The sequence below is a fragment of the Tenuifilum sp. genome (assembly GCF_037481895.1).
GTDB lineage: Bacteria > Bacteroidota > Bacteroidia > Bacteroidales > Tenuifilaceae > Tenuifilum > Tenuifilum osseticum.
Map to the genome: position 1 here is coordinate 57,672 of NZ_JBBFKU010000004.1, position 51,799 is coordinate 109,470.

38 protein-coding genes, 1 tRNA gene and 1 pseudogene (1 of these 40 running past the window's edge) are annotated in these 51,799 nt (G+C 42.2%); 17 read left to right on the top strand and 23 right to left on the bottom strand.

The annotated features are described in order from the left end of the window. The 8 genes from WHS63_RS02135 to WHS63_RS02170 form a co-directional block, all read right to left on the bottom strand. On the bottom strand, positions 1 to 739 hold the 5' portion of the coding sequence (locus WHS63_RS02135) for a bifunctional 3,4-dihydroxy-2-butanone-4-phosphate synthase/GTP cyclohydrolase II (protein ID WP_445203682.1). It extends 497 nt beyond the left edge of the window; only the first 739 of its 1,236 coding nucleotides appear in the window; it begins with the start codon at positions 737 to 739; the stop codon falls past the left edge of the window. Positions 740 to 806: 67 nt separating this feature from the next. Next, the gene (locus WHS63_RS02140) at positions 807 to 1,988 is read right to left on the bottom strand and encodes a glycosyltransferase family 2 protein (RefSeq protein WP_445203683.1); all 1,182 of its coding nucleotides are present in this window, start codon (positions 1,986 to 1,988) and stop codon (positions 807 to 809) included. Continuing rightward, a complete protein-coding gene (locus tag WHS63_RS02145; RefSeq protein ID WP_445203684.1) occupies positions 1,985 to 3,193 on the bottom strand; it encodes a glycosyltransferase family 4 protein in 1,209 nt (402 codons plus the stop codon). The genes WHS63_RS02140 and WHS63_RS02145 overlap by 4 nt, the downstream gene beginning before the upstream one ends. A gap of 7 nt (positions 3,194 to 3,200) precedes the next feature. Then, positions 3,201 to 4,679: an LptF/LptG family permease gene (locus WHS63_RS02150; protein ID WP_445203685.1), complete on the bottom strand. Its 1,479-nt coding sequence runs from the start codon at positions 4,677 to 4,679 to the stop codon at positions 3,201 to 3,203. A gap of 74 nt (positions 4,680 to 4,753) precedes the next feature. Beyond that, the gene (locus tag WHS63_RS02155) at positions 4,754 to 5,155 is read right to left on the bottom strand and encodes an START-like domain-containing protein (RefSeq protein WP_445199664.1); all 402 of its coding nucleotides are present in this window, start codon (positions 5,153 to 5,155) and stop codon (positions 4,754 to 4,756) included. Positions 5,156 to 5,759: 604 nt separating this feature from the next. Continuing rightward, positions 5,760 to 5,833, bottom strand: a tRNA-Met gene (locus WHS63_RS02160). Between the two features lie 284 nt (positions 5,834 to 6,117). Then, positions 6,118 to 7,035: a DUF4349 domain-containing protein gene (locus WHS63_RS02165; protein ID WP_445203686.1), complete on the bottom strand. Its 918-nt coding sequence runs from the start codon at positions 7,033 to 7,035 to the stop codon at positions 6,118 to 6,120. A 5-nt stretch (positions 7,036 to 7,040) separates the two neighbouring features. Further along, positions 7,041 to 7,256, bottom strand: a complete 216-nt coding sequence (locus WHS63_RS02170; protein ID WP_369490394.1) for an RNA-binding S4 domain-containing protein — start codon at positions 7,254 to 7,256, stop codon at positions 7,041 to 7,043. 87 nt (positions 7,257 to 7,343) lie between these two features. Between WHS63_RS02170 and queG the strand changes: the two genes are divergently transcribed. After that, a complete protein-coding gene (queG, locus tag WHS63_RS02175) occupies positions 7,344 to 8,267 on the top strand; it encodes a tRNA epoxyqueuosine(34) reductase QueG (protein ID WP_445203687.1) in 924 nt (307 codons plus the stop codon). A gap of 35 nt (positions 8,268 to 8,302) precedes the next feature. On the opposite strand, the gene ahcY is transcribed toward queG, so the two are convergent. The 6 genes and pseudogenes from ahcY to WHS63_RS02205 form a co-directional block, all read right to left on the bottom strand. Beyond that, positions 8,303 to 9,721 carry an adenosylhomocysteinase gene (gene ahcY, locus WHS63_RS02180; RefSeq protein WP_445199631.1) on the bottom strand — a complete coding sequence of 473 codons (1,419 nt, stop codon included), beginning with the start codon at positions 9,719 to 9,721 and terminating at the stop codon, positions 8,303 to 8,305. Between the two features lie 11 nt (positions 9,722 to 9,732). Further along, positions 9,733 to 10,743 (bottom strand): bifunctional riboflavin kinase/FAD synthetase, encoded by a 1,011-nt coding sequence (locus tag WHS63_RS02185; RefSeq protein WP_445203688.1) that lies wholly within the window; start codon positions 10,741 to 10,743, stop codon positions 9,733 to 9,735. Positions 10,744 to 10,898: 155 nt separating this feature from the next. Next, positions 10,899 to 15,152: an alpha-glucan family phosphorylase gene (gene glgP / locus WHS63_RS02190; protein ID WP_445203689.1), complete on the bottom strand. Its 4,254-nt coding sequence runs from the start codon at positions 15,150 to 15,152 to the stop codon at positions 10,899 to 10,901. Between the two features lie 410 nt (positions 15,153 to 15,562). Continuing rightward, positions 15,563 to 16,765 (bottom strand): annotated as a pseudogene (locus WHS63_RS02195) (glycoside hydrolase family 57 protein); the annotation flags it as partial. Between the two features lie 11 nt (positions 16,766 to 16,776). Further along, entirely contained in the window at positions 16,777 to 18,060 is a 1,284-nt protein-coding gene (locus tag WHS63_RS02200) for a glycosyltransferase family 4 protein (RefSeq protein ID WP_445203690.1), read from the bottom strand. A gap of 1 nt (position 18,061) precedes the next feature. Then, positions 18,062 to 20,017 carry an amylo-alpha-1,6-glucosidase gene (locus WHS63_RS02205; protein WP_445203691.1) on the bottom strand — a complete coding sequence of 652 codons (1,956 nt, stop codon included), beginning with the start codon at positions 20,015 to 20,017 and terminating at the stop codon, positions 18,062 to 18,064. Between the two features lie 274 nt (positions 20,018 to 20,291). On the opposite strand from WHS63_RS02205, the gene WHS63_RS02210 reads away from it, so the two are divergent. Both WHS63_RS02210 and rsmA read left to right on the top strand, forming a co-directional pair. Then, positions 20,292 to 21,518 carry a peroxiredoxin family protein gene (locus tag WHS63_RS02210; protein WP_445203692.1) on the top strand — a complete coding sequence of 409 codons (1,227 nt, stop codon included), beginning with the start codon at positions 20,292 to 20,294 and terminating at the stop codon, positions 21,516 to 21,518. A gap of 1 nt (position 21,519) precedes the next feature. Next, on the top strand, positions 21,520 to 22,290 hold the full coding sequence (rsmA, locus tag WHS63_RS02215; RefSeq protein ID WP_445203693.1) for a 16S rRNA (adenine(1518)-N(6)/adenine(1519)-N(6))-dimethyltransferase RsmA: 771 nt from the start codon (positions 21,520 to 21,522) through the stop codon (positions 22,288 to 22,290). Here the strand turns inward: rsmA and WHS63_RS02220 are convergent. Further along, positions 22,287 to 23,552 (bottom strand): ABC transporter permease, encoded by a 1,266-nt coding sequence (locus tag WHS63_RS02220; RefSeq protein ID WP_445203694.1) that lies wholly within the window; start codon positions 23,550 to 23,552, stop codon positions 22,287 to 22,289. The genes rsmA and WHS63_RS02220 overlap by 4 nt on opposite strands. A gap of 308 nt (positions 23,553 to 23,860) precedes the next feature. Here WHS63_RS02220 and purH point away from each other — a divergent pair, with 308 nt between their 5' ends. The 6 genes from purH to rodA are packed head-to-tail and all read left to right on the top strand — an operon-like array spanning position 23,861 to position 31,041. Then, complete coding sequence (gene purH, locus WHS63_RS02225; RefSeq protein WP_445203695.1) at positions 23,861 to 25,387, top strand: bifunctional phosphoribosylaminoimidazolecarboxamide formyltransferase/IMP cyclohydrolase; 1,527 nt, start codon at positions 23,861 to 23,863, stop codon at positions 25,385 to 25,387. A gap of 20 nt (positions 25,388 to 25,407) precedes the next feature. Then, positions 25,408 to 26,427, top strand: a complete 1,020-nt coding sequence (locus WHS63_RS02230; protein WP_369490383.1) for a rod shape-determining protein — start codon at positions 25,408 to 25,410, stop codon at positions 26,425 to 26,427. Positions 26,428 to 26,446: 19 nt separating this feature from the next. Then, positions 26,447 to 27,268 carry a rod shape-determining protein MreC gene (gene mreC, locus WHS63_RS02235; RefSeq protein WP_445203696.1) on the top strand — a complete coding sequence of 274 codons (822 nt, stop codon included), beginning with the start codon at positions 26,447 to 26,449 and terminating at the stop codon, positions 27,266 to 27,268. Then, the gene (locus WHS63_RS02240; RefSeq protein WP_445203697.1) at positions 27,268 to 27,786 is read left to right on the top strand and encodes a hypothetical protein; all 519 of its coding nucleotides are present in this window, start codon (positions 27,268 to 27,270) and stop codon (positions 27,784 to 27,786) included. Before mreC ends, WHS63_RS02240 begins: the two co-directional genes overlap by 1 nt. After that, positions 27,786 to 29,636 carry a penicillin-binding protein 2 gene (gene mrdA / locus WHS63_RS02245; RefSeq protein WP_445203698.1) on the top strand — a complete coding sequence of 617 codons (1,851 nt, stop codon included), beginning with the start codon at positions 27,786 to 27,788 and terminating at the stop codon, positions 29,634 to 29,636. The genes WHS63_RS02240 and mrdA overlap by 1 nt, the downstream gene beginning before the upstream one ends. Beyond that, complete coding sequence (rodA, locus tag WHS63_RS02250; protein ID WP_445203699.1) at positions 29,620 to 31,041, top strand: rod shape-determining protein RodA; 1,422 nt, start codon at positions 29,620 to 29,622, stop codon at positions 31,039 to 31,041. Before mrdA ends, rodA begins: the two co-directional genes overlap by 17 nt. Here the strand turns inward: rodA and WHS63_RS02255 are convergent. From WHS63_RS02255 to WHS63_RS02265, 3 genes are read right to left on the bottom strand one after another with little or no spacing between them, the layout of a single operon-like run. Then, complete coding sequence (locus tag WHS63_RS02255) at positions 30,998 to 31,624, bottom strand: acyl carrier protein phosphodiesterase (protein WP_445203700.1); 627 nt, start codon at positions 31,622 to 31,624, stop codon at positions 30,998 to 31,000. The genes rodA and WHS63_RS02255 overlap by 44 nt on opposite strands. An 11-nt stretch (positions 31,625 to 31,635) precedes the next feature. Beyond that, positions 31,636 to 32,421 (bottom strand): UDP-2,3-diacylglucosamine diphosphatase, encoded by a 786-nt coding sequence (locus WHS63_RS02260; protein WP_445203701.1) that lies wholly within the window; start codon positions 32,419 to 32,421, stop codon positions 31,636 to 31,638. 8 nt (positions 32,422 to 32,429) lie between these two features. Beyond that, positions 32,430 to 33,584: a peroxiredoxin family protein gene (locus WHS63_RS02265; RefSeq protein ID WP_445203702.1), complete on the bottom strand. Its 1,155-nt coding sequence runs from the start codon at positions 33,582 to 33,584 to the stop codon at positions 32,430 to 32,432. 120 nt (positions 33,585 to 33,704) lie between these two features. On the opposite strand from WHS63_RS02265, the gene WHS63_RS02270 reads away from it, so the two are divergent. From WHS63_RS02270 to WHS63_RS02280, 3 genes are read left to right on the top strand one after another with little or no spacing between them, the layout of a single operon-like run. Next, on the top strand, positions 33,705 to 34,826 hold the full coding sequence (locus tag WHS63_RS02270) for a pyridoxal phosphate-dependent aminotransferase (protein WP_445203703.1): 1,122 nt from the start codon (positions 33,705 to 33,707) through the stop codon (positions 34,824 to 34,826). Continuing rightward, positions 34,823 to 35,944 carry a glycosyltransferase gene (locus WHS63_RS02275; RefSeq protein WP_445203704.1) on the top strand — a complete coding sequence of 374 codons (1,122 nt, stop codon included), beginning with the start codon at positions 34,823 to 34,825 and terminating at the stop codon, positions 35,942 to 35,944. Before WHS63_RS02270 ends, WHS63_RS02275 begins: the two co-directional genes overlap by 4 nt. After that, on the top strand, positions 35,911 to 37,152 hold the full coding sequence (locus WHS63_RS02280; RefSeq protein ID WP_445203705.1) for an ABC transporter permease: 1,242 nt from the start codon (positions 35,911 to 35,913) through the stop codon (positions 37,150 to 37,152). The genes WHS63_RS02275 and WHS63_RS02280 overlap by 34 nt, the downstream gene beginning before the upstream one ends. A gap of 17 nt (positions 37,153 to 37,169) precedes the next feature. Here the strand turns inward: WHS63_RS02280 and WHS63_RS02285 are convergent, their stop codons facing one another. From WHS63_RS02285 to lysS, 4 genes are all read right to left on the bottom strand, one after another. Next, the gene (locus WHS63_RS02285) at positions 37,170 to 38,048 is read right to left on the bottom strand and encodes a DUF4249 domain-containing protein (protein WP_445203706.1); all 879 of its coding nucleotides are present in this window, start codon (positions 38,046 to 38,048) and stop codon (positions 37,170 to 37,172) included. Positions 38,049 to 38,050: 2 nt separating this feature from the next. Then, positions 38,051 to 40,426, bottom strand: coding sequence for a TonB-dependent receptor (locus WHS63_RS02290; protein ID WP_445203707.1), 2,376 nt, complete (start codon positions 40,424 to 40,426; stop codon positions 38,051 to 38,053). Positions 40,427 to 40,493: 67 nt separating this feature from the next. Then, the gene (locus tag WHS63_RS02295) at positions 40,494 to 41,225 is read right to left on the bottom strand and encodes a hypothetical protein (protein ID WP_445203708.1); all 732 of its coding nucleotides are present in this window, start codon (positions 41,223 to 41,225) and stop codon (positions 40,494 to 40,496) included. 258 nt (positions 41,226 to 41,483) lie between these two features. Beyond that, the gene (gene lysS / locus WHS63_RS02300; protein ID WP_445203709.1) at positions 41,484 to 43,208 is read right to left on the bottom strand and encodes a lysine--tRNA ligase; all 1,725 of its coding nucleotides are present in this window, start codon (positions 43,206 to 43,208) and stop codon (positions 41,484 to 41,486) included. Between the two features lie 174 nt (positions 43,209 to 43,382). Between lysS and WHS63_RS02305 the strand changes: the two genes are divergently transcribed. From WHS63_RS02305 to WHS63_RS02325, 5 genes are read left to right on the top strand one after another with little or no spacing between them, the layout of a single operon-like run. Further along, entirely contained in the window at positions 43,383 to 44,009 is a 627-nt protein-coding gene (locus tag WHS63_RS02305) for a TetR/AcrR family transcriptional regulator (RefSeq protein ID WP_369490371.1), read from the top strand. Positions 44,010 to 44,030: 21 nt separating this feature from the next. Next, positions 44,031 to 45,365 carry a TolC family protein gene (locus tag WHS63_RS02310; protein WP_445203710.1) on the top strand — a complete coding sequence of 445 codons (1,335 nt, stop codon included), beginning with the start codon at positions 44,031 to 44,033 and terminating at the stop codon, positions 45,363 to 45,365. A gap of 26 nt (positions 45,366 to 45,391) precedes the next feature. After that, positions 45,392 to 46,435, top strand: a complete 1,044-nt coding sequence (locus WHS63_RS02315; protein ID WP_369490369.1) for an efflux RND transporter periplasmic adaptor subunit — start codon at positions 45,392 to 45,394, stop codon at positions 46,433 to 46,435. An 18-nt stretch (positions 46,436 to 46,453) separates the two neighbouring features. Beyond that, positions 46,454 to 49,600, top strand: a complete 3,147-nt coding sequence (locus tag WHS63_RS02320; RefSeq protein ID WP_445203711.1) for an efflux RND transporter permease subunit — start codon at positions 46,454 to 46,456, stop codon at positions 49,598 to 49,600. Between the two features lie 17 nt (positions 49,601 to 49,617). Then, positions 49,618 to 49,911: a PG0541 family transporter-associated protein gene (locus tag WHS63_RS02325; protein ID WP_369490367.1), complete on the top strand. Its 294-nt coding sequence runs from the start codon at positions 49,618 to 49,620 to the stop codon at positions 49,909 to 49,911. A gap of 396 nt (positions 49,912 to 50,307) precedes the next feature. Here the strand turns inward: WHS63_RS02325 and WHS63_RS02330 are convergent. Then, a partial coding sequence (locus tag WHS63_RS02330) for an OmpL47-type beta-barrel domain-containing protein (protein WP_445203712.1) occupies positions 50,308 to 51,799 on the bottom strand: 1,492 nt, incomplete at its 5' end.

The following is a 51,799-nucleotide window of genomic DNA, read 5'->3' on the forward strand; positions in this document are numbered from 1 at the left end:
TAATCAGGGCAACATGCTCAAGCCCATTCGACTTCTGGCGGAAAGGTATTAGTGCAAAATCGCCAAACTCCGTAGGGAGTTTAACCCTAACACCTTTCTCAACAATACTTTCAAACTTCAGCCTATAGCTAATAAGGTCCTTTATGGTAACAATTTTCAGGTTGAATTCCTGGGCAACCTTTACAAGTTGGGGAAGGCGTGCCATGGTGCCATCGTCGTTCATTATTTCAACCAATACACCACCGGGGGTTAGGCCGGCAAGCTGTGTAAGGTCAATGGCTGCCTCGGTATGGCCTGGGCGACGTAAAACGCCCTTTTCTTTGGCACGCAGTGGGAATATATGACCCGGTCGGGCAAGGTCTTCCGGTTTAGTAGTGGGGTCAACAAGCGCCTTTATGGTTTTGGCTCTATCGGCTGCCGATATACCAGTTGTACATCCGTTTCCAATAAGGTCAACCGATACGGTAAAGGCTGTATGGTGCAGGGCGGTGTTACGGCCTACCATGAGCTCAAGTTCCAGCTCGTCGCAGCGCTTTTCGGGCAGTGATGCACAAATTAGCCCACGCCCATACTTAGCCATAAAGTTAATTATTTCAGGTGTGATTAGCTCAGCAGCAGCAATGAAATCGCCCTCGTTCTCCCTATCCTCATCGTCAACCACTATTATTACTCTTCCATTACGAAGCTCTTCAATTGCCTCTTCGATGGTATTTAGTTTAATCTCGTCGTTGTTTGCCATTGTGCTGCCAATAAAATGATTAAAAAGGATGACGCAAAATTAGTATTTTGAAAGGAAAAATATCTTGCTAAATGTCAGCTTTTCGGTTTGCCTTTTCCCAAATATGTGTTTGTTTGCCAGTTAAGAAAATAATTAATCCTTTAAGCATGGTAATATTCATCATAAAACCATAGTATGGGAAGGTCACCATGGGGTGCACATTGCTGCGATTCCGGAAAAGGTATCCTATGGCTACTAAAAGGTAAATAAAAGTAATAGTAAGCATGGAAACTAAGTAGATAATGGAACTATCTGGATATAATAATAGAATGGCAACATTTAAGAACGGAGCACCAACAATTGCAGGAGGTACCAAAACCCATCGCAAAAGTTTATGTGAAAAAAACTTAAAAGCCACTTCGGTATTTTTAAATGGATTAAGTAGATAGGCATGCCTTCCGAGTGCTTGAAAGCACCCAGCAGCTATTCTTACCTTCCGTTTTTTCTCATCCTCTACCGTGAGGGAGCCAGTTTCCGAGGCTACTGCTCCATTATCGTATTTAACCTTATATCCCTGTTTAATAATACTTGCCGATATTTCAAAGTCGTCGAGTATAGTGTTTATTGGTATGGGGCTAAATAGATTAGTTCGAATAGCATATAGTTCACCTGTGCCTGAAAGTGTTGAACCTGAGCAACTTTCTGCCATTTTTACAAACGATTCAAATCTCCAGTATAATCCTTCACCTTTCGATGCTAAGGCATCGGAGTGGCTCCACAATATTTTTTTCTGGCCTGCAACGCAACCCACTTCAGGGTTTTCCAGATGCTTAATCAAATCGATTATTGAGTTTTGGGATAGAAATGTATTGGCATCGGTGAATACAGTAAAAGGAGTTTTTACCAGTTTCATGGCATTGTTAATGGATTGGGCTTTTCCTAACCGTTCAGGGTTCGAAATGAACGTGATGCCGTTAAGGTTACTTAGCATTTCATGGGTGCTGTCGGTGCTTCCATCGTCAACCCAGAGCTGGAATAATTTTCCGGAAGGATAGTTCAGGGCTAGGGTGTTTTGATATTTTGCTAATATGTATTTTCCCTCGTTATGTGCGGCAATAACGATGGTCACTTCCGGAAGTTGACTAATATTGTCTTCAGGTGAATTGTTTTTTTTCCGTTTTACGCATAATATCCAAAGTACCAGTAAGTATATGCAGTATGTGTAAAGAACTATACCAATTGTTAGCCAGAAAAGAAAATGGAGCATCATCCCTCAAGTTGTTTGTAAAACTGGGTAAGCTTTTCGGCCAGCACAATAGCATCGAGGTTATTTTGAGCAAATTCCATGGCGTTATGCGCAATTTTCTTTCCTAGGTCGGGGTTGTAGATTAGCGTGCATACCGCTTTGGCAAATTCATCGGGCGAATCGGCTATGAGAATGTGCTCGTTGTGCTTGATATCAATACCCTTAACTGCCATACTTGTGGCAACAATGGCTCTTTGCAGGTACATGCCCTCAATAATTTTAATCCGAATTCCACTACCTGAGAGTAGAGGTACGACCATTATCGGGCATCTACTCAGAAAAGTTGATGAATTGGCTACCTGGCCATGAAAAATGATGTTGCGCTCGGTAATAAGTCTTTCTGCCAGTTCCTCTGAGGCGTTTCGTCCGGCAATATGAAACTCTATCTCAGGAATTTCCGATTGAATACGTGGCCAAACCCAGTTGATAAACCAATTTAAACCTTCTGTGTTTGGCAACCAATCCAATGCGCCTATGTAACATATTGATGGGAAGTCAACAGGCTCAATATCTTCTGCAACCTCTTCCTTTAAGTACCCAGCAGGGATAGTAATTGTTGGTTTATTAAAATTATTTTCCACAAACCATTGCCTGTCGGGCTCAGCTATGGCTACAAGGGCATCAACCTTACTTGAAATGTTCGATTCAACCCTGGCCAAACGTTTGGCAAGAATCCTAAAATAGAACCTTTTGAGCTTATTGGTCTCGTTTTCGGCAAGTTTTAGCCAAATATGATGCTCCACATTATGGCTCCTAAGCGAAAGGGTTCCCCTAAAATGACTGCGAATGGTACTAATGTATGGGTAAAGGTATAAGCCCTCAAGCTGAACAACATCAAAATACTCGTTCAAAAGAGTTTTTCTTATTAACCTTTTAAAGGGGGTACTTATGAATCGCTCAATGTTATAGGGGCGAAGCGAAAAAATGAAGTTGAGGATGTACCCTAAAAGGGTTGTTTTAATATTAACGTGTAGTATTTCAAAGTTAATAAGAGCTTTAATCTCATTTGGAATTATTTCCAGTGAGCTAGGATGCTTTTGGGTACTTAAGGTTAGTACGGTTACATTATTGCCAGCTTTGGCTAGCCCTAGGCACATATTAAGGGTTGCCAGTGTTCCTCCGTCAACACTGGGGTAGGGCGGTTTGTGTGATATAACGAGGATTCGCATTTAAAATTTATTCGGTTTTAGGCGATAATTCGGTATGCTTCTTTCTTGTCGTGCTAAAGCTAAACAGCTTTTTAAGCTTTTCAATGTAGAAATCTGCATTCATGATCACTGAATCGGTTGTTGCCTTGTATGAGAGGAATATCCCTAGGGGAAGAAGAATAAACGATGAAATCCACATGCCCATAAAGGGATTCCAGTAAAGCTCGCGAGCAAACTTTTCGCCGGTAATGTTTATGATGTAGTAGATAATGAAGAAAAGAACCGAAATCACAACAGGTGTACCCAAGCCTCCTTTCCTGATTATGGCCCCAAGTGGTGCGCCTATGAAAAAGAATACAAAGCATGCAAATGCAAGGGTGAATTTTCGGTGCCATTCAATCCTATGCCGGGCAATATACTTTTGTTTATAGAAAAATTCATCCTTTGACGATGAGACATAGCTCTTGGTTGAGCGGGCAAATTCCATGGCACGCTCCAGTGCCGAAATTTTTTCTACGGGAGGTAGTGTATTATAAAGGGAGTCAACATTCAAACTGCGTGTGACTTTCACATCGTTTTGGCGACGGCCCCAGTACGGATTTCGGAAGATACTGCTCCTGATTACATGTTGCGAGAATGATTCTATTTGGGTGTTAAATGCTTTGGAGAGTGAATCCTCCGTTTTTTCTAGCTGGGCAATATTTTGGGTTTGGTAGCTGTCCTTGAAAAAACTCTCATCGGCACGCTGAAGTTCAAAACCTTTTAGTTCAAATATGATTACTTCCTTTTCAAAAGTTTGCTTCTGGGCTGGGAGTTTTTCCTTATAGCTGTAACGGGGCTTACGATTATCCCTAACCTCCTTGTAGCTATTACCGCTATAGAGTGTGGCTACCAAAAACTTTTGATCGGCAGTGGGTTTCATGTAACCGGAATCGGCGTAGGTAACGGTAGTGTTTTCTTCGTCCTTACTGTGATCGTAAATAAGGATTCGGCGCATTAATCCGGTATTTGGGTCTTTGTCGCCTACTTTTATACTGTATCCTTCAATCAGGTTGGTAAAAACCCCTTCCTTTATTATAAGTTCTGGTTTTTGTTGTTTAACCGAGTAGAGCAGTGTTGATATTTTAAGGTTTGTGTAGGGCAGAACATTGTTTGAGAAAAAGAATGCGCCAACGCTAATAAAAATGGTAAGTACTATGAGTGGAGTAAGTATCCGGGGTAGTGAGATTCCTGCCGATTTCATGGCAAGCAGCTCATTATTCTCCCCAAGGTTGCCCATGGTCATAAGCGAGGCGAGTAGGGTTGCAAGTGGCAATGCCATGGGCAAAAGTCCTGCCGATGCGTATAAAAGAAGCTCTGCAATAACATCCCAGCTCAGCCCTTTCCCAACCAAATCGTCGATATACTTCCAGAGAAACTGCATGAGCAGCACGAACATTGTAATGAAAAATGTCATTACTAGCGGGCCAATATACGATTTCAGGATAAAACGATGAAGTGTTTTCACGGATTAAAAATTAAGGAAAAACATCACAAATGTAATGTTTTTCCTTGAAAGTGACAGATGCTTTTATATTTAGCTTATGCCCCAATCAGCCGTTTGAGTTCACCAATTTGGTAGTTCCAGAGAGAAACAACCTCATCGATATCCTCCTCCTCATTAACCTCTTCAATTACGGTAAGCGATACCTCGCCGGTGAGTTCATCTTTTGTAAGCTTAAAAGCAAAATGGTGGCCAGCCTCATTTTGCTCAGTAATCCATCTAAACTTAACAAACTTATTTTCCTTTTTATCAACCAATTCAGCTTTTTTGGTATCGCCGTCCCAGATGAAAGTGAACACATTCCCTGAAAGGTTTACATCGTTCGCAAACCATTCCGATAAACCATGGGGGGTGCTTAACCTTTTAAAAAGTACACCGGGAGAGGTGTTGACCTGATACTCAAGTTCAACCTTTTGATTAGTACTTACTGTTCCTTTCATACCTGAATGTTTTTAAATTTACGCTCTGCTCATACCAATTCTTGAACTTAGCATAAGCAATTTAAAAATAAAATGCAATACTTATGCCAATGTTTAGAAGGTATTTATTAACAATAGGTTGTTAATAAACAAAGAAATTGTTAGCCTATTTAAGAGGGCGCAATCCGTTGTGGCCAGGTACCTTGATGTTAAAGTAAGTGATAATATAACCTCTATGACTCCTATTGAACCGACGACCTTCCCGATGAAATCGGGACGCTCTGACCAACTGATCTACCTCGCCAATTAATATCTCAAAAAAGAACGTTTACATTCCTAACCAGCGACCTTCCCGAAGAGTTTGGGATGCTCTAATCAGTTGAGTTACCTCAAGGGGTAAAAAGAGATATTATGGGTAAAGGTTGAAAACAAAAAAGCCTACAAACGCTTTGTTTATGGGCTTTCCGGCTTTTTAGCGAGAGCCGGGATTGAACCGGCGACCTTCCCGATATAATCGGGACGCTCTAACCAACTGAGCTACCCTGAGGGGGAATAGGGTTATTATTGGTAAAGGATAAAAATAAAAAAGCCCGCAAACTCACTGTTTACGGGCTTTTCGGCTTTGTAGCGAGAGCCGGGATTGAACCGGCGACCTCATGATTATGAATCATGCGCTCTAACCAACTGAGCTACCTCGCCAACTAACTAATATTTCAAAAAAGAACGTTTACATTTCGAACCGGCGACCTTCCCGATAAAATCGGGACGCTCTAACCAACTGAACTACCTTGCCATCACTATTTCAAATTGCCACTTGCTTCAATATGCAGCATTCTAGCATGTTTCAGCAGGTAATGCAATTTTTTTTAGCACTGCAAAAATAAGTAAATTTTTTATTCGCAAAATAGTTTTAAGGTTATTTGCAATTTTTTCTGCAGGGCAGTTTAATTCAATGCCGTATTTCAAGCCAAAAGGGTTAACCGTTACATGACGGTTTCATCGGTTTGCTTGGCCTTTTTTTGCAATTTCTTAGCCTTCTTTTCCTTCTTTTTGCGACTTTTTATCTGCTTTTCAATCAGAATAACTGTAAAATATGCAATAGCACCAACTAGCCAGAGTGGCCAAAGTTTAACCAGAAGGATTAGGAACCAAAGAAAACCTTTCCATCCCCAATGGAATCCTTCTTTTACCCTTTGCCAGAACCCAGGCAGTTGCTCAGGGATATATTTGTATTCCAATTTCTGGTACAGATATAACGACACAGTGCTTAGGTTAACCTGATTGTCGATATACTTTAACCTGCCCTGAGCCGATTCAATTTCGGAACGGATTTCGGCCAACTTGTTCTCAATCTTCAGAATATCCTCAATTTTCTTTGCCTCGCGCAGATGTTTCCTGTAGGTTCTTTCAACTTCCTGCTTGTTCTCCAAGCGTGTTTTAACATCGATATACTCTTCGGTTACATCCTGGGTATAGATATTCTGGTAATCGACTCTTTTGGCAATAGTAGCAATATCGCTAAGTAGATGGTCAAAGTTTTGAGCCGGTACCCTAATGGTTATGCTGTTACTTTTTTGGGTATCGGTTTCTTGGAATGCTTCGTTAGTTACAAAGCCTTTATGCTTGGCCACAATTGAATCTACTTTTTGGCGCGATTTTAGGTAATCGGCTACCTCAATGCTAACATTGGCCGTTTTAATCACTTTTGGCTCAATATCAACCACAGCAACACTTTTTGCTACAGGAGCTGCAATATCATCAGCAACCGTTCCGGCAAAGGCATCACCCCGATTTGAACTAATCGATTCGAGATTTGCGTACTCATTTGACTTTTTTGTGTCACAGCCAATAACCGATATTACCAGCATTACCAGCAAAAGAAAAGGTACTCTTTTTTTCATAACATCTATTTTTTCGTTTTTACCACTATTGTTTCAGAACCAACCTGAACCTTGTCACCAGGTCTTATTTTTGCTCTCCGCCGGGTTTCAACTGTCCCGTTAAGCTTAACAAGACCTTCGTCTACAAGCTGGTGGGCTTCGCCACCGCTATAAACAAGGCGGCATGCCTTGAGTAGCTTATCCAGCTGAATATATTCCGTTTCAATATCAAACTCAATCATACTAATGTGTCAAATTTTTACCAAGTTAAGTAAAAAAGCTAAATTTCGATTCTATTTAACAATCTTTGTATTTGCAAAAAAATACCGATGGTAAAGACTGAAGATATTGTCAGTATTGCGCTAGATGTTGGTTTTCATGCTTGTGGGGTGAGCCGGGCCGTACGCTTGGATAATCTTGAAGGGGTATACTTCAAGTGGTTGCATAATCAGTACCATGCAACCATGGCCTACATGGAGCGGAATATTGACCTTAGGCTTGATCCTACCAGGTTGGTTCCAGGGGCGAAATCGGTGATAAGCGTTTTACTTTCATACAATACAGGCGATGTGCCTGTTAACATTCAATCCCCCCGAATTGCCCGTTATGCCTGCAGGGTTGATTACCATTCTCTGATGAAAAAAATGCTTTGGGAGATGTTGAACAGAATGCGGAAAAACTATGGTGAAATAAATGGACGAGCATTTGTTGATTCTGCCCCGGTAATGGAGCGTGAATGGGCAGTTCGTGCAGGGTTGGGATGGATCGGGAAGAACTCGAACCTTATTAACAGGAACTTAGGTTCCTATGTTTTTATTGGGGAACTTATTGTTGATATTGAAATTGAGCCAACCATTCACCTGGAGCGGAATGGGTGTGGCTCTTGTACCCGATGCATGGATGCCTGCCCCAATAATGCTATAGTTGCCCCGGGTACTGTAGATGCGCGGAAGTGCATATCGTACTTAACTATTGAACGTAAACAGGCGATTGCCGATAATGAGGTGAGCAACCTAAAAGGGTGGTGTTTTGGCTGCGACATCTGTCAGGAGGTTTGCCCATGGAACAGCAAGGCTGTGCGGGTTAATGGAGTTGATCAGGAAACCCATATTTTTAGTGGGATTAAAGCTGCCGAACTTGCAAGTCTGAGCGAGAGTGAATTTACTCATAAATTTGACAATACTCCGCTTTTACGCGCAGGATATGAAAAGATTAAGGGAGCAATAAAGTTAATTGGTAGGGCAAAAGGATAGAAAAACTGCCGGAGGTTTCCGGCAGTTCTGATTGTTTAGTATCGGTAATGTTCGGGTTTGTATGGTCCTTCGGGTTTTACACCAATGTACTCCGCTTGTTTTGGGCTCAACTGGGTAAGCTTAACGCCAATTTGCTCAAGGTGCAAGCGAGCAACTTCCTCGTCGAGGTGTTTGGGAAGTCGGTACACATCAACAGGTAGGTTTTTAGTCCAGAGCTCAATTTGTGCAAGGGTTTGGTTGGAGAAGCTGTTGCTCATCACAAAGCTGGGATGGCCTGTGGCGCAGCCAAGGTTAACCAGTCGGCCTTCGGCCAGGATAAAAATGGAGTGGCCATCGGGGAATGTGTACTGATCCACCTGTGGCTTAATATTGATGCGCTTAACATCCTTTTGGGAGTTGAGCCTATCCATTTGAATCTCGTTGTCAAAATGACCGATATTGCAAACAATGGCTTGATCCTTCATACGTTGCATGTGTTCAAGGGTAATAACATCGCAGTTGCCGGTGGCGGTAACGTAGATATTCCCCTCATCGAGAGTGTCCTCAACGGTTTTCACCTCAAAACCTTCCATGGCAGCCTGAAGGGCGCATATGGGATCAATTTCAGTTACTATCACACGGGCGCCGTAGGAGCGCATGCTGTGTGCACAACCCTTTCCCACATCGCCGTAACCGCATACCACAACCACCTTACCGGCAATCATAACATCGGTTGCCCGCTTAATGCCATCGGCAAGCGATTCGCGGCATCCATAAAGGTTGTCGAACTTACTCTTGGTAACCGAGTCGTTAACATTTATGGCAGGTATAAGTAACTCTTTACGCTCAAGCATTTGGTAAAGGCGATGAACCCCGGTAGTAGTTTCTTCCGAAACACCTTTAAGTTCCTTCACCAGGTTATGCCACTTGTTAGGCTCTTTAGCCAAAATATCTTTGAGTAGTGAGAGTATAACTTTTTCTTCGTGCGACGACGGCACTCTATCGAGGAATGACTTGTCGTTCTCGGCTTTGTAACCCCAATGCACAAGGAGTGTAGCATCGCCACCATCGTCAACAATGAGGTTTGGGCCTTTACCTTCGGGGAACGAAAGAGCCTGCGCGGTACACCACCAGTACTCTTCAAGGGTTTCTCCTTTCCATGCAAATACAGGTATGCCTGCGGCTGCTATGGCTGCTGCAGCATGATCCTGAGTTGAGAAAATGTTGCAGCTTGCCCAACGAACCTGTGCTCCCAGTTCTACAAGGGTTTCAATAAGTACAGCGGTTTGTATGGTCATGTGGAGCGAACCGGTAATACGTGCCCCTTTAAGGGGCTTGTGAGGACCGTACTTCTTACGAAGCGACATTAGTCCCGGCATTTCCTTTTCGGCAATAGTGATTTCTTTCCTTCCCCATTCTGCCAATGCGATATCCTTAACCTTGTAGGGTAAGGTAGCCTGAATTACTTGTTCCATTAATATTGATTTTATTGGTTATTATTCCTTTCGGGCCGTAAAGTTAGGAATAAGTTTTGATAACGTTCAAATTTTTCGTTCTTTAAGGCTTCCAGGGCATTCTGTTTATCAATAACAAGTTGCTCTTTCAAGTGTTCAACGGAGGCAAAACGTTTTTCGTCCCTTAACCGGGCGACAAGGGCAACCTCAATGCCTGAATTGTAAAGGTCTTCCTCAAAATCGAAAATGTTTACTTCAATGGTTTGCTTGTTGTCAGTTCCAACTGTTGGTCTAAAACCGATGTTAAGCATTCCCTTGTAAATGGTGTCGTTGGCGTTAACAACCACGGCATATACCCCTTCCTTGGGAATAAGTTTAAGTGGATCGTTAGGACGAATGTTGGCAGTGGGGAAACCGATTCTTCGTCCAAGCTGATTGCCGGATTGAACAGCACCGGTTATAAGGTATGGGTAACCCAGCATCTGGTTTGCCAGTTCAAGGTTTCCAGTTAGGAGCGCTTCGCGTATCTTTGTGGAGCTAACATCAATTCCTTCAATTCTTTGCGAGGGGATCACTTTCACGGTAAAACCCATTTCGCCGGAAAGTTTATTCAAAAGGTCTGAATCTCCTGATCCACCTTTTCCAAAGCGATGATCGACACCAATTACAAAATGCTTAACCTTATATTCGTAAACCAGCAATTTGATGAAATCGGTGGCATCCAAATTGAAAAAATCCCGGGAAAATTCCTGAACAATAAAATAGTCTATTCCAAACTTGGCAATTATTTTAGCTTTCTCGTTAAGTGTGTTAAGGAAACGAAGTTTCTCAGGATCTTTATGGAGGACAAGTCTGGGGTGTGGCCAGAAAGTTAGCACAGCCGATTCCAAACCCATGATTTCAGCATCGTGAGCTACTGTTTGGATTAGCTCGCGGTGTCCAAGGTGAACGCCATCAAAAAAGCCTAAGGTAAGTGCTAATTCCTTACGGCGCGTTTGATTTGGACGTTGAATAATAATCATGTTAGACTTGTGCTTACTCACATGCTAATTTGCAAAAATTTATTGTTTCAAAGTAATATTATTGTTCACGATATTTTTCTTGTTGACCAAAGTATCAAATGTATTGACGAACCGACGTAGACTTTTGGTAAGGGGAAAAGGCTTGCATTAACCTTTTCCCCAATGCGGTTTTTCCATTATATCCATCGAACCAAGCAAAAATCCATGCGGTGGGGCAGTAGTGGATTTTTTGGGAATATTCTAATACCACACTCAAACGCACCGGGTTCGACGGGGATCAGTTTTAACCGGAAAGTAGCTCTTGAGCCTTCAATTCCGGCAAGTTCAAATTCATGAACACGCTTAACGGTTACTTGTTGGTTCTCAATAAGGTCGGCAACCACAAGCTCTACCCCTATTTCATCGGGGGCAAGTGATCCCAAATCGAGAACAACTTCAGCCTCATACTCATTACCCAGTAATATGGGTTCACGGTTCATGTCAAACTGTTTAACCCGTATCACTTCAATCTCGTCCCAGCTACGAGTAATGCGGCGTTTCCATGCGGAAATCTGTTTGGCTTCCTCAAAATCGTTCTCGGATAGCTCATTAAACCTATAGTAAAGCTTGTTGTAAAACCGGTTTTGGTAGTCGTTTATCATTCTAAGAGTTGTAAAGTTCGATGCCACTTGGGTCATGGACTTTTTGATAAACGAAATCCACTTTTGAGGGACATCGTCGGCGGTGCGCTCATAGAATGCGGGTACAACCTCATTCTCAAGTATGGTATAGATGAGTTCAGCATCGAGTTCGTCCTGGAACTCCTCTTGGGGGTATGTGGGTTCCATTGGTAGTGCCCAACCGGCATTCTCGCGGTAGCCTTCAACCCACCATCCATCCATAACGCTGAAGTGAAGCACTCCATTCATTACGGCTTTTTGACCGCTGGTTCCTGAAGCTTCCATGGGACGGGTGGGGGTGTTAAGCCAAACATCAACACCTTGTACCATTCGTCGGGCCAGTTCCATATCGTAGTTTTGCAGGAAGATTATTCTGCCAAGGAAACGTGGTTGCTTGGATATTTCAATAATCTTCTTGATTAAATCCTGGCCGGCTTTATCGTGTGGGTGGGCTTTACCAGCAAAAAAGATTTGAACAGGTCGTTGGGGGTTGTTGACTAGTTCCGCTAACCTGTCCTGATCCTTAAATAGCAACCATGCCCTTTTGTAGGTGGCAAATCGGCGGGCAAAACCTAGGGTAAGTATCTTGTCGTTCAGCTTTTCTTGTATCTCAATAACCTGACGTGGGCTTTCAAACCTAACCAGGTTCGGATTATTTAACCGCTTGTTAATTAGTTTGATAAGGCGTTTCCTTAGTTTATTCCGAATATCCCATATCTTATTATCGGGCAAGTTTTCAATAGCGTTCCAGTTAGGAAGTGTGTAGCCCAATTCAGAGCTGTCAGAGCTATCTTCCAGTATTGCTTTCCATTCACGGGCAGTCCATGTAGGGAAGTGAACCCCGTTAGTTACATAGCTTATATGAAGTTCATTGGGGAAGTAGCAGGGCCACATGCCGGCAAACATTTTTCGGCTAACCTCACCATGGAGCCAGCTAACCCCGTTAACTTCTTGCGAAAGCTTTATAGCCAAATGGCTCATTGAAAAGCGTTCGGTTGTGTCACCAGGACTCATTCGGCCTAAATCCATGAATTGATCCCAGCTTATTTTTAACCTTTCAGGGTAATGAGCCATGTAGGTTCGGACTAATTCTTCAGGGAAGGCATCGTGGCCGGCAGGGACAGGGGTGTGGGTAGTGAAAAGGCTCGATGCTCTAACAAGTTCCAAAGCTTCAGGAAACGATAGTTTTTCCTCTACGATGTAACGGCGTAAACGTTCCAGCCCGATAAATGCGGCATGACCCTCGTTTATATGGTAAATATCGGGGGTAATTCCTAATTCGTTCAAGGCTCGTATGCCGGCTATGCCAAGAATCATTTCCTGTTTAAACCGGTTCTCCAGGTCGCCACCGTAAAGGTGGTGAGTGATAGTACGGTCAAGGGGTTGGTTATCCTCAAAGTCAGTATCCAAGAGGTAAAGGTCGGTTCTGCCCACTTCAACTTTCCAAATTCGGGCGTAAACATCGCGTCCGGGGAATGCCACCTTAACAGTGATCCACTTGCCGTTTTCGTTACGCACAGGAGTAGCAACACTCTGGGTAAAGTTTTGCTGATCGTAAACAGCAACCTGTTGGCCCGATGCTGAAAGGTTTTGAGTGAAATATCCATACCGGTATAAAAGTCCGATACCAACCATATCAACATTGCGATCCGAAGCTTCTTTCAGGTAGTCGCCAGCCAACACACCCAGGCCTCCCGAGTAAAGTTTAAGGGAGCTATGTAAGCCAAACTCCATGCTGAAGTATGCAATTCGGGGACCTTTCCGTTCATAGCGTTTCATCATGTAAGAGGTAAACCTCAGGTAAACCGATTGGAGTTTATCCACAAACGCTGTGTCGTTCTCAAGTTCCTGAAAGCGGGGTAAACTTATCCTTTCGAGAAACTGAATGGGGTTATGCTCGCACTGATCCCAAAGGTCCTTGTCAATGGATTCAAATATTTCCTTTGAGTCAGTATTCCATGACCACCAAAGGTTACGTGAAATCTCATCGAGGGGTTTTAGCTTTTCGGGCAAACGTTTTTGGATTATCAACCTAACCCAGTTGGGTTGATACTGTTTGAATTTCCGTTCAACTGTAGGCAATACCTCTTGCCGTTCAACCTCCATGTACATTTGCGTGCGGTCGCCAACTACCTTAAGGGCTTTGTCGTATGCTTGGAAGTAATAATCAATAAAGTTTTCCCAAAGGGCAACCCGCGATATCTCGTCGGCATTATGGGCAAGATTCAGCTTCTTATTGTTGTCGAGTTTTATATTGTAATCGATGGTTAATGCAATTTGCTCAACCACTTCGGGGTCGTTATCGTCGGTACGGTGAATTATTCTTATGGCATCCTTGGGGTTATTGTAATGCTTATTAATCCAATCGCCAAAACCCGCCAGGGTTGTTGTGATTGTAGGAACTCTAAAGGCTAAACTTTCAAGTGGAGTATAACCCCAAGGTTCATAGTACGATGGGAAAACAGTGATATCCATACCAATAAGTAAGTCGTAGTATGGTTTGTTAAATATTCCATCGTTTCCGTTGAGGTAACATGGAACCCAGAATACTTTAACCTTATCAGTTGAAGCATTGTTTAGCCCGAGTGCTCGGATTCGTTTAAGTATTATCTCGGATTCCGGGTCGTTTAGGTAGTGCGTAACGTGTGTATCATCAAGAATGATGTAGCTATCGCTTTCCTTGGCATCGCGTAGGTTATGGAATACATCCTTCCTAGGGCCGTGGTGTCCTGCGGGAATTAATAGGAATGCAAGCACCTCTTTTTCAAGGTTATTTTCACGATTTAGCTTTGCTAGCGCTTCCAGGAAAACATCAATACCTTTATTCTTGAACTCGTAGCGGCCGCTAATGCCAATTACTAAGCTATCCTTTGCCACATCGTGCGAGAGCATAGCCTCGGCAACTTCGTAAAACTTAATCTTTCCTTCAAGCTTCCTAAGTTTAAATTCCTCTTCGGGTTTAGGAATAAAGGAGCCATCGAAGCCGTTTGGGGTGATAAGATCAACCTCATTACCAAGAAAATACTTGCATTCCTGAGCTGTAATTTCGCTTACTGTGGTAAAGCAGTCAGCTTCCTTGGCAGCAATCGATTCAAGGGAGTGCTTGGCAACAACATTAAATTCTTTGGCTTTATGATCGGTGTTATACTTGTCAATATTACTGTAAAGCGGAATACCGTTGCCCGCAATGCTGCGGCCCAAAACTGTAGCGTGGGTGGTAAATACCGTTCCTATTTGGGGCATGTTTTGCTTCAGGTATAGCAATCCGGTTCCAGTCATCCACTCATGGAATTGGGCTACTACCCTGTGTCGGAGGCTAAGGTTGAAGTTTGTGAAACTCTCAATAACCCTCCCGGCAGCGTAACCAAAAAGCGCTGGTTCAATGTAGTCCCACTGTCCGGTAATGGAATCGAGTTTAAAACGTTCCCAAAGCAGTTTAAAAATCTCATCCTTGTGTGATATTAACCCTGAAAAGTTCACCAGTATTGCAACGGGTTTACAGGGAATATTCCATCGTCCCACTCTCACTGAAATCCCTTCGGATAAAGCTTGGTTTCTCCAAGCTTTAAAGAGATTTGGATCCTCAATAAACTCGAAGTTATGTTCGGTATCCTTAATTATGTCGGGCCCAATGGTTATGTAGTTATTTTTAAGTTCATTCTCCAGCAACGAAGCCTTAGTGGAAACAACAGTGTGGATTCCACCTACCTTGTTACAAACCTCCCAGCTTACCTCAAATATGTAGTCGGGCTTCAGTAATTTTTCCTTCATACACTGAACCTTTATTTAGTTTTACTTTTTCCAGTCGTTTTTTTCGAGGCCGAAGTCTCTTTCTTTTCCTTTACTGCTTTTGTTTTAGCCGCTGATGCTTTACCCTTAGCCGAGGTTGGCTTAGCCTTTGGGGTTGATGCCTTAACTTTCTTATCTTTTTCGTCAGGCTCTACCTCCTTTGTTTTAGCAATGGTTTTGCTCGGTTTAGAGCTAGCCTTTGCAGTTTTTTCTGTAGTTTTTTTTGCAGCAGTTTTGGCTGCAGTTCCCTTTTTGGTGGATCTGGACTTAGCAGTTTCTTTAGCAGATGATTTAACCTTGGTGGTTTTTAGCTTGGATTGTAACTCATTAATTTTTTCCTGATACATCTCAATGAGCTTAACGGCCTGCTCAGGATCCTCAACCTTTTCAATTTCTGCTGGTTCCTCAATTAGCTTACTTTTAAGCCTGATGGTAAAGTCGCTAAGAACATTCATAAAGTTGATAAACGCCTCGTAGGGGGTGTCGTAGGGGTTAAAGTATTTATGAACGTCGCCATCGCTAAACCATTTTGTGCACATGTAGTAGAAGTGGTCGCTGGTTTGCAGGTAAAGCCAGTCGCGTTTGATGTTAGGGTCGTCAATTTTTTCAACCATATCGGCAAGGTTGTAAAGCTCATTAAAGGCGCTATCCTGTAACTCGTTACCAAGCCATGCCGTAAGGTCACGTTCCTCATCGGCCCACGAGATAGGATGTGGCACGTGAAGTAATGCTACGGGTTGATGTTTTTGGGCAGCCTCCGAGGGGGTAAGAAATTCAAAGTTGGTATTGGCAAAAACCCTACCGGGTAAAGCACGCATAAAGTCGAAAATACCAGTTTCAGCCCACTGGTGCTCACCAAAGGTTTCGTAATCCATGAAAAGGTTTACAATTTCCTCATTTGGGTTGATATTATTCAACCAGTGCACGTACTTTTCGGTTGTAAGTGGCCATTCACTCCAGTCGCGGTTGGAGAACCTAAAGGCAATATCATCGCTTAGCCTAAAGTTCTTTAGTAGTAATCGTAGTTTTGGGTTGATGGCATTGGAGTAAACAAAGTTTGAGCTCTTCCAACCCAGGATGTGTTTAGCTCCCTCGGTTAGCATGGTGTTGAAACCCAGGTCGGCGACCATTGCACCTATCTCATCGGAATATATGAGCTCTGTATTACGGAAACTTTTGGGCTTATACCCAATAAGATTTTCAACCTTAGCCATTTGCGCCTTTACCTGGCGAGTAAACTCCTCCCTGCTTTTTAAGGCCGATAGGGAGTGCGAGTATGTTTCAGCCAAAAACTCAACACTTCCGGTTTTGGCCAACTTCTGGAATGTTTCAAGCACATCGGGAGCATACATCTCAAACTGGTCGAGCGCAGTACCAGAAATGGAGTAGGATATTTTAAACCTTGAACCGTATTCTTTTATGAGGTCCAGCATCAGCTTGTTGGTAGGAAGGTAGCATTTCTCGGCAACCTTTCGCATTATCGACCTATTGGCAAACTCGTCAAAGTAATTATGGTTTTTTCCGATATCGAAAAAGCGATACCTACGCAACCTGAAAGGTTGATGAACCTGGAAGTAAAAGCAAATGGTCTTCATAGTATTCCAATTTACCTGTTAGCTAGTTTGTTGTATATTTCAATAATCTTGGTGGCTGCACCATCCCACTTAAGGCTGTTAACCTCCTCCTGTCCGTATTTGATAAAGAAGTTTGAAAGGGCTTCATAGTGGAGTAGCCCGTAAATACTGTCGGCAAGGGCATCGATATCCCAAAAATCGACCTTAATGGCATACTTAAGCACCTCGGCAACACCCGATTGTTTGGATATAATAACCGGAACGCTTGAGCGCATGGCCTCAAGCGGGCTTATCCCAAATGGTTCCGATACCGATGGCATAACATAAACGTCCGATAGTTGAAACATCTGGTTTACCTCGTTTCCCTTGAGGAAGCCCGTAAAGTGAAACCTTGGGGCAATGCCAAGTTGCGCAACACGCCTAATCATTCGGTTAAGCATATCGCCGCTGCCAGCCATAACAAACCTAACATTTTGGGTGCGTTTGAGCACCTTGTTGGCCGCCTCCACAAAGTAGTCGGGGCCTTTCTGGAAAGTAACCCTTCCTAGGAATGTAACCACTTTCTCATCAACCCCTCGCTCAAATTCTTGCTCAATATCGCCCTTAAAATGAACGGCGTTATGAACAGTTACCACCTTATGTTCGGGAATACCGTAACGGTTTATCACGATGTTTCGGGTTAGGTTGCTCACGGTAACAACCATGTCAGCAACTTCCATGCCTCGGCGCTCAATATCGTAAACCGCTTGATTTACATTCTCGCCACTACGGTCGAATTCGGTTGCGTGAACGTGAACAACCAAGGGTTTTCCCGATACCATTTTGGCTGCAATGCCAGCAGGGTAGGTAAGCCAGTCGTGAGCATGAATTACATCAAACGTTTCCCGCCAAGCCACCGATGCAGCAGTAATAGCGTAGCGGGTAACCTCGGTCATTAGGTTAGGGCCGTACTTTCCTGAGAACTTAAATTTTCTTTTAAATGTGTTTATGTTGTACTCAACGCTCTCGTTCTCAGCGTACTCAACAATTTTACTAAATTCCTCAGGATCAACATAGGGAACTATATTTGAACTGATCTCCAGGTATTTAATATGTTTCCAGAACTCTTCAAGGTTTTTGGATGAGTGCGACACCTCTATATCTTCGGCGCTAACAAGGCGGACCCTACGCTGGTCTTCATCGCCATAAGCTTTGGGCACAACAAAAATAATTTCAGTGCCCTGTTTAGCCAATGCCCGGGTAAGTCCATAGCAAGCGGTTCCTAAACCTCCGGTAATGTGAGGGGGAAACTCCCAACCGAACATCAGAACTCTCATATTATTTACCCTTTCCTGATTTATGTTTTTCAACCATTTGATATATTCTTGTAAGTTCAGCAACGCTCCATGCCTGCGAAATGCAGCCGTTTGGACGTTGAGGTGGATCGCCATCGTAAACCTCGGAAATGGTGCAAATACCGTGAATATTAATATCTTCCTGGAACGATTCAAGAATATTTTCAGCCACATTAATGGCGTGTTCGGGGTTAAGGCGGAAATGAGCCTCAACATAGGCTCCTAAAAGCCATGGCCATGCCGTACCCTGATGGTAGGCTGAGTCGCGTGTGGGTTGGTCGCCCTCGTATCTCCCCTTATAATGCGGATTGTTTGGCGAGAGTGTACGTAGTCCCTTGGGTGTATATAGTTCCTTATCGACAATTTTAAGCACACTTGGCATTTTATCTTCATCGAGTGGTGTGTATGGCAACGAAATGGCAAAGATTTGATTCGGCCTAATATCGGTATTAGGGCCTTCCTCATCAACATAATCGGCCAAGTAGCCCTTTTCGGCTAGCCAGAAAAGATTGTTGAACGATGCTTTTGCCCTTTCGGCAATAGGTAGCCATTCCTTTACAAAACGGTAATCCTTGTTCTTGGTGGCAAGGTCAATGGTAAACATTATGGCGTTGTACCATAAGGCATTGATTTCAACCGGATAGCCAATTCGGGGTGTGACGGGTTTGCCATAAACCACGGCATCCATCCATGTAAGGGCATAACCCCGCTCTCCTGCCCAAATAAGCCCGTTGTCGTGCATCTTAATATTAAAGGGTAATCCATCCCTGAATCCTTTGAGGATGGTTTTCATCTTCTTGGCATAATCGTGCCATACCTCCTTGTGGTCGTTTGTATATAGGTAGTATTGCTGAATAGCCCAGAAATACCAAAGGGGCGCATCAACCGAGTTAAAGGCCTGCGATGTGGCATTTCCCATGTTGGGGAAAAGTCCATTCTTGAGCTTTGCGCTAAGCGAGTCCAGCAGTGTTTTGCACATTTTTGGGTCGTCAATTCCTAATGTTAGTCCCGGCAGCGATATAAATGAATCGCGTCCCCAGCTTCCAAACCATGGGTAACCAGCAATTATATCCCAGTTTTTTCCTTTATGAACAATAAACTGTCGGGCAGAGTTTTCCATGCAAGCTTTGTAGCTATCCTTGGCAGGGCGCCGGAGTATTTCCGCATTAAACTTTTTAAGTAAGGTCGAGGGCGTTTGCTCCTCGGTGGCGGCTGAAAAGATTACGCTTTCGCCTTTTTTTATTGGAATCTCGAAGTAGCCTGGAACAAAAAGGTCCTCGTACCCCTCGTATCCACGTTTCAGCTCCTCCATGTACTCAATGTTGTAGTACCAATCAGGGCAAGCTACAAATTCGTTTTTCTTGTTCAGCTGGAGGTGTAGCGTAGGGAACCCTGTGTATAGCTTATACTTAACCCCATTGGCACATGGTTGAAATTTTGTGTTAGCCCACATATTGGCCTTTGAAACATTATGTACATTGCGGAAGGCAAGAAAAGGTTTAATTCGCAGGTGTGTTGAACTATGCGCATCGACCAAGGTGTAGCGAATCATGAACTGCTCCTCGTTGTGCACAAACAGCAGCTCTTTCTTGAAGATTACGCCACCAACCCGGTAGGTTAGGGTAGGTGTTGGCTCGTAGGTAAAATCGATTATGTATTTATGGCCACGAGGCTCGTAAATGCCGGGGTAACGATGAATACCCAGGTTAAACGTTTGTCCGTGCTGTATTACGGTTTCGTCAACGCACGAAAGCAAAACGTGATTTTCACCATCAAACTCATCAATTGGTAAAATCATCAAGCCATGGTACTTGCGTGTATTGCAAAGAATAATTGTTGTGCTGAAATATCCACCTGCACGGTTTGTGCTCAGAATTTCCCGGTTTAGCGAGTACTCCAGGTTAACCAGCTGCTCTTTGTCAAATGAAAGGTATTTCATGGCTCAAAAATTTTTAATTATACTTTAAACTTTCAATACTTTCCTTTAACTATGGGTTGTCATATTAAACATGACATAACATAAGTAAAATGCGGTTGGCAGTTGCTTTTAGTATAGCTATAAGCATATTTACTGCTACAGCCATCCCATTATTTTTTGTAAAAAATCTCGTTACAAGTTAGCAAAAAAAGATGACTTATGCCCAATTTTGGTTTAGCTTTTTGTTAATTTTGGAAGTTGATTTTTAATAGTTGTCAGATATAATTCGTTTGCGATGCCCATAAATTTTTTTTCAAAAAAAATCATCGTTCTTCTTCAGGTTTCGATTTTGGTTTTTATTGCTACGGCATGCTCAAACCATTACGATAGGATTGAAATTACAATTAAAGCCCCCCAATGGACAGAGGGTTGGGTTTACTTTAGGGTGCCAGATTTTGGAAGCAGTTTTGCCGACTCACTGTTGCTTAACTCTAAAGGTGAAGGGAAAATATCTTTTAACACCAAAGAACCTCAAGTAGTAGCTATTACAACGGATAAAAAGGATTACCCGTTGATAGTATCGGCAAAGCCGGGTGAAAAAATAACACTTACCTATAGTAATGGTTGGCAAGCCGATGGTTCGCCCGAAACGATTCAGGTAATCAATTTTCAGAATAATATTAATAAGGTTTCGCAGATACTAAAGAATTTTCAGGCAAAAATTGATGCCATTGATAGTACTGAAATCTTGGTAAAAGATTCGCTCATTAAGGTTTACACTCAGTTAAAGGATTCGTTGAGAAATGGCTTACAGAACGAAGTATACATGTTTGTGGCATCTAATCCCTTTGAGCTAACATCTGTTTTCGTTGTAAATGCAACATTAGATTCAGAGCAACTATTACCCTACACCAGCAATTCCAAACTTTATAGGAAGGTTGATAGCTGCTTAACCTTGCTTTACCCTAAAAAACAAGTAGTTTTCGATTACAAGAAAACCATTGAATACCATAGGCTTAACGATAGTATTTCGCAAATTGAAAATTCATTAAGGCCGGGCATGGTTTTACCACCCCTTCAGTTCCAAACATTTGACGGGAAATATATTACCATTCCGGGAATCTGGGCAAAATGGATTCTGCTCTGTTTCTGGGATAAAGAATCAATAGGCAATAGCAAAAACTTAAAAAATCTTTACTCCACCTACAAACCTTTGGGTTTTGAAGTGGTGAGTTTTGGAGTAAAAATTGATTCATTAATGTTGGACAACCTTGCTAAGTCCGATAACCTGGGTTGGTATCAGGTTTCACTAAACGACACCTACAGCATCAACAAACTTCAGCTATATGGAATAGCACGCTTACCCGGCAGTTTACTTATCGATAAATCGGGGAAAGTGATTGCAAAACATTTAACCGTAAATGCTTTAGGCTTAAAGCTCGATTCCTTGACTAGAGTACTCAAGCCAAAACCTGTGCTAAGGCCAAGAATTGATTCCGTTATAACAAATCCCCCCCAGTAACATGCCCGAAGTGCGCCCCAAAAAGCATTTAGGTCAACATTTTCTGAACGACAAACGTGTTGCCCAACGCATTACCGAAAGCCTGAGAGCCGATGGTTGTGATGCCGTGCTTGAGATTGGCCCGGGAATGGGCGTTCTTACATTCGATCTTTATCAAAGGTTTGGTACTAGACTTGTAGCAGTTGACGTTGATAGTGAATCGGTCAGCTACCTTAAAAGAAACCTGCCTGATTTAAACGTGGTTGAGGCCGATTTTTTGCAAGTTGATATTAAGGAGTTGCTGAAAGGAAAATTTGCTGTAATAGGAAATCTACCCTACAATATCTCCTCGCAAATCTTTTTTAGAGTAATTGAGCAGCGCGATTTTGTTCCTGAGGTTGTAGCAATGGTCCAGCGCGAGGTTGCCCAGCGAATAGCCGAAAAGCCTGGTTCCAGAACTTACGGGATACTTAGTGTGCTTCTACAAGCCTTTTACAATATTGAGTATTTGTTCACAGTAAGCGAGGGATGCTTTACACCACCGCCCAAGGTAAAATCGGCAGTAATCCGTTTGACACGAAATAGTGTAATTGACTTAGGCTGTAGTTACACCCTTTTTGAACGGGTTGTAAAAGCTGCCTTTAACCAACGGCGTAAAACCTTAAGGAACTCCATCCGTTCAGCATTTAACGGCATTGAGATTAGCGATAAATACGGTACTAAGCGAGCCGAGCAGCTTTCAGTTGATAACTTTGTGGAGTTAACCTTAGAGGTGGAACGTTTGCTTGGCTAAGCCTTTGTATTTATTGCTTCAACAGGACTTAGACGTGATGCCACCCATGCGGGCACAAATCCCGATACTATTCCAATAACCGCCGATATGAGTAAGCCCCGGATGATGTTTGGCAGGGTGAGCGACACGTTAAAATCCAACCCATGGGTTACAGCAAGTGTTCCAATAAAAATAAGCAGTAAGCCAATAACTCCACCTGCCACAGCCAATAGAACCGCCTCGTAAAGGAACTGGATTAGTATGAAGTATCGTTTTGCCCCTAGTGCTTTTTGAACACCAATTTGGCTTGTGCGCTCCTTAACCGAAACAAACATGATATTGGCTATGCCAAATCCTCCAACAATTATGGAGAAAAATGCAATGAATCCTCCGGCAAAGTTGATTGATGCAAAAATTGAGTCGAGGCTATCCTTCAACAGGTCAATCTGGTTAAGCGCAAAGTCATCCTCATCAAGGGGTTTAAGCCGGTGGTGGGCGCGGAGTATGCCACGTAATTCATCAATTAAATCCTCAACGCTAGTATCATCTTTTGCTTTAACCATTATCCACGGGCCGGAATTCCTTAGGTCGACCATGGTTCGAGCAAGGTTAAGCGGAATAATTACCATGTTATCGAGGCTGTTTTCCCCAATGGCCGATTTCCCTTCCTTGGCAAATACTCCTATCACTGTAACTTTTTGCCCGCCAATTTTGATGGTTTTATCCAGTGGATTTGCACCTTGAAAAAGGTCTTTGGCAATATCGCTGCCAATTACAGCATATGGTCTTCCTGAGTTAATCTCAAACTGGTTAAAGAATCGGCCTTCGCTTAAGTCGAAAGTTCGAATTTTATCAAAATCGGTGCTAATGCCGTAAATGGTAGCATCGGGGATATTGTTGCCATTATACTTTATCTGCTTATTGTATGCTACATTAAAGCATGCAGCATCGGTTAGTAAGCTTTTCCTGCGTATCTCCTCAAGGTCACTTAGGGTTGGTTCCGGTCTATTGAGGTATTTCCACCATGGGTATTCCTCATTGCCTCCCCAAGGCCACTTTTGAACGTATACAACCTTTTTCCCTAGCGCCTGTAGGCTGTCGCGCACATTCTTCTCTAAGCTGTCAATCATGGTAAAAACAGATATAATGGCAAAAATGCCAATAGTGATGCCAAACAGCGACAGAAAGGTTCTAAGCTTATTTGCTTTTACTGATTGGTAAGCAAACTGCATGCTTTCGCGTGCAAGCTTAAGTAGAATGATAAATGGTCGTAATGCTTTCATTAATGCAGGTAATTTTTAGTCAAAAATGGAAACCGATTGCTTGTGCTCATTCAACAAATATACCTATTCGTTGACTTTTCAGCTAACATAAACTGTTAAATATTCCTATCTTTTTTGAGCATTTATTGTTTACAAGGTTTAATGGGTTTGCCTTGATATATTACTTTAAGTAGCTTTTATTTGGTTAATATTTTCAGGTTTGTTGAAAAAAAATAGTTGCTAAGTATTGGTTTTTCAAAGGATTTAACCAATTTTATGGCTAGTTACTGAATATTTATTTTATTCGTAAGCAACTGACAAACAACAAGATGAATAGTTATAAAGTTGTTAAAACTGCCTTAATATCGGTTTACCACAAGGATAACCTCGATAAAATTGTAAAGTATTTAGGCGAAAAAAATGTTACCATTTACTCAACCGGAGGAACAATGGATTTCATCAAGGGGTTGGGGATTCCGGTTGTTGCTGTGGAGGAGCTCACGGGCTATCCCTCAATTCTTGGGGGTAGGGTGAAAACATTGCACCCAAAGGTTTTTGGTGGAATACTTGCCCGGCGCGAAAACGAGAACGATCTTTTTCAGCTCCAGGAGTATAGAATTCCCGAGATAGATTTGGTTATTGTTGACCTTTACCCTTTTGAAAAGACTGTTGAGTCAGGCGCTTCGGAACCTGAGGTAATTGAAAAGATTGATATTGGCGGAATCTCACTTATCAGGGCGGCTGCCAAGAATTTCAGGGATGTTTTAATTGTATCGAACAGGGAGCAATACGAAAGGGTTTACGAAATGCTCACGGAACAGGATTGTGCCACATCGCTGGAGCAACGTAGGATATTTGCAGCCGAGGCGTTTGCCACATCTTCGCATTACGATACGGCCATTTACGGCTATTTTAGCCCTGAGTTCCCTCAGAGCTTCTTCCGTAAAAGCTTAAAGGGTGTTAGGGGATTGAGGTATGGTGAGAATCCCCATCAGAAAGGGGTTTTTTACGGCAATTTCGACGAAATGTTCGAACAGTATTGCGGTAAAGAAATCTCCTACAATAACCTATTGGATATCGATGCGGCGGTTAACCTTATCAGGGAATTTGAAGAGCCAACCATTGCCATTTTAAAGCATAATAACGCCTGTGGCGTTGCTTCACGCCCCAGTATCCTTCAGGCTTGGGCCGATGCACTTGCTGGTGATCCTGTTTCGGCCTTTGGTGGTATTATCATATCGAATCGGTCAATTGATGAGACAACGGCTAAGGAGATCAATAAAATCTTCTTTGAAGTTCTCATTGCCCCCAACTTTGATAATGCTGCTCTGGAAGTGCTACAAGCTAAGAAGAACAGGATAATTCTGAGGATGAAGGATTTTAACCTGCCGCAACAGGTTTACCGAACAGCCTTAAATGGAGTTTTAATGCAGGAGCGCGATTCGGTTACCGAATCCGATTCGATGCTGCAGCTGGTTACCCAAAAATCGGCCACGCCAAACGAGGTTAACGATTTGCTTTTTGCCAATAAAATTGTAAAGCATACCAAATCAAACGCCATTGTTTTAGTTAAGAACCTCCAGCTTGTAGGGAGTGGCGTGGGGCAAACATCAAGGGTTGATGCTGTAAAACAGGCTATTGCAAAAGCACATAGTTTTGGATTTGACCTGAATGGGGCTGTAATGGCTTCCGATGCCTTTTTCCCATTCCCGGATAGCGTTCAGCTTGCCTACGAGGCAGGAGTAAGGGCTGTTATTCAACCTGGCGGGTCAATCAAGGATCAGGAGAGCATCAATTTCTGCAATGCCAATGGCATTGCCATGATTTTTACTGGAATTCGACACTTTAAACATTAGAAAATAAATATTAATTCGATATGGGACTTTTTTCGTTTTTAACTCAGGAGTTGGCAATCGATTTAGGAACGGCTAACACTATCATTCTTTTTAACGATAAAATAGTTGTCGATCAGCCTTCCATAGTGGCAATTGATCACTCAACCGGGAAAATGATAGCCATAGGAGAACAGGCCAGGGCTATGCATGGTAAAACCCACGAGAACATCAGAACCATTCGCCCGCTCAGGGATGGAGTAATTGCCGATTTTAATGCGGCTGAACAAATGATTCGTGGGATGATTAGCATGATTAATACCAAAAACCCAATTTTTACTCCATCGCTCCGCATGGTTATAGGTATTCCGAGTGGCAGTACTGAAGTTGAAATTCGTGCTGTACGCGACTCAGCCGAACATGCTGGTGGTCGTGATGTTTACCTGATTTACGAACCCATGGCTGCCGCCCTTGGTATTGGGCTCGATGTTATGGCTCCTGAGGGTAGCATGGTGGTGGACATAGGTGGTGGTACCACCGAAATTGCGGTTATTGCCTTGGGGGGTATTGTATGCAACAAGTCGGTTCGTATTGCCGGCGATGGCTTTACAGCTGACATTCAGGCATACATGCGTCAGCAGCACAACGTTAAAATTGGTGAGCGTACCGCTGAGGATATCAAGATAAATGTGGGTTCAGCTCTTCCTGACCTGGACAATCCTCCTGCTGACTTTATTGTTCGTGGGCCAAACCTAATGACAGCATTACCCATTGAGGTACCTGTTTCTTATCAGGAAATAGCTTACTGTTTGGACAAATCGCTTTCAAAAATAGAATCGGCTATTTTTAACGTGCTAGAACAAACCCCACCTGAACTTTATGCCGATATTGTTCAAAAGGGTATATACTTGGCTGGTGGTGGAGCATTACTCCGTGGCCTCGATAAGCGTTTAACCGAGAAAGTGAACATTCCTTTCCACGTTGCTGAGGATCCTTTACATGCGGTTGCAAGGGGTACCAGTATAGCATTGAAAAATCTGTCGTTCCCATTCCTGATGAGGTAACCCAAGCGATGCTTTTGCGATGAATAACCTGTACGAGATTTTAAAGCGCCTTTACATTCATCTGATATTCCTAATTCTATTAGGGATATCGCTTTCGCTATACTTTAACACCACATACTACCAGAAATCGCAGGTTGGAGCAGTAACAAAATCAATTTCCGGATTCTGGCATAAGCAAGCATCACAGGTAACAGGTCTTTTCCAACTGCAGCGTTCAAACATACTACTCCTACTGGAAAACGTCAAGCTCCGAAACGAAATAGAGGGGTACAGGCTTAAGCTGCAAATGCTTCAGGATTCATTCATGAGAATTGAGGACACTTCCGGTTTATTCCGGTATATTCCAGCTAGGATAATTGATAACTCAATTAACAGCCGCCATAACTACATCACCCTCGATGCGGGATCAAATGATGGTGCTTACAAGGAGATGGGCGTTATATGTAAGAACGGCGTTGTTGGCATTGTGTCGGCTACCACTAAACATTTTGCCTCAGTCATTTCACTGTTAAATACCGATGTAAGGGTTTCGGCTATGCATAAGAAGTCGGGCGCTTTTGGAGCGGTTTCGTGGGATGGCATGAATTACAGGCGTGTTGTACTTGATGAAATTCCCCTTCATGTTAATGTGGCAGTTGGCGATACCATTGTAACCAGTGGCTTTTCAACCATTTTCCCCAGGGATATCCCAATAGGTCGTGTTGTTGATTTTTACAATAAGGATGGTAGTTTCCTACAAATTAAGGTTGAACTCTTCGCCGATTTTAAAACCCTCGACTATGTGTACTTGGTCGATTCAAAGGTGAAAAGCGAGGTTGATCGTTTGCAAACAATGAAGTGATGTACAGCGATATTCTAAAATATTTAGGTTTAACGGTAATGCTGCTTTTACTGCAGTTTCTGGTGCTTAATAACATCAATTTCATGGGTTATGTAAACCCGTATATCTACATACTTATTATTTTATTGCTTCCCTACCGAATTACCCGCTGGATGTTGCTTATTATTGGTTTTGCACTAGGATTTGCTGTCGATTATTTTTCCAACACACTTGGACTCCATACCACCGCCTCGCTGGTTATTGCCTATTTCCGTCCGGTAATCCTAAACCGATGGAGTTTTAAATCGGTTCAGGATATCAGGGGTGTCCCCGATGTTTCGAACACCTCACTGGAGTGGTTTGTTGTATATGCCCTAATTGCTGTGCTAGTTCATCACTTTACTCTATTCGTTCTGGAAGTATTTACGTTTAAACACTTCTGGTTAACGCTGGTTCGAATTATTCTCAGTACTGCTGTTTCAACGTTTTTTATAGTGATCATTGAGCTTTTACGGGCTCCCAATAAAATGTCAAGGTAGTGGTGTTACGAGCTGAAAGTAGCAGACGTGTTGTAGTGTCGGTAATCATAATGCTTGTTTTTGCTGCCATAATTGGCAAGTTATTTTATATTCAGGTAATTGATAGTTCCTACAAGTTCTCGGCAGCAAATAACGTGCTCCGCTACATCACACAGTATCCTGCCCGAGGACTAGTTCTCGATCGGCATGGAGTGCCCATGGTATCCAATAAGCCGGTTTTTGATATTTTAATGGTAAAGAGGCAGGTAAAACCATTTGATACCCTTGAGTTTGCCACCATGCTTGGGCTTATGGTTGAACAGGTTCGCGATGCATTTATTCAGGCAACAAAACAAAAAGGCTATTCCCCCCGTAAAGCTGTGGTTTTGCTTAAGCAAATATCTGCAGAGAATTTTGCCCGTTTCCAGGAGGTGATGTATAAGTATCAGGGTTTTGAAATTCAACCCCGTACGGTGCGTTCATATAATCCACCCATTGCGGCGCATCTGCTAGGGTATGTAGGTGAGGTTGATGATCGCGATATTAAGAATGGCCCATACTACCAACAGGGCGATTACATTGGTATAAGCGGTATTGAGCGCTCCTATGAACATATTCTACGTGGGAAAAAGGGTGTAAAAATCTTTATGGTCGATGTTCATAACCGTATCAAGGGTTCATACGAGCAGGGGAAATTTGATACGTTAGCAATACCCGGTAAGAACATTACCAGCACTATTGATGCAAGGCTTCAGGAGTATGGCGAACGCTTAATGCAAAATAAAATTGGCAGCATTGTTGCCATTGAACCCAAAACCGGAGAGGTGCTGGCTATGATATCGAGCCCAACATACGATCCCAACCTGTTGGTTGGAAGGCAAAGGACTGCTAACTTCAAGGTTCTCCAACAGGATTCGTTAAAGCCAATATTCAACCGTTCAATCATGGCGCTATACCCGCCCGGTTCAACATTCAAGGTGGTAAATGCGTTAATCGGATTACAGGAAGGGGTTGTTACGCCTGAAACCCGATATAGCTGCTATGGAGGATACACCGTGGGTCGTGGTGTTGGTTGCCATAACCATCCATCGCCTACCAACCTGATACAATCCATACAGGTTTCGTGTAATACCTATTACTGCCATGTTTTCCGAAACATTATCGATAAAAGGGAATTTGGTTCGGTTGAAAATGGATTCTCGGTATGGAAAAGGCATGTGGAATCGTTTGGTTACGGCAACAAGCTGAATATCGATTTACCGCATGAGCTAAAGGGTATAGTACCTTCGGTTTCATTTTACGATAAGTACTTCAGAAAGGGAGGTTGGAATTCGCTTACCATCATTTCGCTTGCAATTGGGCAGGGTGAGCTTTCCGTTACTCCCTTACAAATGGCAAACCTTGTGGCAACAATTGCCAACAAGGGATACTACATTGCACCCCATGTGGTAAAATCAATAGAGGGCGATACCTTAAACTCCCTGTATCGGGAAAAGCATATCACCTCAATTGAGCCAAAGTACTTTGATTACATTATTGAGGGAATGGATTTGGCAGTAAACGGAGCGCCGGGTAGCGGAAGCACTGCGCGAATAGCTGCTTTGCCCGATATTCGTATTTGCGGTAAAACCGGAACAGCCCAAAACCCACATGGTAAGGATCACTCCGTATTCTTTGCATTTGCACCTAAGGACGATCCCAAAATTGCAATTTCGGTTTATATTGAGAATGCTGGCTTTGGTGCTACATGGGCTGCACCTATTGCAAGCTTGATGATTGAGAAGTACCTGAAGGATTCTATCTCCCGTCCCGATTTGGAACGATATATACTTGACGCAAACCTATTAGATAGACGTGCAAAGGCGAAATAACATACTACGAAACCTCGATTGGGTTGCAACCATCCTGTACGTTGTTCTCGTACTGATGGGATGGCTGAATATTTATGCCGCTGTCTATAGCGATGAGCACAGAAATATCCTCGATTTCAGCCAGCGCTATGGCAAACAGCTGGTTTGGATATTCTTTGCATTCCTCATGGCAATTGTTATTCTTTACTCCAACGATAGAATCTATCCGGCATTTGCTTATATCTTTTATGGGATTATTCTGATAACGCTGATTTCAACGTTACTTTTTGGCCGTGTGGTTAATGCGTCAAAGTCATGGATACCCATAGGTTCATTCGGATTGCAACCTGCTGAGTTTGCAAAGATTGCCACTGCCCTTGCTCTTGCAAAGCTCATGAGTAGCTATGGTTTTAAACTTTCAGGGTTTTGGTCGTACGTTAAGGTGGCAGTTATTATTGGGTTGCCTGTTGGCATTATACTTTTGCAAAACGATACTGGCTCGGCCTTAGTTTTTGGTGCTTTGATTTTGGTTTTATACCGTGAGGGTTTGCCTGCATGGATATTATCTTACCTGGTTTTTCTGGTAATTGTTTTCATTTTAACTCTCGTTTATAGCACCTCAGTTTTAATTACTTTCATTTTTGTTGTGGCAGTAACACTTTTTGTAGTATTTACTCGCCAGCACCGCGATGCGTTCAGAATATCCATTGGCGCAGCAGGAATAGGTCTGTTGCTCTACATTTCATCGGAACTATTCCATTTAAGGCTATCTAATGCATTGATCTTTCTTATCCCAGTACTTATTAGTGCTGTTTTAGGCTTTTTGTATGCTTACAAGAACAGGCTAAGGCAGGTTTATGCAATTTCATTCTTTCTTATTGCAACCATAGGTTTTTCAATGTCGGCCGATTACGTTTTTGAGCGTGTGCTAGATGTCCATCACCAAAAGCGTATTAACGATTTACTTGGTATTGAAGATGATCCGTTAGGGTGGGGTTACAATGTTAACCAATCAAAGATTGCCATTGGTTCCGGCGGTTTCTGGGGTAAAGGTTACCTTTCGGGCACTCAAACCAAATTCAACTTTGTGCCCGAGCAAAGCACCGATTTTATTTTTTGCACAGTGGGTGAGGAGTGGGGCTTTTTGGGTTCTACTGTTGTGGTTTTGCTTATAGCGCTTTTCCTGTTAAGGCTACTAAAAATTGCCGAGCGTCAAACTGAGCATTTTGCCCGTATATACGGATATGGAGTAGTTTCCATCCTGTTTTTCCACGCTGCGGTTAATATTGGCATGACCATTGGGTTGGTTCCAGTTATTGGGATTCCCCTGCCGTTCTTTAGCTATGGGGGCTCGTCGCTTTGGGCGTTTACAATCCTGGTATTTATTCTCCTTCGGTTCGATGCTTCACGCTATGGGGCATACTAATAGGTATACCGTACTCTTTTTCTGCAACCTGTATTAATGCGTAAAGCAATTCCTGAAGCCCAGCACTGAACGCAATATAGTTTTCCTTCACTATTTGCAGAGCAAGGCTTGGGTTCCCTTTCATTGTGGTGTAGTTACCCATTATCTCAAGGGCTCTGGTTACACCCTCATCGGTGCTGTAGGAGTAGAGTCTGTTGCTTTGAATCATAAATGGTAAGAATCCCCTTACTGCTGGGGGTAGCATGTGGTAGCGCTGAAGCATCTGAAAGTAGAAAGTTCTAGTAAAGCCTTTAAGCGGCCTGTTTGAGTATGTGCTCCATTCTTTTGCCAGGATGTAATCGAACATCACATCTGTAGCAACACCCGACCATCGCCCATAGCTGGGGCGTAATTTCTCCCTACAACTTTTCCATGCCTCGTGCCTATCAGTAACCTGATCGATTGTGCGGTGGAGCTTTATGCCAGTTTGAATACCCTGCGGGTAGGCAAGGATTTGTTTCCCTTTTACATGATCGCCAATAAAATTGCCCAACCGAATATCGATGTTGCTCCCCGAAAGGTATAAATGAGCCAAAAAATTCATTAAGTAGCTTGTTATAAGAAAGATGTAGTAGCCAAAACCTCATCGGCTTTGGGTGGTTGGTAGCGCATAAGCTTTAGCTCCTTGCCATCCCAAACACTGTAGGTGTTGCTTACTAACCAATCGCCAAGCACTACAAGGTTCGATTTTTTTGTAAGCGGATATATTATGGGTGAATGCCAGTGCCCATAAATAAAAAAATCAAAATGTTCGTCCTGGAGTTTATGCCTTGAGAACTTGGTTATTTGCTCATCCTCGCCCCTGAAAACATGGGTTATTTCCTTGGAGTATCTACTGCTTACACTCCACTGGTTACCAAACCATAACGAGAAGTTAGGGTGGAGTTTGGCAAACATCCATTGTAGGGTAGGGCTGGTAAAGATTCGTTTAAGCAGTTTGTAGCCGGGATCGCCAGGGCCAAGGCCATCGCCATGGGCAAGCAGGAACTTTGCACCATAAAGTTCCCGAACAATTGGTTCGCGGTGAATTTGAACCCCTAGTTCCTTTTCAAAATAGTCGAACATCCATACATCGTGGTTGCCAGTAAAAAAGTGAACGGGAATGCCGCTATCGGTAAGCTGGGCAATTTTTCCCAGGAACCGCGTATATCCTTTGGGAACAACCCGCCTATACTCAAACCAAAAGTCAAAAATGTCGCCTAAAAGGTATACTTCCTCAGCATCGTGGCTAATGGTATCGAGCCAGGTATTGAAAAGCTTTTCACGGGGTAGGCTCTGCTCAAGGTTGGGCAAGCCCAAATGCAGATCCGATGCAAAGTATATCTTTTTACCCTGGCTCATAATGTTTTTTACTTGTTCAGGTAGCTATCCAAGGCCTTTTGCAGGTTTGCGCCGTATAGATTTTTTCCAATGATATTGAAATCTTTACCAATAAGGTAATTGGCAGGTAGTTGTCTAACGTTGTAGAATAAAGCGGCATTTGAAGCCGATGGGTCATCCTCCCTTACGCTAATCCATGGTAATCCGGCGTTCTCAATGTAGTTAATCCAACCCTCGCGGGTAGCATCGAACGATATCTGGTATACTTCAAACCCTCTGCTTTTATACTTCTTATAAATTTCCAATAGTTCACGATTATCCAGCAAGCTTGCTGTGTTCTCGCTGGTAAAAAAGTCGAGAAGTATAACCTTGCCTTTAAGTGATGATAGTTTAATGTTACGCCCATTCCTATCAGGAATGCTTAGGTCAGGAATAGGCATCTCTGCATTCTGGATTAGCTGTTGCATTTTAGCATTGGCAATGCGATTCTCAATGTTCTTGATATCCTCAAGCATTCCTTTAGTGTAACTTGATTCCGGGTAAAGCGCTTTCCATGCGGAAGCAACCATTTTTATTAGCAGTAAATCGTCGGAGCTGTCAAAAATGTATAGATTGTCGTTATACTTTTGGTATAATGCCATGATACTGGCTTTGTTCATGGGGTTCTCCCAAACAAATTTGGTGAGTTCGTCCTTTACCCGCTTGCGTTCCTGCTCAAATTGGTTGTTTATTAATTCACGTTCCGAGTTACTCTCGGCGTTCAGGTATCGTTTTGATAGCTCGTCAACTGCGGTTTTTGACTTAGCAAATGTTCTTGTAACCCAACGAACCTTTTCAGAACCCTCAGAACCCGAAACCTGATAGTCGATGGCATTGTTAAGGTCTAATATAACGTTGATTTTTTCACCTTTTGAAGCTAATAGGGTAATGGCAATCCCTTTGCTAGTGCTAAGGGAGTAAAACTCCGGTTCTTCGCCCTGTTTTACCTTAAACTTTTTTACACTTTCGCCAGCCGAAATCCTAACCGAGTCAAGCTTTATGGTTTTATTGAAATCAATTTTACTTAAGAAAAGTGTAGTTTTTTCAGGACTCTTTACTTTTACGCTAATAACAACCGCATCTTTGCTGCTGCATCCTGCCAAAAACACTATTAAAACTATTGAAACAAAATACCTAAAACGCATGCTGTTTAAATTTTGGTTACATGCAAATTTAGCCAAACTTTACAATTTTGGCTTACCCAATGTCTATCTAATGCTTTTTTAATTGCATTTTTGTAGATATTTTGCTTAAACTCTTGGTTTATGAGAGCAAAACCCGATGGTTCATATATAAGCTATTTCAGTAACCTGGTAAAAGTAAATGGAGGCATCAACTTTGCACAGGGCATTCCAGGCTTTCAGCCTCCCACTGAACTCATTAATATTTTAAAAGATATTGCTAATTCGCAGCATCACCAGTATGCGCCTGGAATTGGTAATCTACAGCTTAGAGCGCTAATTGAAAATAGCTATGGAGTTGAACCTGAAGAGCTTCTGGTAGTTCAGGGTGCAACCGAAGGCCTTTCGTTGGTTTACACCTATCTTTTTCGAATGCTTGGAGAAAATCTGGTAACCCTTTCCTTTGACCCTGCTTACGAAAGCTACAGTCGGCTGCCTCAAATCTTCAACCAAAAATTTGTTCCCTTTCCTTTGATTAATGAAGAGTTTGTTGACTTCGACGAACTTAAAAGATGCATTGAGGGAAATAAAGTAAAGTTGATATTCATTAGTTCACCCGGCAACCCCTACGGTAAAGTTTGGACAAAAGCTGAAACCTGTAAACTTCTCGAACTTGCTAACGAGCTAAATTTTTTTGTTGTTTTCGATTCGGTTTATGAGGAGCTGTACTTTTCACAAAAACCCTATATTCCTTTGGATAATATCTCCGAAAGGTTATTTATTGTTAGCAGTTTTTCAAAATCGTTGTGTATTACCGGATGGCGTGTGGGTTATGTAATCCATCATCCCACTCACACAAAGGCCATTAGGGCCATTCACGACTATATCGGGCTGTGTGCACCAAGCGTTATGCAACAAGCACTTGCGGTTTACCTTGCACAGTTCCAATACGGTAAAGTTTTTATGGATGAGCTAAGGCAAAGGGTTAAGAGTTCCTTCGACAACTTAAGTGATATGCTTAACCGTTTAAACTTTACGGTTCCCAGAATTGATGGCGGTTGTTTTATCTGGGCTAAATTGCCTCAACCCTTTACCGATGGTTTTGAGTTTGCTTCTGACCTTTACGATGCTACTGGCGTGGCTGTTATTCCGGGCGAGCATTTTAGCAGCACAAAGGTAAACTGGTTGCGCTTTAATGTGGCTCGACCTTTAAAGGAGATAGATTTAGCCGGTAACAGAATTGCTGATTTTATGAGCAAGCAATGATTATAATCTCAACCATACTGATTGCTATTTACACTATAGCCATTCTATGGTTGTTAAAAGGCTTGTTGACCAATAACTGGTTGGAATCCAATGGAGCCCCCAGTCAAACTGTTAATGGCATTTCGGTGATAGTGGCATTCAGGAATGAGCGCGAAAATATACCTAAACTAATTGCTTCGCTTGAGGCTCAGGATTTACCGCATGAGTTTTGGGAAGCTATTTTAGTTGACGATGGCTCAACCGATAGCGGTTTTGACCTAGTAATGTCATGCAAAAGCCAATTACCTTTAAAACCTTTGGTTTTACCTGATGGGCAGGCGGGTAAAAAACAGGCATTACTTTATGGACTATCAGCAGCCAGTTTTGATACTGTTGTATTCACCGATGCGGATTGCACCCACACCCCTCAGTGGCTAAGCTCTATTCGCGAATGCATGGGAAATGCCTATTTTTTACAGGGTGAGGTAAAACCCCAGTTTGAAAAGGGTAGTATTATTTCCATGTTTGAGGCACTCGATTACCTATCGCTTATGGCCGTTTCAGCGGCAAGTTTTGCTGTTGGCAAACCGGTTATAGCCTCATCGGCTAATTTGGTTTTCAGGCGAAGCAAGGTTAATGTTGATGCTAAGGCATTGCGCACCGATATAGTTTCCGGCGATGATATGTTTCTGCTGCACCATGCCAAAACCATCACTGGTTTACGGTTTAGGTTCTTAGCATCGCCTAGGGTGGCTGCCTACACAAGTTTTAGCGGCGGGATAAAGGGTTTTGTTTTGCGCCGAAGCCGTTGGGCATCAAAGGCAACCGCATATACCGATTCCCTAACGCTTCTATTATCGTTCCTGGTTTTTACCCTGAATTTTTGGATTGTTCTTTTAGCAATACTGTCAGTTTTGGGTGTAATTGCTTTTTACCTTCCAATTTCACTCCTTGCTGCCAAAGCAATGGTAGATTTACCTTTTTTAGCATATTACCTTTTTAAAACTAAACAGCAAAACCTAATGGCGGTTTTTATACCTTTACAAATCCTTTATCCCTTTTATATAACATTTGCAGCCATCCTAGGATTAATTAAAGGAACAACTTGGAAAGGAAGAATAAACAGCTGGCAGAATTAGCCCGAGGCGGTTCCCCAATGCGAATAGCCATACGTAGGTTACTTGCCGACCGTATGGCCGTAGCATCGCTATTGCTTATAGCTTTTATTGCCATTATAGCGTTTCTTGGATACCTAATCACACCCGATAGTTCGCCATATGCAAATGGTCAGCATTTACAGCTGGCAACGCTTAAGCCTGGCAGTAAAGTCAAATTCCTGCGTGTTGCTAAGCAGCACGAGGTTAAAAGGCGGAACATTCTGGGCCGAATGTTTTATGGACAGGAGAAAGATTACAACGAAATACCTGTTGATTCAATCTACTTTGATGGTATTAAAGTATATGCCCGTGAGTACAACCCTATTCCCGATGGCGATGCCATTGTTGCCGAATTAACTCTACACGAAATCCTCTTCAGGTTGAACCCCGAAAAAAAATACTTACTTGAAAACGATACAATCACAGCATTTCTGTACAATGGGCAGCAAGCAATATTGGCTGTAGCCGATGCCCAGCAAAGGGTATTAAGTCAAAACCTTGTAACGCGTAGGTTTCTTCTTGGAACCGATCGTTTTGGCCGCGACCTTTTAAGCCGCTTGGTTATTGGTGCGCGCATTTCGCTTTCTGTAGGGTTTATTGCCGTGGGTATTGCTTTAATAATTGGCATTGTACTGGGAGCCATTGCCGGTTTTGCCCGAGGAATTATTGACGATGCCATTATGTGGATGGTGAATGTGGTTTGGTCAGTTCCTACCCTGTTAATGGTAATTGCCTTAACCATGGTAATTGGGAAGGGTTTCTGGCAAATATTTGTTGCAGTTGGCTTAACCATGTGGATGGATATGGCCCGTGTGGTTCGCGGGCAGGTGCTCAGCGTTAGGGAAAAGGAGTATGTTGAGGCGGCTAAGGTTTTAGGCTACAGCCCGTGGCGTATCATTTTCAGGCATGTGCTGCCCAATATCATGGCACCGGTAATCATAGTGTCGGCAAGCAACTTTTCAACAGCCATACTGCTTGAAGCAGGATTAAGCTTTTTGGGGATTGGCGTGCAGCCTCCGGCTCCCTCGTGGGGAACCATGATACGCGATCATTACGGATACATCATAATGGATAAGGCCTACCTTGCCCTTATACCAGGCTTTGCCATGATGCTTTTGGTGTTAGCCTTTAACCTGCTTGGTAACAGTCTGCGCGATGCCCTTGACCCCCGAGAAATAGAAAAGGCCTAGTTGACTAGGCCTTTATTCTATTCAACATAGAAAGGATTCTGGAACTCGATTTCTTTATATGAGTAGCCACCAAATATGCCAACACCATTCATTATGTTTTGATACAATATTACTGGTTCCCCAAAGCCATCGTAATATGTTTTACTCCATTGCTCCATCGACAGAAAATATTTATATAAATCCTCACTAAGGCTAACAAAACGGACTTTGTATTTTTGGGTAAAAATGCTTAAATTATTGACAAAGAATCTGATGCTGTATGTTTTACCATTTATCGATTTATCTGAAAAAATTGGCTGACCCCATGAAGTGGTAGATAGAGTTTCTTCAACTAACGGGTCGTTACAGTTTACTCTATTTAATGGGTATAAGTCATCAATTTGAGATAAGTCCCAAAATTCAACCATGTAGTAGTTTACTTTATCCGCTGGATCGTTAAAAGTAACAATAAATTCCATTGAATTAGTATTTGGATTTGACACTCTGCTTTCAAGTGTGAATGGAACAGAAAAGGGGATATATGTTTTTGAATTTATAGTTGGGTACCCGGGTGCCGAAACCGTTAATGTATATGTTTTACCTTCTTCAGGTTTTTTGTATGATGTATAATAGTATACAGAGCGGAAAATCCCCCTATTTAAAAACTTTCTTTCCAAATTTGGAATTTCGTTTTCATCTTCTTTTAGGCTAATGGAAATATTTTGAATGTCTACTACATTCCCCCAATTATCCTGATTGAGTATGAACGTGTTTTGGCTGAAATGAAGAAAAACACTATCGGTATTGAGAAATCCCGCAACAGAAATTTTATTCTTAGGCTTTGGCAAATCGACCTCAATATCGGAGGAGCACCCGTAAAATATAATGGTTAATGCAACTATGATATACTTATTCATATTTAAAACTTTAATGAGTATGAAACATACGGAAGTATTGGAAATAAACTCTTTTGTTTAATTACAGGCCCCTCGGGGGCGTAGTACATGTAAATATAGTAAGGGTTATGTCGGTTGTAAAGGTTATAAATACCTACTGAGATAGTTTGAGTTGCCCATTTAAGTTTCTTATGAAAGTTCGCACCAATATCTAAACGGTGATATGCTGGCATTCTTACGTTGTTTAGTTCCTCTATGATTTGGTATGTATTGTGAAAGAAACCAAACCCACCATAAAATTCATCGGTAAAACCCACCATATTTGGAACTGTTACGGCATTTCCTGTTCCATATACCCAGGTTGCGCTTAGTGTGCGATTTGACCTTAAATTGTAACTAACGTTTATACTTAGGTCGTGACGCCTATCGTACTTGTATGGGAAAGTTTTCCCTTGATTAAGAGAAACAAATTTTCTTTCGGAATTGGATAGGGTGTAGGCAATTGTACCAGTAAGGGTGCCGGTTGTTTTTTGTACCATGAATTCACACCCATAGGACCAGCCCTTGCCATTGGTTACTTTATCGTCCCAACTAAGACTTCCTGAAAAGTAATTTGCTCCCTCACGATAGGCTATGAGGTTTTTCATGTTTTTAAGAAATGTTTCAACCGATAGCTGATACTGTTTTTTTAAAATTGTAAAAAAGCCAAAAGAGTAAATTTCACCTTTTTGGGGAATGGTCTTTGATGTTGCTGGTAACCATAGGTCGGTGGGCAATCCTAGGGTTGAGTTGGAAAGCATATGGCAATTTTGGCTAAGCTTTGAATATGATGCCTTAATTGAGGTTTTATCGCTTATAGGGATATTTACTCCTATTCTTGGTTCTATACTATTAAATAATGTATCGCTAACTTTATAGGTGTTATTATTAACCCCAACATTAATGTCTACTTTCTTAAAAAGTTTTACATCCGATTCAATGTATGTTGATATTTCATGCGAGTAAATCTTTTTACCGAAAAGTGTATCAATGTTTTGATCTGGGTACAGGTCGTCAACTATAAAAGATTCTATTCCGGGCTTAAAGTCATGTTTTATGAAATGCACACCTCCTTTTAATCGAACCGATGAATGTAAAAGGTAGTCAATATCTAATCTACCTCCCAAATCGTTAATATTTGAAATATATTTTTTTTCAATTTCTTTTTTGAATTCGGCACCCATTATAGCTAGCGATGTAAATGAGTTATCGCGGCTCATATAGTCGTAATTGCTACTATAAACGGTAACGTTTAAGAATACACGAGGCGATAGAATTAAATTATACCGTGTCGATACAACTAGGTTTCCCCAGTTTAAATCCGTTCCTCTTTTGTTTAAGTATTGGTATGACTGCTCCGGGTTTGTTTCTTTATTCATTGAAAGAGCAGATGACTCATCTCGCCCAGTGTAAAGGCTTAGAAAAATACGGCTACGATTAGTCAGGAGGTAGTTTAACTTAACGTTGATATCGAAAAAATAGAATTTGTTCTTATCGTTACCCTTGTTCCCAACATAGGAACTGTTAATATCCTTGCTTAGCAGGTCAATGTTTGTTCTTCTTCCAGTAACCATAAACGAGCCTTTACCTCGTTTGAAAGGTCCTTCCAATACAAATTTTGATGCAATTAATCCAATAGTTACCTCTCCCCCGAAACGGCTCATGTCACCCTCCTTCATAGTGATGTCGAGAACCGATGATAAGCGACCAGAGTAGCGGGCTGGTATTCCCCCTTTAATTACATTGGCGTCTCTAATGGCATCGGTATTAAATACCGAAAAGAATCCAAACAAATGGTAAGAGTTGTATATGGGAACCCCATCAAGTAAAACCATATTTTGGTCGGGACTACCACCCCTAATGTATAAACCACTGCTACCCTCATTCCCCGATTGTATTCCTGGTAGTAGTTGTAGAGTTTTTAGGATATCCGATTCCCCTAGTAAAACTGGCTGGTTCTTAACCTCTATTGATGTAATCCTGTTTACACCTATTCTTTTTTCTAAAAATGATCTATTTGAACTTTCGTGTCTTATCACAACTTCGTCAATACTTGTTGTTTTAGGTGATAAGTTGAAATTAATAATAGTATCATTTGTAAAGTTGGCTTCAATGATTGTTGATTCAAAACCCACAAAGCTACATGTGAGTCTATTTTTCCCTTTAGGAATTCTTAAGTTATAGTAACCCTGCCTGTTCGAGACAGTTCCGGACAATCCTTCAACGCTGATAGTTGCTCCCGGCAATATTTCTTCTGTTTTGGTTTCCCTTACATAACCCGATACCGTAACATTTTGTGCAGCTAAGGTTTGGGTAGTTACAAAAAGGAATACTTTTAGATTTAATAGCCTTTTGTACATAAATCAACTTTTTTAAAAAAGTAGCCAGCACACTTTAAAGATATGCTGGCATTAATACTAAGTGTAGCTACTCGGTTTTGTAAATTAAGTAAATATAAGATCCACCAGCGCCCTTATTTAGATCAACAGGTATTCGTTTCCAGCCAGCAGGGACTTGAGATAATGCAGATGTTCGTGCAAAATATACTCCAATTTCTTTGATTTTTGACCAGGGCTTATACCCCTCGTATGGATTTAAAATTCCCGATACACGAGTTTGGTATAAATAAATGTAATCTCCTCCTGCACCCCAATTCAAATCAATCCCGGGATAACCAAAACCTGCAGAGTTACTAATCACTCCATCTCTCCATGGATAACTTAAAGAGGGGTAGGGATATTTGTCCACACCGTAATATACCTCTAGTCCTTGAATTGGGCCAGCAATATCTTGTTTTGTATAGCAAAGGTATATGTATTTGCCGCCTGATCCCTTATTTAAATCTACATCTATTTTTATGTATGATGCAGGTGGTGTTATAGCACTACTATTCCCTGCAATGATGTAAAGGTCAGTCACATAGGGAGTAAGAGCAACAGTTGACTTTACCTCTTTTTGCATTTCACTTGTTATTACAACTGTTTCGGTTTCAGTAAAAGTAGGTTTGGTTCTGTACACATTTTTGGGGATTGTATCGCCCTTTTGAACCTCAAAGAACTTACAATACTTAACATTGCTTGTTTCATCATTAATTTGGTTAAACCTAATTTCTTCCTTTTGGCATGATGCTAAAATGCCTAGTAAAAAGGTTAGTGCCAAGTAATTTTTTTTTCATGATTTTTGATTTTACTCCTACTCATGCGACAATATGTCAGGCTTTTCGGGTTAGGCTCTCATAACAGATTTTAGTGTTATGACATACAAAAAAAAAAAAATAGGATTCAAATGAAAGAATATTTAGCATGCTATATAACATGTGTTGCAAGAAGCGTGTTATTTATTAATCAAAAGATAACGGAAGCATGCCTATTGTATAATAGATGCTTCCGTTTTAACAAAAAAACTATTCTAATGCCTTTACTCCACCCACCGTTTCACATCGTCCATGGTGGGGTTAGTGAGTCCTAACTTATTCTTTTTGTTGTAGCCGCATAGGTCGTTGAAAAGCTTACCTACTGCCACACCGTTCAGCGATGCTACGGTGTTAAAGCCCATTTTCTGCAATACTGGTACCCACTCTGCTGGAATACCTTTTTGGGAGTATGCCTCGACCGAATCCTTTTGGGGTTTCTTTTCGGGGCGCATTTGGGGGAAGAATAGCACGTCCTGAATGGATGGCTGGTTGGTCATGAACATGGTTAGACGGTCGATTCCAATACCCATTCCTGAGCAGGTTGGCATGCCGTACTCTAAAGCGCGTACAAAGTCCATGTCAATGAACATGGCCTCGTCATCGCCTTTCTCGCTTAGGCGGAGCTGCTCCTGGAATCGCTCTAGCTGGTCGATGGGGTCGTTCAGCTCGCTGTAGGCGTTGCAAAGCTCTTTACCGGCTACAATTAGCTCAAAGCGCTCGGTTAGTTCAGGATTACTCCGGTGACGCTTGCAAAGCGGCGACATCTCAATGGGATAGTCCATGATAAAGGTTGGCTGTATGAGATGGTGTTCGCACTTCTCCCCAAATATTGCATCAATCAGTTTACCCTTACCCATGGTGTCGTCAACCTCAATCTCCAGCTGCTTGCAAATAGTCCTAAGTTCTTCCTCGGACTTACCGGTAATGTCCACCCCGGCGTATTGCTTAATGGCATCGGTCATGGTCATGCGGCGGAATGGGCGTTTAAAGTCAATCTCGTGTTCGCCAAAGGTTACCTTGGTCGTGCCATGAATGGCAACGGCTACAAGCTCAAGCATCTCCTCGGTGAATTCCATCATCCAAAAGTAGTCCTTGTAGGCCACGTAAATTTCCATAACGGTAAACTCAGGGTTATGGGTCCTGTCCATTCCCTCGTTTCGGAAATCTTTTGCAAACTCATATACTCCATTAAAGCCGCCTACAATCAATCTTTTAAGATAAAGTTCATTGGCTATGCGGAGGTATAAGGGGATATCAAGTGCATTGTGATGCGTAACAAACGGACGGGCTGCTGCACCACCCGGTATGGGTTGAAGAATGGGTGTTTCTACCTCAAGGTATCCCTTGGAATTAAAAAACTCGCGCATGGTGTTTATTATGGTAGCCCGCTTGCGGAAAACATCGCGCACACCCGGATTGACAATTAGGTCGACGTAGCGTTGGCGGTACCGGAGTTCGGGGTCGGTAACGGCGTCAAACACCTTGCCGTCCTTTTCTTTAACTATTGGGAGCGGCCGTATTGATTTGGCGAGCAGTGTAAGCTCCAGGGCATGTACCGATTCCTCACCCATGTTGGTTCGGAATACAAATCCCTTAACGCCTACAATATCACCTATATCGAGTAGCTTTTTGAAAACAGTGTTGTACATTGTTTTATCCTCGCCGGGGCAAATATCGTCGCGTTTCACGTAAACCTGTATTTTACCCCTCTCGTCCTGTAATTCAAAAAAGGATGCGCTTCCCATGATACGGCGAGCCATAATTCTACCCGCAATATAAACCTCTGCCCGGTTTTGGCTCATGTTCTCAAAATCCGATAGGATATCGGCAGTGGAATGGGTTACGGGATACATGGCGGCAGGGTAGGGTTCAATCCCTAGACTTCGTAATTCATCAAGCGCTTGTCGGCGAAATATTTCCTGTTCGCTAAGTTCTTCGTATAAAGCCATTGTTTTATCTGATTTTTTGCAACTTGCAAAAATACAAGAATTTTGCTAATCGACACTTTAACTCTTTGAATTATCAAAAACATGTTTTCAGGTAAATTAACAAAACTATTCTCCTTTATTTAGTTTTTTGTTTTACTTTTGCCATCAGAAAACTAAAATAGTTTAAATAGTTTTATGGCGGTTAAGGAGCAGATAGTAGAAGGGGCACTGGAACTATTCAAGCGAATGGGAATTCGTGGGGTTACCATGGACATGCTGGCAGAGCACCTAGGAATTTCCAAGCGAACCATCTATGAAAATTTCCAGAACAAGGATGAAATAGTTGAGGCCTGTGTTTTACTCGAGAATGAAAGTATGCAGGCCATGGTCCAAAGCATTTTGAACAAAAGTGAGCATTACATTGAGACCTATATCATGTTCATGTGGTCGCATATCAATAAGTTACGCAATGTTAGCCCACTTTTCATGTACGATTTAAAAAAAAATTACCCCAAAACCATTTGTAAGCAAGCAGGAGAGTTTGACCATTACTTGAAGGAGAGAATGGTTGAGTTTATTGAAAAGGGTAAGGCCGATAATCTTTTTAGAGCTGAAGTAAATCCACAAATCGTGGCCAGCGTGGTTTTTGAATTTACAAAACTCCTTCGTAGCGGATTTGAACCGGGCTCCAACTCCTTAAACGATTTTCCTTTGGCCGAAGTTTTTGAACACATGGCCGTAAATTTTATTCGCGGGCTTGCCACTTCAAAAGGAATTGAACTGGTTGATTATTACTACGAAAAACACAAACAAATTCGATAATAAACTTTAAACATTAACAGTATGCGTAAGCTAATAACAATTTTTTCTTTTGCAGGCTTTGTCCTTTCAACAAGCCTAGCCCTTGGGCAGCAAAAGCCCGACACATTGCATTTAACTGTTAAGCAGGCGGTTGACCTTGCTATTCAGCAAAACCTAATGCATAAGGTAACTGAACTTGAACTGCAAAAGAAACAGGAAAAGGTAAAAGAGTATATGGCTGCTCTTTATCCAAACATTAAGGCATCGGCTAGTTACACGCGAAATCTCAAACTCCCTGTAATATTTATGCCTGAAGGTTCGCCCTTTGGGTCCACCTTAACCATTGGCTCCGATAATAGTTATTCTGCTTCAATTAGCGCATCGATGCCATTGTTTGTTTACAATGTATTTGAGTCGATTCGGTTAGGACAAAAGGATGTTGAAATAAGTCAGGAAAAGTTGCGCGAGAGCAAAATTAACCTGGCCGCTAACATCAAAACAACGTATTACAATGTTCTGTTGCTTCGCCGAACACGCGATGTGATTAACCAAAGTTACCAGAATGCCGTTGCAAACTTTAATAATATCCAAAAGCTTAATGCCAATGGCATGGTTTCCGACTACGACTTTATCCGCATTAAGGTTCAGGTTGATAATATTTATCCCAATCTGGTTCAAACCGAGAATGCCTACACCAACTTACTTAATATATTCAAGGTGTTACTCAATATCGACATAAATACCCCAGTTGAACTCGACGAAAAGGAACTTACCAACTACAATTTCAGTGAGATGGCACTTGCCGATTCCAGCTGGTTGAGCAGTAACTCAACCCTAAGGCAACTTACCCTTACCCGACAAATGCTATCCATTCAGGAGAAAATGGTAAAGGGTGCAAATTACCCAAGCCTGGTGGCAATTGGTAATTACCAGTATCAAACCCAGGCAAACGATTACAAATTCAGCAACTACAATTGGGTGCCAACATCGATGGTTGGTTTGCAACTCAATGTGCCAATTTTTAGTGGTTTTTCGGTTCGTAAACAGCTCAGTCAAGTACGCATAAGCCAGCATCAAGTTGATATGCAAGCGCAGTTTACGCAAAACAACCTGACGGTTCAGGTTCAAAATGCTGTGAATGCTGTGAATGCTGCAGTAAAAAAGGTGAACTCGGCAAAAGGTAATGTTGACCTGGCGGAAAAAGGATATACTATTGCTCAAACCCGCTACAATACCGGACAAGCAACGCTTTTGGAGTTGAACGATGCCGAAAATGCAATGCTTCAGGCCAAGTTAAATCTTATTCAGGCACAGCTGGAGTATCTCACTGCTAAAACCGATTACGAAAAAATTTTAGGTGAGCCATTTGAAAAGTAAAACAAAACATTTAAACATATATTACCATGAGAACACTTATCAACATTAAAACAATTGCATTTGCCTCTGTGGTGATCTTCCTTGCCTCGTGTCAGGGTAATAAGGCAGAAGATGCTCAACCCGTTGCCTTAGTAGAGGCTAAAGTGGTAACCCAGCTCATTCAGCCCGTTAGTATCGAACGTCAGCTTAGGTATCCTGCAACCATTCAGGCCTACAAGGAGAACCATTTGGCACCAGCCACTGCCGGTAGGCTAGAGAAAGTTATGGTTGATGTTGGCGACAGGGTAAAGGCAGGGCAACTTGTTGCCATGCTCGATCGCACCAATTACATGCAAGCCAAAATACAGTTCGATAAGGTTAAGATTGACCTTCAGCGTGTCGATTCCCTGCTTAAAGTTGGTGCAATTCCGCAACAGCAGTACGATGCTGTTAAGATGCAGTACGATATTGCAAAAACCAACCTTGAGTTTTTGGACGAAAACACCTCGTTAAAATCGCCAATTGATGGGATTATAACCGGTAAATACATAAACGATGGAGAGATGTTTGTCATGTCGCCTGCACCCGGCGTTGGTAAACCAGCGGTGGTTTCAATCATGCAGCTCGATAAGCTAAAGCTTTTGGTTGGTGTGTCATCAACCTATTTAAATAGCATTAAGCCTGGCATGAAGGTTACTGTTAAAACCGAGGTTTACCCCGATAAGGAATTTACAGGCAACATTGAAAAGATTTACCCTACTATTGACAACATGACCAAAACCTTTACGGTTGAGGTAGTGGTTGCAAATCCAGATATGAAGCTAAGGCCCGGTATGTTTGCAACCGCAATTATCAATGTAGGCAAAGGCGAGGCCTTGCTGGTTCCTGCCTTTGCTATATTAAAACAATCGGGGACAAACGAGAGGTACGTGTTTGTTTACCAGAATGGCAGAGCCGTTCGTCGTCCTGTGGAGCAGGGCGATGTTTTTGACGATAATGTAGAAATAGTGAAAGGGCTATCCGCCGGTGAAGAAATTATTATTGAAGGACATACCATTGTTGCCGACGGCCAAGCAGTGGTTAAAAAGTAACCGTTAAAACAGTAAACCATGAGCCTTTACAGTTCAGCCGTAAAAAAACCGATTACTACCTTGATGGTTTTCATTGGGGTGATCGTTATGGGCTTCTACTCGCTATTATATATACCGGTAGATCTGATGCCCGACATGGATATTCCTAGCATAAGCGTTATCACCTTTTATCCCGGTGCTAGTGCCGAGGATATTGAAGTGAACGTAACTAAACCGCTCGAGAATCAACTTAATGCTCTTCAAAACCTTAAAAAGGTAACATCGTCGAGCAAGGATAATATCTCGTTTATAATCTGTGAATTTGAGTATGGTATTAACCTTGATGAGGCAAGTAATAACATTCGAGATGCGATAGGCCTTGTTGAAAAGACTTTACCCGATGGATGCGAAAAACCATCCATTTTCAAATTCAGCTCATCCATGATACCCGTTCTTATTTATGGCATTCAGGCCGATAAGAGTTATGCCGCACTCGAAAAAATTATAGATGAGCGAATTGTCGAAAAGCTAAGCCGTATCGATGGGGTGGGTACCGTTAATATTATTGGTAAACCCACTCGTATTATCGATGTTAAGGTTGATCCGCGTAAGCTCGACTCATATAACCTTACTCTTGAACAGGTTGGTGCAGCAATTGGCGCCGAGAACATTTCGTTACCTGCTGGGCGTATTGAGGTAGGCAGGATGGAGTTTCCGGTTCGTACAAATGGGGAGTTTAGCAGCAGCGATGTTGTTAAGAACCTGGTTGTGGCCAACAATGGCGGTAAATTAGTTTACCTAAGGGATATTGCCACTGTTAAGGATACCCTTAAGCACGTTTTGGTTGACGAGCGAATTAATGGCAGTATGGGCGTTAGGCTTATGGTTCAAAAGCAAAGCGGTGCCAATACTGTTAAAATAGCAAGAGAGGTTCGAAATAAGTTTGATGAAATTAAAAAAGAACTTCCGTCGGATGTGCAGGTGGTAAAGATCCTCGATTCCTCTGAATTCATTCAGAGTTCTATCAATAACCTTTCCGAGACACTTATTTACGCCTTTGTTTTTGTTGTTTTGGTAGTAATTTTATTCCTTGGGCGTTGGCGTTCTACCATTATTATCTTGTTGACAATACCTGTATCGCTTATTGGAGCATTCATTTACCTCTTTATTTCAGGGAACTCAATCAATATTGTATCGCTATCGGCATTGGCTATTGCCATTGGTATGGTTGTTGACGACGCTATTGTTGTGTTAGAGAATATTACCACCCATATTGAGCGAGGGAGTAGCCCCATGGAAGCAGCCGTATTTGCAACCCGTGAGGTGGGTTTAGCAGTAATTGCCACAACCCTTGTTATCGTTGCCGTATTCTTCCCATTAACTCTTGTGGGTGGACTTACAGGTGTTTTCTTCCGTCAGCTGGGGTGGATCGTTAGCATTACCATTACGCTTTCCACATTGGCAGCTCTTACATTAACGCCCATGCTTTCATCGCGAATTCTCAAGGGGAGGACTTACTACAAGCATCATCGCAATAGGTTTTTGGAGGCAGTTAACCGTTTCTGGAGCTTTTTCGATGATATTTACGTGAAAGCGTTAGCTTGGGTGCTTAAACACAAAACGGTTACTCTAATTGTAGCTGGTTTCATTTTTTTAGGAAGCATTGGTTTGTTTAGCGTAATTGGTAAGGAGTTTACCCCTGCTCAAGATAATGGTCGAATAAATGTAAATATGGAAATTCCCCAAGGTTTACGAATTGATGAGGCCAAGGCGCTTGCGCGCGATTTTGAGCAAAAGGTTCGTCAAAAGTATCCTGAAATAGTTCTTGTTTCCACAAGCATTGGTACCGATGAGGGTGGCTCACTGATGAGCGCTTTCCAAAAGGCTGCTTCGTATATTGTTAACTACAGCCTTATGCTCACCAGTGTCGAAAATCGTTCAAGAAGTATTTTTGAAATAGCTGATAGCATTCGCAACGATATTAAGGATTATTCCCAAATATCATCGTCGTATGTTGACCCGGGTGGGACACGAAACGCTATGTCAGCAGCGTTTAGTGGAGGCGGTGGTAACAATATGGAAGTTAAAGTCCTGGGCTACGATATTAACCAAACCAATTACATTGCTGAACAAATAGCCAATACCCTTAAATCCGAAAAGGGATTCCGCGATGTTTCAATTAGTCGCGATAAGGAGCGAATGGAGCTACAAATTTTCCCCGACCGTGATAAATTGGCTCAACTTGGACTTAATACTTCCATGTTGGCATCGGCTGTTCGTAACCGTGTGTATGGGCTTACGGCTACCAAGTATAGAGAAGAGGGTACCGAGTATGATGTAATCCTCAAGTACAACGATGCCAACCTCACATCGGTAACTGATATCGAGAATATCACTTTCAAAGGACCTATGGGGAATATGGTTCGGGTTGGCGACGTGGCTAAAATTAAACAGGTTTATACTACTCCCAACATCGAGCATGAGAATAAAATTCGTGTTGTAAAGGTGGTAAGTGCGCTCTCAGGAACCGACCTTGGATCAGCAACAAATATTATCAATGCCAAGTTGGCCACCATGAATATTCCAAACAATGTAATAGTTGAGATTGGCGGTGCAGCCAAGGATATGGCCGATACATTCAAGGACCTTATGCTACTATTTGTTCTAATTTTGATACTTACTTACATTGTTATGGCATCGCAGTTTGAGTCGCTTCGTGAACCTTTCATAATCATGTTCTCTGTTCCCTTTGCTTTAACTGGTGTGTTCATTGCGCTTTGGGTAACCGGATCAACCATTAATCTGATTTCTGGAATAGCCATTGTGATGCTTGTTGGCATCGCCGTTAAGAACTCCATCGTGCTAGTCGATTTTATCAACCTTTTGGTTGATAGGGGTAAATCGGTTACCCAGTCAATTCTGGAGGGGGGTAAATCGCGTTTACGTCCTATTCTTATGACATCGTTTACTACCCTTTTAGGCATGCTGCCCATGGCACTCTCTACTGGTGAAGGCTCAGAAATATGGCGTCCTCTTGGTATATCTATTGTTGGTGGTCTTTTCTTCTCCATGATGATTTCGCTAATAATTGTACCAATTATTTACGCCCTTTTTGCCAATGCACGTATAAAACGTGAAAGGAAAAAACTTCAGGCAGCGGCTGGAGAAATATCTTTTGAAGACTAACTAAATAATTGATTGAAATGAAAGCAGTATTCATAGCATACAATCAGGCTTTAACCCAAAAGGTTGATAATGCATTAAAGGTTGCTGGAGTTAAAGGGTACAGCAAATGGGCCGATATGCTTGGCGCTGGTAGCGATAAGGGTGAACCCCATTTGGGAACCCATACTTGGCCATCGATGAACTCAGGAATCCTTACCATTGTTGATGACGACAAGGTTGATAAACTTCTTGTACATATCAACCAAATTAACAAGGTTGCAGAGGAACAAGGTATTCATGCCTTTGTATGGAATATTGAGAAGATGGTTTAATTCCTCATTCCTGACAAAATAATCAAGAGCCAAACCTTTAAGGGTTTGGCTCTTGGCTTCCATAGGGTATAGAACCAATTAGCCCAAAGCGTCAATTGATTTTTTAAATTGATGGATTTCTTCTAAAAATGTTTCCGCATCCCCATTTATATTGGCTCCGTTGAATTTGTTAATTCATGGTACTCCGGGTTAACTGTTCAATGTTTAATGTTCAAAGTTTAATGTTCAATGTTCAAAGTTTAATGTTCAAAGTTTAATGTTCAATGTTCAAAGTTTAATGTTTAATGTTTACTCCCAAAAGTTGCATTTGCAATGAAAATCTAAGAATGAAAACGTGCGATAACCAAAAAGGCTGCACCTTGGGCAGCCTTTTTATTATATCCTTTTGTGAGCCAATTATTTTACAATAAACCTCACAGCTTCCATGCGTGTGTTGCCAAGCGCATCGGTGGCCCAAATTATTAGCTCATTAATTCCAGCTTTGAGGTTTGTAATGGGTGTGGAGTAGTCCTGACTTTTATTGCCGTTTATGGAATACTTAATTGTATTTGAGGCAGTCAGGTTATCCGATTCGCCAACGTAAATCCTAACATTTGCAGGATAAACCGGAAGGTCATGATTTTCAATTTGTTCAAAGCCAATAGGTTTAACGCTGAAATGCCAGAATATTTCGGGGGCTTGGGTATCAACCTTGAAGGTGAAGCCCGAAACGTTCACGTTTTCCACATTGTCGTAACCGGTAAACTCAAGTTTATAGAATCCATCGTCGGTTAAAACAAATGGGTCAAAGTACTGGCTGTTTTGCGCTTGATTGATTGAGTATTCAATGCGGTTTACGCCAGCCTCCTTGTCGGTGGCAAGTAGTTCAATTTTGGTTGCTGGCCCAATCCAAAGTGTATCGCGGATAATGACTTTTGGACCAATAAAGCGGTGTCCAAGTTCAGGCCCAGAGATATCGATGGTGGGCATGGTAAAGCTCTGAGCTTTAGCTTCGGAGTTGCTGCGGTTATTAACCCTATCGATGGCGTATGTTTTTAGTTTTACCGTACCTAGAATATCGGCCAGTAGTACTGGTTTTTCGTAAAGTTGAAATTCCTTGTTGTTCAATGAGTAGAAAATTTCTTTCACGCCTGCCTTATTGTCAACTGCCATAACCTTTAAGCGGCTCCTTCCCGATGAGAATTCACGGGTACCTATCATGTACGAGTTTCCTTCAATTTCCTCAACCACAACTGGTGGTGTTTTATCAACAAAAAATCTGTAACTCCTATGCTCTTCAATATTTCCTGCTCTATCGGTTGAGTACCAGGTTAGAGTATGATATCCCTCATTTAACGTATTGGTTTGTATGGGTAGTTTGTAATCAGTCCATTTGCCCGATGAGTCAATCATAACTTTTGTTGATTCTACACCAAATCTGTCGCTTGCTGTTAGGGTAAGTGCTGCTCTTGCTGAGAAAACATCTTCGTACTTATCGCCTTTAAACGAGATTTCGGTTTGGGGTGGGGTGGCATCAACAATAATTTTTCGGGATACTACCGGCTCACTGTTACCGAGTTTATCGGTTGAGTATACCTTAATTTCATATTCGCCATCATCGGTAAGGTTAATGGGGGTGTTGTACGGAGCAAAGCTGCTACCATTAATTGAGTAGAATATTTTATCAACACCAGCCTCCTCATCAGTAGCGTTTAGCTCAATTATTGACCCACCCCGGATAATAATGGCATCTTTTTGCTCCAGTACATTTAGACTTTTGGGGTTTATGGATGTTTGGGGTGGAATACCATCGGCGTAAAGTTCAAATCGGATTTTCCGTCCTTTGTAGAGGTCCAGGTGCGACATTAGCTGTGGGCCCGAACCATTCCATGTTAATGATTTTGAGTTA

What these genes read in the sequence shown, in the direction of transcription:
- WHS63_RS02140 (WP_445203683.1), bottom strand. Translation starts at nt 1,988, where the DNA reads ATGATGCTCCATTTTCTTTTCTGGCTAACAATTGGTATAGTTCTTTAC.
- WHS63_RS02145 (WP_445203684.1), bottom strand. Translation starts at nt 3,193, where the DNA reads ATGCGAATCCTCGTTATATCACACAAACCGCCCTACCCCAGTGTTGAC.
- WHS63_RS02155 (WP_445199664.1), bottom strand. Translation starts at nt 5,155, where the DNA reads ATGAAAGGAACAGTAAGTACTAATCAAAAGGTTGAACTTGAGTATCAG.
- WHS63_RS02165 (WP_445203686.1), bottom strand. Translation starts at nt 7,035, where the DNA reads ATGAAAAAAAGAGTACCTTTTCTTTTGCTGGTAATGCTGGTAATATCG.
- WHS63_RS02170 (WP_369490394.1), bottom strand. Translation starts at nt 7,256, where the DNA reads ATGATTGAGTTTGATATTGAAACGGAATATATTCAGCTGGATAAGCTA.
- queG (WP_445203687.1), top strand. Translation starts at nt 7,344, where the DNA reads ATGGTAAAGACTGAAGATATTGTCAGTATTGCGCTAGATGTTGGTTTT.
- ahcY (WP_445199631.1), bottom strand. Translation starts at nt 9,721, where the DNA reads ATGGAACAAGTAATTCAGGCTACCTTACCCTACAAGGTTAAGGATATC.
- glgP (WP_445203689.1), bottom strand. Translation starts at nt 15,152, where the DNA reads ATGAAGGAAAAATTACTGAAGCCCGACTACATATTTGAGGTAAGCTGG.
- WHS63_RS02200 (WP_445203690.1), bottom strand. Translation starts at nt 18,060, where the DNA reads ATGAGAGTTCTGATGTTCGGTTGGGAGTTTCCCCCTCACATTACCGGA.
- WHS63_RS02205 (WP_445203691.1), bottom strand. Translation starts at nt 20,017, where the DNA reads ATGAAATACCTTTCATTTGACAAAGAGCAGCTGGTTAACCTGGAGTAC.
- WHS63_RS02210 (WP_445203692.1), top strand. Translation starts at nt 20,292, where the DNA reads ATGCCCATAAATTTTTTTTCAAAAAAAATCATCGTTCTTCTTCAGGTT.
- rsmA (WP_445203693.1), top strand. Translation starts at nt 21,520, where the DNA reads ATGCCCGAAGTGCGCCCCAAAAAGCATTTAGGTCAACATTTTCTGAAC.
- WHS63_RS02220 (WP_445203694.1), bottom strand. Translation starts at nt 23,552, where the DNA reads ATGAAAGCATTACGACCATTTATCATTCTACTTAAGCTTGCACGCGAA.
- purH (WP_445203695.1), top strand. Translation starts at nt 23,861, where the DNA reads ATGAATAGTTATAAAGTTGTTAAAACTGCCTTAATATCGGTTTACCAC.
- WHS63_RS02230 (WP_369490383.1), top strand. Translation starts at nt 25,408, where the DNA reads ATGGGACTTTTTTCGTTTTTAACTCAGGAGTTGGCAATCGATTTAGGA.
- mreC (WP_445203696.1), top strand. Translation starts at nt 26,447, where the DNA reads ATGAATAACCTGTACGAGATTTTAAAGCGCCTTTACATTCATCTGATA.
- WHS63_RS02240 (WP_445203697.1), top strand. Translation starts at nt 27,268, where the DNA reads ATGTACAGCGATATTCTAAAATATTTAGGTTTAACGGTAATGCTGCTT.
- WHS63_RS02255 (WP_445203700.1), bottom strand. Translation starts at nt 31,624, where the DNA reads ATGAATTTTTTGGCTCATTTATACCTTTCGGGGAGCAACATCGATATT.
- WHS63_RS02260 (WP_445203701.1), bottom strand. Translation starts at nt 32,421, where the DNA reads ATGAGCCAGGGTAAAAAGATATACTTTGCATCGGATCTGCATTTGGGC.
- WHS63_RS02265 (WP_445203702.1), bottom strand. Translation starts at nt 33,584, where the DNA reads ATGCGTTTTAGGTATTTTGTTTCAATAGTTTTAATAGTGTTTTTGGCA.
- WHS63_RS02270 (WP_445203703.1), top strand. Translation starts at nt 33,705, where the DNA reads ATGAGAGCAAAACCCGATGGTTCATATATAAGCTATTTCAGTAACCTG.
- WHS63_RS02275 (WP_445203704.1), top strand. Translation starts at nt 34,823, where the DNA reads ATGATTATAATCTCAACCATACTGATTGCTATTTACACTATAGCCATT.
- WHS63_RS02285 (WP_445203706.1), bottom strand. Translation starts at nt 38,048, where the DNA reads ATGAATAAGTATATCATAGTTGCATTAACCATTATATTTTACGGGTGC.
- WHS63_RS02290 (WP_445203707.1), bottom strand. Translation starts at nt 40,426, where the DNA reads ATGTACAAAAGGCTATTAAATCTAAAAGTATTCCTTTTTGTAACTACC.
- lysS (WP_445203709.1), bottom strand. Translation starts at nt 43,208, where the DNA reads ATGGCTTTATACGAAGAACTTAGCGAACAGGAAATATTTCGCCGACAA.
- WHS63_RS02305 (WP_369490371.1), top strand. Translation starts at nt 43,383, where the DNA reads ATGGCGGTTAAGGAGCAGATAGTAGAAGGGGCACTGGAACTATTCAAG.
- WHS63_RS02310 (WP_445203710.1), top strand. Translation starts at nt 44,031, where the DNA reads ATGCGTAAGCTAATAACAATTTTTTCTTTTGCAGGCTTTGTCCTTTCA.
- WHS63_RS02315 (WP_369490369.1), top strand. Translation starts at nt 45,392, where the DNA reads ATGAGAACACTTATCAACATTAAAACAATTGCATTTGCCTCTGTGGTG.
- WHS63_RS02320 (WP_445203711.1), top strand. Translation starts at nt 46,454, where the DNA reads ATGAGCCTTTACAGTTCAGCCGTAAAAAAACCGATTACTACCTTGATG.
- WHS63_RS02325 (WP_369490367.1), top strand. Translation starts at nt 49,618, where the DNA reads ATGAAAGCAGTATTCATAGCATACAATCAGGCTTTAACCCAAAAGGTT.